This is a genomic window from Kribbella sp. NPDC104740, from assembly GCF_055583505.1.
This window is the reverse complement of the sequence record NZ_JBVJNV010000003.1, coordinates 112,076-165,246: the sequence shown is the minus strand read 5'-3', so window position 1 is coordinate 165,246 and position 53,171 is coordinate 112,076. Positions and strand designations below refer to the sequence as shown.

Sequence of the window (53,171 nt, the reverse complement as noted above, 5' to 3'; positions counted from 1 at the left end):
CGCACGGCTCGAACGCGAACTCTGACGCCTGCTCGCGGCGTAACCGGGCGGGACCGGTTAGTGTCAGCGGTCAGGGACTACGGACGGAGGAGGCGTGGCACTACCCGGCAAGGGGCTGATCGACGGGCTGAAGGTCACCGCGAAGACGCTGGCCCGCCGTTCCGTCACCGAGCAGTACCCGGACGTCCAGCCCGAGCTGCCGCCGCGCAGCCGGGGCGTGATCGCGTTGATGGAGGAGAATTGCACCTCCTGCATGCTCTGCGCGCGCGAGTGCCCGAGCTGGTGCATCTACATCGACTCCCACACCGAGACCGCGCCGTCGGTCGGTGAGCAGGCCCGTGAGCGCAGCCGGAACGTGCTGGACCGGTTCGCGATCGACTTCAGCCTCTGCATGTACTGCGGGATCTGCATCGAGGCCTGCCCGTTCGACGCGCTGTTCTGGTCGCCCGAGTTCGAGTACGCCGAGACCGAGCTGCGCAACCTGACCCACGAGAAGGACCGGCTCCGGGACTGGATGTGGACGGTCCCCGCGCCGCAGCCGATCGACCCGGGCCCGACGGTCACCGAACCGGCCGGGAGCGACGAGTGACCACAGCGCTCTTCGCCGTCGCGGGAGCGGTGGCGCTGGTCGCGAGCATCCTGGTCGTCACCTCGCGCCGGATCGTGCACGCGGCGCTCTGGCTGGTGGTCGCGCTCGGCGCCGTCGCCGGCTGCTTCGGCGCGCTGCACGCCGAGCTGGTCGCGCTGGTCCAGATCCTGGTGTACGTCGGCGCGATCGTCGTCCTGGTGCTGTTCGCGCTGATGCTGACCAAGGCGCCGACCAATCCGCTGCCGGCGCTGACCACCCGCCGCAGTCCGTTCGCGGCGGTCGTGGCCGGCGTACTGGCGCTGGTCCTGGGCGCCGGTGTTGTGATTGCCTTCGGCAACGAAAAGATCGGGACCGTGCCGGACGGCTCGGCCGAGGCGATCGGGACCGCGGTGTTCCGCACCTGGGTCCTCCCGTTCGAAGTGCTCTCCGTCCTCCTGCTGGCCGCGCTGATCGGCGCGATCGTCCTGTCGCAGCGGCCGGGCAAGAAGGAGGACTGATGCCGCTCGTTCTCCCGCTGCTGCTCGCGGTCGCCCTGTTCTGCCTCGGCGTGTACGGCGTGCTCGCGCGCCGCAACGCGATCACCGTGCTGATGTCGTTCGAGCTGATGCTGAACGCCGTCAACCTGAACCTGGTCGCCTTCGACGCCTGGCGGCTCGACGGCCTGGCCACCGGCCAGACGCTGGCGATCTTCGTGATCACCATCGCCGCCGCCGAGATCGGTCTCGGCCTGGCGATCGTGCTGCTGCTGTTCCGCGGCCACGGGCACGTGGACGCCGACGCGGCGCGTGACCTGGTCGAGCCCGAGCCCGGAGCCGAGGTCGGGGCCGGAGCGGCGAAGGAGCTCGACCGGTGATCGCGACCACCTGGCGCGTGGTCGGCGTCGGCTTCTCGCTGCTGGTGATCCTCGCCGCGCTGCTGCTGTACGGCGTCGACCCGGAGGTCACCAACTTCCCCGGCACCGGCGTCGGCGCCGCGTTCTGGACCTTCGACGTCCGCACTGACGACCTGACCGTGCTGCTGCTCGCGGTCGTCGGCGTGGTCTCCACCTGCGTCCAGGTCTACTCGATCAGCTACCTGCACGAGCGCGTCGCGTCGTACACGGCACTGGTCACGCTGTTCACGGCAGCGATGGTCACCGTGGTGGTCTCCGACAGCCTGTTCCTGCTGTTGATCGGCTGGGAGGTGATGGGCGCCTGCTCGTACCTGCTGATCAGCCACTACTGGGAGCGCCGCGACGCCCGCTCCGGCGCGATGAAGGCGTTCCTGGTCACCCGGCTCGGTGACGTCGGGTTCCTGTTCGGCATCTTCGTGCTCGGTCTCGGCTACGGCACCTTCCGGATCTCCGAGCTCGGCGACAGCCCGATCTCCCCGGCCGCGCTGACCACCGGCACCACGCTGCTGCTGGTCGGTGTCGTCGGCAAGTCGGCGCAGGTTCCGCTGCAGACCTGGCTCCCGGACGCGATGCCCGGTCCGAGCCCGGTCAGCGCCCTGATCCACGCGGCGACGATGGTCGCCGCCGGTGTCTTCCTGATCGCCCGCCTGTACGACGTGTTCGTGGCGGCCGAGACGACGCTGACGATCCTCGCGGTGGTCGCCTGCGTGACGATGCTGTTCGCCGCGCTCTGCGCGATGGCCGCGGTCGAGGTGAAGCGGGTGCTGGCCTGGTCGACGGTCAGCCAGCTCGCGATCATGTTCGCCGGGCTCTCCCTCGGTACGACGGACGGCCGGCACGCCGCGCTGTTCCACCTGGTCACGCACGCCGCGTTCAAGGGGTTGCTGTTCCTCTGCGCCGGGGTGCTGCTGCACCAGGTCGGCAGCGCGGCGTTCGTCGTCCTGCGGAGGTACACGCGCCGCGGCGCGCTGCGCAAGGCGATGCCGGTGACGTTCGTGACGATGACGATCGGGCTCGCGGCGCTGGCCGGCGTACCGGGGTTCGCCGGGTTCTTCTCGAAGGACTCCGTGGTCGAGGCGGCCTGGCACCACGCGAAGGACGGGTCGACGCTCGGCTGGGTCGTGCTGGTGTCGGTCTGCCTGACCGCGGCGATGACAGCGTTCTACTGCGTCCGGCTCTGGCTGTGGGTGTTCTTCCGGACGCCCGCGCTGGCCGGTGCGCTCGGCGCGTTCGAGGACGACGACGCGATGGCCGACGCCGAGGACCCGGACACCTCGAAGCTGCGCGACGGGTCGTGGCTGATGCTCGGGCCGCTGGTGCTGCTCGCGCTCGGCGCGATCGGGCTCGGGTACGCCGACGGCGTGCACGTGAGCTGGCCGGTGGCCGGGCTGACCACCGCGCTGGCCGTTTTCGGCGCGCTCCCGGCGTACTCGCTGTGGCAGCGCGGAGCGGATCCGCGGCCGGTGGTGCTGGAGAAGGAGTTCGGGGTCGACGCGGCGTACGGGAAGGCTGTGGTCGGGCCGGTGAAGTGGTTCGCGAAGCTCGCGGTGCTCGGTGACCGGGACGTGGTCGGTGGGTACGTGCGCGGGTTCGGCCGGGCGGGGACGCTCGCGTCGCAGGGGTTCCGGATGCTGCAGACCGGCAACGTGCAGACGTATCTGACGCTCGCGGTCGCGGGTGTGATCGCGCTGGCGATTCTGGCGGGGGTGATCAGCGCGTGAACGGTGTGCTGCTGAGCATCCTCGCGTTGCCGGCGCTGGCCGCGCTGGCGTTGTGGGCCCTGCCGGCGACGGCGGCCGATCGGATCGCGGCGCTGTACGGGTCGGTGATCTCCGGCCTGGTGCTGGTCGGCTCGGTCGTGCTGTGGATCGGGTATTTGAACTCGCCTCGTGGTCCGTTCACACTCGAAGCATCCCTCGGCGACGACCGAGGTGATCTGCCCGGACGGCTCTACGGCTGGGCCGAAACCGATCTGACCTGGATCCCCGCGCTCGAAGTCCGCTTCCATCTCGCGGTCGACAGCATCTCGCTGCCACTCATCATGCTGACCGCCCTCCTGGTCTTCCTCTGCTGCCTCTACTCCCTCCGCATCACCCCACGCATCGGCCGAACCCGCTCCCTGATCGCCCTGCTGCTCGTCATCGAGACCGGCGTGATCGGCACCTTCGCGGCCGCCGACCTGATCCTGTTCTTCCTGTTCTTCGAGGTCGTGCTGATCCCGATGTGGCTCGTGATCGACATCTGGGGCGACCACCACGACCCGGCCGGGCGCCGCCGCGCGGCGACCACGTTCGTGCTGATGACCGTGCTCGGCTCGGCCGTGATGCTGGTCGGCTTCCTGCTGCTCTACCGCACCTCCGGGACCTTCGACCTCGAGCTGCTCGGTCAGATCCCGGTCACCGAGTCCCACGGTACGGCGCTCGCCGCGGCGATCCTGATCGCGCTCGGCCTGGCGGTGAAGATGCCGCTCTGGCCGCTGCACATCTGGCTCCCCGACGCGCATGCGAAGGCTCCGACGGTCGGCTCGGTGCTGCTGGCCGGCGTACTGCTGAAGCTCGGCAGCTACGGCCTGGTCCGGATCCTGCTGCCCGTCCTGCCCGACGCGACCGCCACCATCGCGCCGTACCTGGCCGGCTTCTCCACGATGGCGATCGTCGCCGGCTCGCTGGCCTGTCTCGCGCAGACCGACGTGAAGCGCCTGATCGCCTACTCCAGCGTCGGCCACATGGGCTTCATCGGCCTCGGCATCGCGACCATGTCGCCCGAGGGCGTGGCCGGCGCGCTGTTCGCGAACATCGCGCACGGCGTGATCACCGGCCTGCTGTTCTTCCTGGCCGGCGCGATCAAGGACCGGCACGACACCAGCGACCTGCGTGCGATCGGCCGGGCCCTGTACGCCCGGCTGCCGCGGATCAGCGGGCTGCTCACCTTCGCCTGCCTGGCTTCGCTCGGGCTGCCCGGGCTGGCCGGGTTCTGGGGCGAGATGCTCGCGCTGATGGGCGCGTACCGTCCGGCCGACGGGTTGCCGCGGACGACGTACCTGGTGCTGATGGTGATCGCCGGGCTCGGGACCGTGCTGACCGCGGCGTACTTCCTGCGCCTGATCCGCAACCTCTGCCAGGGCGACCCGGCCGAGCACCCGGCGACCGCGTTCGCCGTGGACCTGAGCCGGATCGAGCTCGTCACCTGGGCGCCGCTGGTCGTGCTGACCGTCGTCCTGGGCCTGTGTCCCTGGCTCCTGCTCGACCACTGGACGTTCCTATGACGATGACCTGGACCGACTGGCAGGCGGTCATCGTCCCGCTGGTGCTCGCGATCGGCGCGGTCGGCGCGCTGATGGTCGACAGCTTCTGGGGCGCCGGCTCCGCGCGCTGGCGGCACCTGAGCCTCTCGCTGGTGAGCAGCGGGGCGATCCTGTTCGGGCTCGGCTTCGTGGTGACGCAGCAGAACGAGTTCCGGCCCGGGTTCTGCCGGGCGGCGGTCGAAGGACCGGCCGAGTGCAGCCTGGTGTTCGAGCCGTTGACCGCCGGGTTGTGGGCGGTGCTGCTGATCGGCGGGCTCGGGGTCGTGTGGCTGTCGGCGTACCGGTTGCTGGACAGCGAGATCCCGGTCGGGGAGTACCACTTCCTGCTGCTCAGCGCGCTGACCGGCGCGACCGTGCTGGCCGGGGCGCGGGATCTCGCGACGATGGTGATCGCGCTCGAGGTCGTGTCGCTGCCGAGCTTCGCTCTCGTTGCGTTGCGGCGCGATCGGCGTGGTTCAGAGGGCGCGCTGAAGGCGTTCTTCGTCTCGGTGCTGTCGACCGCGGTGATGCTGTTCGGCATCTCGTACCTGTACGGCGTGACCGGCACGCTCTACCTGCAGACGCTCGCGACGCGGATGTCCGCGCTCGACCCGACGCTGCAGCGGGTCGCTTTCGCGGCGGTGCTGTTCCTGGTGGTCGGTTTCGCGTTCAAGATCGCCGCGGTGCCGTTCCACGGCTGGCTGCCTGACACGTACGTCGGTGCGCCTGTCGAGGTCGCGGCGTTCCTCGCCGTCGTGTCGAAGTCGGCCGGTGTCGCCGGGCTGCTGGTGCTGGTGATCTACGGGATCGCGCCGAGCGGCGTCGACCTGCGGATCGCGCTGGCCATCCTCGCCGCGGTCACGATGACCGTCGGCAACGTCGCCGCGCTGCGCCAGCGGTACGCCGTCCGGCTGCTCGCCTGGTCGTCGATCGGCCAGGTCGGCTTCCTGCTCGCTCCGCTGGCTGTCGGCGATGCGCAGGCCGTTGTCGCGTACCTGGCGGCGTACGTCGTCGTGACACTCGGCGCGTTCGGTGCCGTCGCCGTCGTCCAGCGCCATCGCCCGGGCGGACTCCTGTCCGACTACCAAGGCATGCTGCGCTCGGAGCCCGGCCTCGCCGCCGCGCTCGTCTTCTTCCTGGTCGTCCTCGCCGGCCTGCCCCCGGGCCTCGCGGGCCTGTTCACCAAGCTCGCGGCCTTCCAGTCGGTCATCGACGCCAACCTGCTCTGGCTCGCGATCGTGATGGCCGTCAACGTGATGGCCGGCCTCGCGGTCTACCTGCGCTGGATCGCCGAGCTGTTCCGCACCCCGACCGAGACCCCGTTCTCGGTGAACATCGAGAACTCCGCGGTCACGGTCATCACCGCGTGCACCGCGGTCGCGGTGTTGTTCTCGGTCCTCCCGGCGACGCTGTTCGCCCTGCTCAACTGACCCGCGGCGCGTTCGGGTGGTAGCGCCGCTGCCGCTCGATCGGCGCGTCGTCGAAGTCCCCGGCGCCGTTCACGACCTCGCCGACGCCGAGCTGCAGCCCGCGCGCTTTGCCGAAGCCCTTCAACACCGCGCCGCGGTGGTCGGGATCGGGATGGGTGAAGTCCTCGCCACCGGCCAGTACGACGTCCTGCGCGGTGATCTGGCCGAGGACCTGACAGCCGTCGCCGATCTCGGCGGGTGCGACGACGAGCGCGCCGCTGCTGATCCGGACCCGGTCATTGATGGTCAACTCTCCATCACCTGCCAGCAACCGGGCACCGCCCTCCCCGATCCTCGTGTCGTTGCCCACGACAACGGATCCACCCGCCTGCACACTCACGAACGTCCCCGGCAGCAGCGTGTTCCGGTCACCCAGCTCACACGTCCCACCCTCGGCACACTCGATCACCACCCCGGGATACAGAACGTTCTCCGCCCCCAGCACCACTCGCGTCCCGATCAGCACCGAGTACGGATCGAGCACCACCGTCCCGCCCTCGGCCAGCGCGAGCACCTCGGCAACCGTCCGCAATCCCCGGTCCCGCCGCTGCTGATCGGTAATCATCTGCCGAACACTAATCGGGCACCAGGATCGTCGAGAGCACCCGCCGCCTCCGCTTGTCCGTGTCCGGCTTCCCGGCGTACCGGCTGAGCAGTTCGCCGTACGCCGTGACGAACTCCGCGAACTCCTCGTCCGACAGGTTCAGCGCGGTCTGCCGGAAGCTGATGCCGTCGGCCAGCGGGTCGATCTCCTCCTGCGCGAGGTACTGGTCGAGGTGCCCGCCGATCCCCGCGACGAAGACGGTGAACATCGTCCGCAGCCGGTCGTGGTCGACGCCGTCGTTGTCGGCGTCGCCCGCCGCGGCGTTCAGCGTGTAGGTGCGTTCGACCGCGCCGCGGACCTGCTGCTCGTCGGAGACGACCAGCACGCCGGCCTTCACCAGCACTCCGACCTGGCGGTACAGCGTGGTCGTCGCGACGTCCGGGAGCAGCTCGGCCAGCGCGCGGGTGGTCAGCGGGCGGCCGATCAGCAACTGCACGATCCGCCAGCGCAGCGGGTGGTGCAACAGGTCGACGAGCGAGGTCATCTGGTGTTTCGATTCCAATCTTGGTAATATTCCCAGTAATGGAAACAGTCTAGGAGCGGAGGACCCGACATGGCGACAGTACGTGCGAACGGCGCGACGGTGACGGTGGACCTGAGCTGGTGGGAGCGGTTCTTCGCCGCCGGCCGCCCGCGGCTGGCGATCCCGCTCGACGCGATCGCCACGGTCGGCGTCGTCGAGCAGCCGACCCGCTGGACCGCGACTCCCGGCGGCCGCTCCGGCATCGTCGTCACCGGCGTCCTCAAGGTCGGCCGCTGGGGCCTCGGCACCGGCGTCCGCCACTTCGTCAGCGCCCGCCGCAACCGCCCGGCGCTGCGCCTCACCCTCACCCCCGAGGGTGCCGACCTGACCGGCTACGACGTCGTCCTGGTCAGCACCCGAACGCCGAGGCGCTCGCAGCCGAGCTGCTGCCCAGCAACCTCGCGAGTTGAGCCTCGCCCGGCCTCGGCGTGGCTCCGCCCCGCGCGGCGGAGACCGCTAGCCTCGGGAGATGACCGAAACCCTCGGCCCCTCCGAAGCGCTCGCGGTCGCCGACGAGTTGCGGGACGTCTACTTCTCCGCCTTCGGCGCTCCCGGGTACGACGAGACGCCCGAGAAAGCTGACCAGTTCGCCACCGAGCAACTCCCGCTGCACGCCACCCGCCCCGGATTCAAGCTCGTGCTGGCTCGCTCGGCCGGGGCGGTCACCGGGTTCGCGTACGGGTTCACCGGCGATCGCGGCCAGTGGTGGTCGGACCGGATCGCCGAGGTCGCGCCGGAGATCGCCGACGCGTGGGTCGGCGGACACTTCGAGATCGTCGAGCTGGCCGTCGCCACGTCAGCGCAGCGCCAGGGCCTCGGCGCTGAGCTGCACGACGCGCTCCTCGCCGGCCTCCCGCACAACAAGGCTCTCCTCAGCACGTACGTCGACGACCGCCCGGCCCCACGCCTCTACCGCCGCAAGGGCTGGCAGCTCCTGCTCCCCGAGCTCACCCCGAACGCCGCGCTGTACGGCAAGCAGCTCTAAGCCTCGGCGGCCGCGGCGAGGCGCGCCTGGTACGACTCGTACTGCCCGACCACCCGGCGCCACAGCTGATCCCGGTCACCCCGATCGAGGTGCTCGAGCGGCAGCTGGAACACGTCGGCCAGCAGCTCGTAGTACTCGCCCGGTGTCTCCATCGTCGTCGCCTCGGCGCGATCGGCGGACGTCTCGACCAGCTCGATCGACCGCAGTGCGAGCACGCTCTCCGGCCGCCGCAGGAACGCCGACGCGACCCGCACGAACGGCGACTCCGCAGCGGTCGACAGGTAGGCGTGCCGCTCAGCGAAATCCGAGATCACCGCCGGCGCCGCCTCGAAGTCCATCCCCGCGATCGCACTCCGCGCGTCGTGCTCCAGCCGCCACCCGTCCGTCACCGACGACGCCCCGAGCGAGAACGTGTACGGCGTTTGCCGCGCAGAGCCCACGTCCAGCGCCATCGGCTCCAGGAACCCGTCGCCAAGCCCGGCATCCACCAGCCAGACGCGCGAAGGATCGTCCGGCAGCCCATCGACAGTCAGCACCAGATGCGTGCTGTCCACCCGCGCCTCCGCCGCCGTCCGCGTCTGCACCCCGCCGCGATGCATCGTCACGGCGTACCCCAACGACTCCAGCAGCCAAGCGAGCGCGCCGTTCATCTGGAAGCAGTACCCGCCCGCCTCCCGCGTCACCATCCGCTCGACGACCGCCCGCTGATCCAGCGGCCCGCCGCGCCCCAGCTGGTACTGGATCGACTCGTACGGCACCGACGTCACGAACGCGCGCTGCAGCGCGAACAACCCCTCGACGCTCGGCCCCGCCGGAGCCTCCGCCAACCCGATCCGCCGCAGGAACGCCGAGCCAGTCATACGACGAGCGTACGACCGAGGTAGCGCTCGTACTGTCCCTCGACCCGCCGCCACAGCTGGTCACGCTCCCGCGCTCCGAGCTGCGGCAACGGCAGCCGGAACACGTCAGCGAGCACCTCGAAGTACTCACCCGGCCCGTCGAGGACGACGCGCTCGACGCGATCCGCGAACACCTCGGTCAGTGCGCGCGACCGCAGCGAAACCAGGCTCTCCGGCCGCCGCCGGAACGCCAGGCACACCCTCACGAACGGCGACTCCGAAGACGTCGACAACCGCGCATGCTGAGCGGCGAAATCCTCCAGCCGAGCCGGCGCGTCCTCGAAGTCCATCCCGACCAGACTGCTCCGCGGATCATGGTCGAGCCGCCACCCGTCCACCACGTCCGACCGCCGCAACGTCAGCTCGTACGGCGCCTGCCACGTCGATCGCGCGGCCAGCGGCACCGGCTCGAAGAACCCGTCGTCGAGCCCGGGATCCACTAGCCAGACCTGCGCCGGATCCTCCGGCAACCCGTCCACGGTCAGCACCAGATGCGTCCCGTCCGCGTGAGCAGCCGCCGACCCGACCTGTACGCCGCCCCGATGCATCGTCACCCGGTACCCGAGCGACTCCAGCAGCAGCGCGAACACCCCGTTCAACTGAAAGCAGTACCCGCCGCTCTCACCCGCGATCATCCGCGCGGCGACCGCTGACGGATCGAGCGGCGCACCCCCGCCGAACTGGTACTGGACCGTCTCGTACGGCACCGCGTCGGCGTACGCGCGCTGGAGCGCGAACAGTCCCTCGACGCTCGGGCCGGACGGCGTACGGTCGAGCCCGATCCGCTGCAGGAACGCGGCGACATCCACACATCGAGAATATTTGCCCTCACAAGTCCCTGACCTGGCAGGGTAGGGGCATGACTTCGGAGCGGATCTATGTGGGCAGCTACACCAGCCAGGACGGCGGCGGGACCGGGATCGGCTTCGGCACCGCCGCGGAGCTGGTGGTCGCGGTCGAGACGGCGGACCCGTCGTTCCTGACCCGGTCGGCCGACGGCCGGTTCCTGTACGCGACCAACGAGCTGGACGCCGGCCGGGTGAGCGCGTTCGCCGTCGGTGAGGACGGCGCGCTGGAGTTCCTGAACGACCAGCCGACCGAGGGCGCGCACCCGTGCCACCTCGTGGTCGACCCCTCCGGCAACTACCTGCTCAGCGCGAACTACAGCTCCGGCAACGTCGCGATCCACCCGATCGCCGCCGACGGCTCCCTTGGTACGGCGACGCAGATCCTGCAGCGCGAGGGCACCGGCCCGAACGCCGACCGCCAGGAGGGCCCGCACGCCCACCAGGTCGCCTTCGACCCGGCGGGCGCGTACGCGTTCGACGTCGACCTCGGCTCGGACACCGTCTACGTCTCGACACTGACCACCGACGGCCGGCTCGACGAGGTCAGCCGGCTCCAGGTCCACCCGGGCGCGGGGCCGCGGCACCTGGTCTTCCACCCGGCCGGCGGGGCGGCGTACGTGATCAACGAGCTGGACTCGACGCTGACCGTCTGCAGCTACGCCGACGGCAAGCTGGCCGTCACGCAGACCGTCTCGACCCGGCCGGACGGCGCCTCGGGCGAGAACTACCCGGCCGAGCTGCTGATCACCCCGGACGGCCGGTACCTGTACGGCTCGAACCGCGGCGACAACACGATCGCCGTCTTCGCGACCGACGCCGACGGTCTCGGTGTCGAGCTGATCCAGACCATCGGCTCCGGCGGCGACTGGCCGCGACACCTTGCCTTCAGCAACGACCACACCCGGCTGTACGCCGCGAACGAGCGCTCGAGCGTCGTCGCGACGTTCGAGATCGACCAGTCCAGCGGCGCCCTCACCGCAACGGGGACGCCGCTGTCCTGGCCGAAGCCGGTCTGCGTGCTGCCGGTCTGATGACCGCCGCCGAGCCGAACCGTGGGCTGATCCACTTCAGCCCGCGGTCCGGCTGGATGAACGACCCGAACGGGCTGGTCCACTACCGCGGCACGTACCACTTCTACTTCCAGCACGCGCCCGGCAGCCTGGTCTGGGACACCATGCACTGGGGGCACGCGACCAGCCCCGACCTGGTCCGCTGGACCGAGCAGTCGATCGCGCTCGACCCGGCGATCCACCCCGGCGACCTGTGGTCGGGCGGGGGAGTGGTCGACCTGCACAACACCTCGGGCCTGAAGTCCGGTGACCACGATCCGATCGTGGTCTTCTCCGGCACCCAGGGCGTCCGGATGTTCTACAGCCTCGACGGCGGGTTCACCTTCACGCCGTACGACGGCGGTCGCGTGATCGCGCAGCCGAGCGGACGCGAGAGCCGCGACCCGAAGGTGGTCCGGCACGAGCCCACGGGCCAGTGGGCGATGGTCGTCTGGTCCGATGCCGACGGCAACGGCGTCGACTTCTTCGTCTCCCCGGACCTGCGGCAGTGGGAGCGGACGAGCCGGTACGCCGCCGGCTGGTTCTTCGAGTGCCCCGACTTCACCCCGATGGACCTCGACGGCGAGACCGCCTGGGTGCTGCGCGACGCGCGCGGCTCGTACGTCGTCGGCGCCTTCGACGGCCGGACCTTCACGACCACCTGGACATCGCCGCAGACCATCACCACCAATCCCGGTGCCGCGGGCAGCGACTACTACGCGGCGCAGTCCTTCGACAACGTCGACCGGACCGTCACCATGGCCTGGCAGGGCGGCAACCACGGCGCGACCTGGACCGGTAACGCCAGCTTCCCGGTCGAGCAGGAGCTCGTCAGCACCCCGGACGGCCCGCGGGTCCTGAGCCGGCCGGTCGACGAGATCAGGACCCTGCGCCACGACACCCGATCGTGGCCGGAGGCAACCTTCGCGGCCGGCAGTCACGTCCTCGGCGAAGGCCGCACGGCCGAGCTGGAGATCGCGGGCGCGTCCCGCGCGTGCGTGCTGCGGGTCCGCGGCTGTTTCGACGTACCGGTCGCCCCCGATGAAACCCTGCGGCTCCTCGTCGACCGGGGTCAGCTCGCCGTCTTCTCCGGCCTCGACTACCGGTGCCTGAACGTCGACCTCGACAGCCAGGCCGCCGGCGACGAGATCGCGCTCGTCACCGACGGCCCGCTGCGGGTCAGCTCACTGGTGCTGCACCAGCTCAGACCGTGACGAGCTTCTCGAAGAAGAACTCGTGCTTGAGGAACGACACGTCGTACTCGTGACCGTGCTGCGGCGGCAGCAGCTGCGCGGCCTGGAACAGCCGCCAGCCGTCCTTCAGCGCGTCCAGCCCGGTCGCGTACGGCGGGACGTCGCTGTCACCGGTCGTCGGCGAGGTCGCGCCGGTCCCGTCGTACGTCGACCAGCCGACCGTGCGCGCGTCGAGCGCCGACGAGGCCAGGTAGAGCACCAGGACCTGCTGGCGGACCGTCGTACCGGCCTGGGTGTTTTCGAGGGTCTCAGTCATCAGGCGTCCTTCTTGGCGGCGTGCGGGTTGAGGCTGCGCTGGGAGATCACGCGCTGCGGGCGGTTCGAGACCCGGGTGACCCAGTAGTCGGGGTCGAAGGTGTCGTCACCGGTCAGCTGCTGCCACAGCTTCACCCGGTTGTAGATCTCCAGCCGGCCGGTCGCGTTCTCGTACCAGGGGAAGGTCTGCTTGAGCTCGGTCGCGACCTGCTCGTCGTACAGGTCCTCGAGGTCCCAGAGCCGGACCTGGCGCACGGTCGGGTTGAACCGGATCTTGAACATGTAGCGGTCGATGTCGCTGTCGTTGCGGCGGCCGCCGTGCCAGATGCCGTGGTGCAGGAAGACGACGGTGCCGGCCGGGCAGGTCAGCCGGGTCTGGCCGAGCAGGTTCTGGTAGCGGCCGGTGTCGGACTCGTTGGTCCGGCGCAGGTGGCTGCCGGGCACGCTGAGGGTGCCGCCCATCTCGAGCGTCACCTCCTGCGGGTAGTACATCAGCTGGACGTCGAAGGCGTCCTCGCGGACGTCGATGATCGCGTCACCGTGCAGGTTCTGCGCCTCGCCGTCGTTGGCGTTGCGGATGTGCACCGCGTGGTGGTCGACGGTCGGCTCCGGGCCGACCAGGCTGTGGATCGCGCCGGCGATCTCGGGCAGCTGCACCAGCCGCTGCACGAACTCGCTGTCCGTGAACGCCTCCGACAGCGGCGTGCCGTACGGGACGCCGGGGACGCCGGCCTTGAGGACGTCGAGGGCCTGCTGGTTCATCTCGTCCGGGACGACGGCGTCCATCCGGAACGCGCCGGTGGCGACGAAATGAGCCATCTGGACCGAGGTGAGCAGGTTCTTGGGGTGCGGTCGAGGCATGTCTCTCCCTTTCGGGGCGACTGGTCCGTGGTGGTTCCTACTCGTCCAGCGTAGGAAGCTTTCTCCTGTTCCCGCGTCGGTCCGATTCACCACTGGTGGTAATTTCTCACCATGCTGCAGTTGCCCCTGGAGACGCCGCCGGAGATCGTGAACCTCGGCTCCGGCGTGCACGGCATCCACCGGCACCGCGACGTCTACCAGCTGCCCGACCTGTGGCAGCTGCACCTGTACAGCTACTCCGCCGACGTGACCTGGGACGGTACGACGTACGCCGTCGCGCCCGGCTTCGTCAGCCTGACCCCGGCCGGCATGCCGGTGCAGTTCGACTACCGCGGCCGCTCCGAGCACCTGTACGTACACTTCCGGCCGCGCCCCGGCGGCGAACCGGTGCACGTCCCGCTGGTCCAGGACGCCGGCGCCGCGGCGCCGGTACTGGCGGACCTGCTGCGCTCGGCGATCGAGGCGTCGCCGGGCGGTTCCGCGCGGGTGGTCGCGGAGGTGTGGACGGCGCTGTGGCGGATCGTTCAGCTGGACGCGAGCAGGGACGCCGGCCACGGCACGCACCCGGCGGTGGCGCTGGCGGTCGCCTTCATCGAGGCGAACCTGGCGCGCCCGCTGACCGTCCCGGAGCTCGCACGCGAGGCCGGGGTGTCGCACAACCACCTGACCCGGCTCTTCCACGCCGAGACCGGTCTCACCGTGATCGCCTACCTCCGCCGACGCCGGCTGACGCGCGCACGGCACCTGCTCGTCGCGTCCACCCTGTCGATCCCGGCCGTCGCCGCATCGGTCGGAATCCCGGACCTCCAGGCGTTCAACAAGGCCTGCCACCGAGAGCTGGGCGGGTCGCCACGGGCAGTCCGAAATGGTGTGGTGAGCGGCAGCTCGGCGCCCTAGCCTCGAGGGCATGCTGATCCTGGAGGCGGACGCACCGGAGTACGAGCAGGAGGCCTCGACGGCCTTCGCCGAGGGCTGGCCGGAGTTCATCTTCCACGACGCGGTGGCGAAGCAGTACAGCGAGCGACGTAGGCAGTACTTCCCGGAGTGGGAGTTCTACTACGTGTCGGCTGAACGACGACTACTTGCTGGGTGCTGGGGTGTTGCTCTCGCCTGGGACGGCTCGGTCGGAGACCTTCCGGGCGGCTACACCGACGCGCTCGCACAAGCGGTCACGTCGTACGAGGCCGGCGTCGCACCGAACACCTTCGTCCTGATGGCCGCCGCCGTCCGCGCCGACCTGCAAGGCCAGGGCACCGCCGGCGCGCTGATCACCGCCGTCCGCGACCACGCCGTCGCCGCGGGCCTGACCCAGGTGATCGCCCCGCTCCGGCCGACGCTGAAGACGCGCTACCCCCTGACCGACATCGCGACGTACCAGACCTGGAAGCGCGCGGACGGGCTGCCTCTCGACCCTTGGCTGCGCACCCACATCCGGCTCGGCGCATCGGTGCTGGCCCCCGCTCCTGCATCGCAGACCATCACCGGCACGATCGCCGAGTGGGAGGAGTGGACCGGCATGGTCTTCCCATCACCCGGCACCTACACGATCCCCGCCGGCCTCACGACCCTCACCATCGCCGACGGCCACGGCACCTACGTCGAACCCAACATCTGGGTCCGGCACGCCTAAGCACTTTCAGCCAACGGAAATGCTGCAGCGACCGCAGCGGTGCGGCTGGTGACGTTCAGCCGCTCGTAGATGTTCTCCAGGTGCTTGCGAACGGTGCCCTCGGCAACCACCAGCCGGCGCGCGATCTGGCTGTTGCTGTGCCCGGCCGCGACCAGCCGCAGCAGCTGCCACTGCCGCCCGGTCAGGTCCGGCACACCCGCGCGCCGCCGCTCCAGCTTCCGGCGTACGTCGACCAGATGCGGCCGGAGCATCCGCAGCAGCAGCCGCTCCCGCTCGGTGAAGTCGCGCCCGCTGGTCCGGAACAGCATCAGCCGCTGGTCCTCCGCGCCGCGCGCCGGGAACGGCACCAGGATCTCGTTGCGGATCCCCATCACCCGGAACCACTCACCGACCGGCGACCGCTTCATCTCGCGCGCCGAGCGATAGTCCGACGCCTTCCAGACGCTCTCGTAGTCGCCGGTCCGCTGCGGCCGGCTGCAGATCTCGTCGTCCCAGTACGAACGCCAGAACAGGTCCTCCCACCCGTCCGGCAGGTCCTCCGGGACGTCGGTGACCTCCTCCAGTCCGAGCACCCGGCGATCCATCGGCCGACTCACCTGGAACGTGACGTCGTCGGCCGGCACCAACTCCCGCAGCGCGCTCAGCACCTGCCGCGGAAACTCCGTCCCCGGCCCCTCCCGCCGCCCCAGGTCGATCACGTCGAAGATCCGGCGAAGGTCCCGCTCGGTGACGGTGAGCTGTTCCACCATCGCGATCCCCTCCTCCTGCTCCTCAGGCTAGGCCTCATTCCGGTGCCCGCCCATACGTCGAACGTCGTATGGCCTCCTGGTCGCTGCGGGGGCCACGGTGAAGACACGGCCGGCAACCACGCCGCCGCTCTCCGAAAGGAATCCTGATGAACCCACTGTCCCGCCTGGCCGTCGCCGGCACCACCCTGCTGCTTCCCCTCGCCGCCGTCACCGGTACGGCGTACGCCAAGCTCCCGCCGGAGCCGGGCCCACGCTCCGGGGCTCCCGTCACGGAGACCCCGGCCCCCATCATCCAGACGACGGGTCTCGCCACCTGGCAGGTCATCGCCCTCGTCGCGCTGGCCGTCGCCGTCACCGCGGTCCTGACGGTCATCGCCACCCACCGCCTGCCGAAGCTGCACCCGCCGTACGCGAAGAGTGCTGTCTAGGTCACGACTGCAGCGCGACCGTGGCCATCCCATCCGCTGCGAGGGCTCCCCGGAAGATCCGGAGCGAGTCCTCGCGGTCCGGTCCGGTGATCACCTGCTCGGCCCACAGCGCGACCTCCTCGAGCGCCCGCGCCCGCCGGTAGTACCGCAGGTTCACCTCGTCGACCTCGACAGCGCCGTACCCACCGAAGAACGCGGCAAGCTGCGCATCGTCCGTCGGCCCGAGCGACCCCATCCCGCCGAGCACGAACAACAGATCCTGCTCCCGAGGCGCCAGCACCGCGTCGTCCCAGTCGATCAGCCGCAGTCCGTCCCCGGCGATCACGTTCCCCAGATGCGGATCCGCGTGACAGATCACCGCCTCACCCCGCGGCCCGTCCACCGGCTCCAGCAACCCGAGAATCCGCTCCCGGTCCGCCCGCCAGACCTCCCCGAGCTCCGCCTCGACCGCATCCACCGGCGCCCGCCCGGTCAGCCGAGCGTCCAACTCTCGAATCAACCCCGGCATCTTCGCGTTCACCGGATTCAACCCCGGCAACACCCGCCGCAACTCCGCCGACGGCTTCACCGCATGCACACCAGCGAGCAGTACGCCGTACGCCGCCCACTGCTCCAGCGTCAGCCCGACCTCCCCAGCCGAGGCGCCGTCAGCCCACGGCACCACGGTCAACCGCCGCCCACCGCGCACACTCCACAACCCACCACCCCGAGCCCGAACCGGCGCGGCCACTCCGGCAACCCCAGCGGCGGCCAATTCACCAGCGACGAGCGCCCCCGCATCGGTCCCACCACAGGACCACTTCACGGCGTACGAGCGAACCCCGGCGTCGACCCGCCACACCTCCGCCGCGAGATCCGCACCCCCGTGCACCCGCGTGATGTCGACCACACCCAGCCCGAAGTCCTCGAGCAACCACTCACCCAGCGCCGGCGTCTCCACGGCGCCCAGGATGCCCGGCCAAGGGCGGTTCGACGAGCGAATTTGGCCGGGCCGGTCCGGTCAGCGGTAGTTGACGAACTGCACCGCGAAGTCCAGATCTTGTCCCTTGATCAGCGACTGCACCGCCTGCAGATCATCCCGGCTCTTGCTGGACACCCGCAGCTCATCGCCCTGGATCTGAGCCTTCACACCCTTGGGCCCCTCATCACGGATCAGCTTCGACAGCTTCTTCGCGTTCTCCTGCGTGATCCCCGCGCTGATCGTGGCACCGATCTTGTAGATCTTGCCGGACAGCTTCGGCTCCTCGGCCTCGAGTCCCTTGAGCGAGATCTGCCGCTTCACCAGCTTGTCCTTGAGCACGTCGAGGACGGCGTTGACCCGCTCCTCGGTGTTGGCCTGCATGTCGATGGCCTCACCGCTCAGCTTGATCCCCGCGTCGACGTTCTTGAAGTCGAACCGCTGGCTGATCTCCTTCGCCGCCTGGTTCACGGCGTTGTCCACCTCCTGCTGGTCGACCTTGTTCACGATGTCGAAGGAGGACTCCGAAGCCATGGGCACTTCCCTTCCGAGTTGCTGTCCAACCGATTTGCTGTCAGGGGCACTGTCTGTTGTATCGTCTCTCACGCCGGTTCACGAACCGGCATCACCCTGGCAGGTTGCCCGAGCGGCCAAAGGGAGCAGACTGTAAATCTGTCGGCTTATGCCTACGCAGGTTCGAACCCTGCACCTGCCACAGGGCCGCAACAGCCCCCCCGATCCGTATGGATCGGGGGGCTGTTCGCATTCTCGCGTCGTGGCCTAGCCTCGGGCGGGACGAGGAGGCGGGCATGACGGTCGAGGACGAGGTTCGGGTCGGAGACACACCGTCGTACTGACCGCCCGGAAGCCCAGCTCGGGTACGTGGGCCGGTACGCCGTACACAGCGGACGAGTGGATCACCGAGATCTACGTCCGCGTGGACGGCGACTGGCGCTGCGCCTTCAGTCAGAAGACCGACGCCTCGGGCTGACGCCTCACCAGAGAAGAGTCAGTTCGGCCAGTACGACGTGCGGTCGCGCGGCCAGCCAGGCGTCGAGGGCCGGGCGGAGGTCCGATTCGGCGCCGGCCAGGCCGAGGACTGTGGCGTCGGTGGCGGCGGGGGTGTGGGCGTGCGCCGTACCGGGGGAGCCGTGGGAGCAGTCGGCGCACATCAGGCGGATGCTGGACCAGTCGTCGAAGCCGAGGCCGGCGGGGGTGAAGGTGTCGGCGAGGTCGTCGACGTCGCCGGGGCGGGCGCCGAGGAGCTGGGCCTGCCAGGTGGGGAGGCCGGACTCCTCCAGGCGGGCGAGCTGGTCGAAGACGGGGACCTCGTGCTCGCCGAGGCGGCGGGAGCCCTTGGGTTCGCCGTCGTGGAGGAGGACGTCGCGGAAGCGGTGGCCGGAGGCGGGGAGCGGGACGCTGGAGATCACCGCGTGCGCGGGGCTGCGGCGCCAGCACCAGATGACCTCGGAGTCGCCGAAGGCCGGCGTCACTTGGTGGGCAAGGCTCGGGCGGTCCGGGTTGACCCGGATCGGCACGTAGCCGAAATCCAGATCGATGGGTTCACCGCCGTCCTCCATCCCCTGGATCCCGTACGCCGTCCAAGCGCGCCGCGCGGTCGCCCAGTCACCCAGCGCCGTCGCCGCGATCCCCAAGTTCCACGCCGCCGGGTTCACCCCGTCGTACCGCGCCGCGTCCTCAGCCGTGAACAACTCGACCGCCCGCAGGTTCCGCGCCGCGGACTCGGCCCAGTCGCCGCGGGCCTTCGAGTACATGCCCGCCTCGAACCACATGTCCGAGAACTCCGGCAGCAACTCCGTCATCTCCGCCGCCAGCCGGCCCGCCGTCTCGGCGTCGCCCGCGGCGTCGGCGGCCTTCCAGTCCTCCCAGACGTGCTTCGGTGTGCGGCCGCTCGTCGTACGATCCCTCTGCGCATCCATGCGCGCATCTTCCCGCACGCTGCCGGGGAATAGCGGGCGGGCGGCCCGGAGTTGCTGGTTGTGGAAGACCGTTGAGTGATCGAGGAGAAGAGCGGGCGATGAAACCCACCGAGTTCGTCAAGGTGAACACTCAGTTCTGGGGCGAGCACCTGAAGAGTGTCAGCGAGCACCTGCCCGTCAGCCACTCCCGCGAACTGGCCGGCCCGCTGCTGTACCCGCGGATGATGGTGCTGACCGAGACCCCGGACTGGAACATCCTCGAGCTGGCCGGCGTCAGCCGGGAGTACCGCTCGCTGGAGGTCCGCCGGCAGAAGGCCGCCGGGATCGACGAGTACTTCGGTACGACGGCCGGCGCGAGCGCCGTCGTCGCGCTGCCGGACGAGAGCGTCGTGAAGGACGCGACGATCGCCAGCGAGCGCGGCAAGAACGCCCTGTCGGACTCATTCCCCGCGACCCAGAGCCTGCTCGGCAACGAGATGGTCGGCCCGAGCGACCGGCTGCTCGACTTCCAGCCCGGCAACTACGCAGTCCTCGACCGGGTCCTGCTGGCCCAGTCGTCCGGCCTCGCGGTCCGGCTGCGCTGGAACTTCTTCACGATCGCGATCCACCGCTCCGAGCCCGCCGACCGGTACCGCGACTTCCTGCAGCGCCTGGTCAGCAACTCCCAGCACCTCGACCCGATCGGCACCTTCGCGGTCCCGCGCGGCGAGGGCGTCGAACAGGCCCTGAAGGCGGACCAGTTCGCCAGCACCTACCTGCACGGCCTCGGCAAGCTGACCACGAGCGAGTTCCTCGCCAAGCACGAGGACGTCCTGCTGGCGGCGTACGACGCCACCCGGCTGATCGTCCAGCCGTCGCTGGAGTCCGCCGACGGCACTGTCACCCCCGACTTCATCCTGGAGCGCGAGGACGGCACCCACGTCATCGGCGACCTGGCCCTCCCGCTCCGCGAAACCGGCCAGAAGCACCGCCGCTCCCTCGACCTCACCGCTGGCGCGACGCGGCTGGCGACGTACGAGAAGTACTTCGCGACGGCCGAGAACCAGGCCTTCGCGAAAACCAAGTACGGCGTCGACATCACCGACCCCCGCACCACGTTGATCGTCGGCACCCAGGACCCCGCCGCCGACTTCCCCAAGGCCGCCACCACCACGGCCCTGGAGGTCGTCGACTACGACACTCTTCTCCGCCTCCACCTCGCCGCGAAGTCCGCACCGCGCGCGACGGCGGTCGACTCGGGCCCGACGAGCATCGCGACGATGCCGTAGTACGTCGAACGCAGGCGGCCCCTCACCCCTCGTGGGCGTGAGGGGCCGTTTTGCGTGTCAGGCAGTGCGGACCTTCTCCAGCGCGAGGGCGAGAAGCTCGCAGGCGAGGTCGATGCCCTCGGGGGTGTCGATGCGGACGCTGGTGCTGTACGTCGTGTGGTTGCGCGGGCCTACCAGAGCATTCGCCGATTGTGTCGGGTCCGATCCGCCCAGCGCCAGGGCTAGTGGTGCGTGGCTGACAGGTCCAGCGAGCGTGGGGTCAGGTACAGGACCAACCCGGCGACGGCCAGCAGCAGCACCCCGCCGGCGAGGCCGAACCAGGTCAGGGAGTCGGTGAAGGCGGTTTGGGCGATGGCTGCCAGAGCTGGGTTGTCGAGGGTGAGGGCTCCGGCGAGGGACTCGCGGGCTTGGGCCGGGGCGTCGGTGGGAAGCCCGGCGCGGTAGACCGCCGCGGCGAGGCTGCCGAGGATGGCGATGCCCAGGGCGGCGCCGATTTCGTAGCTGGATTCTTCGATGGCGGCGGCGCTGCCGGCCTTGGCGACGGGGGCGCCGGCCATGATGACGGCGGAGGCGATCGCCAGGGGAGCGGTGCCGATGCCGATCAGGGTGAGGGAAGCGGCGATTCCGGCGTACGAGAGAGGCTGGGGGAGGAGGAAGAGGAGGAGGAAGCCAGCGGCGCCGATGGCCAGGCCGGCGACCAGGACGGTGCGGGGGCCGATGCGTTGGGCAACCATCGGGGCGAGGGGGGAGCCGATGAGACCGCCCGCGGCCATGGGGAGGATGGCGACACCCGACGCCAGCGGGGACCAGCCCTGGACCAGCTGGAGCCACTGGGAGATCAGCAGCAGGGCGGCGACCATGGCGAAGCTGGTGATGAGGGCGGTGAGGACGCCGGCGGTGAAGCCTCGGCTGCGGAAGAGGCGGATTTCGAGCATCGGCTCAGAAGCGCGCAGGCAGCGCAGAACGAAGGCGGCCAACAGTGCAGCGCTCAGCAGAAACACAGCGGTCATCGAGACAGTGACGCCCGACTTGCCGAGCTCCTTGATCGCGTAGACGAGGCCGACCATGCCGACGATCGACAGCAGCGTCGCGACCGGGTCGAGCCGGCCGGGGCGGTCGGAGCGGCTCTCGGGGAGCAGGATCAGCGCGGCGACGACCGCGACGATCATCACCGGCACGTTGAACAGGAACGCCGAGTGCCAGCTGAAGTTCTGCAGCAGTGCACCGCCGACGATCGGGCCGAGCGCGCCACCGGCGGCGGCGGTCGCGCCCCAGATGCCGAGGGCGGTCGCCCGTTCGCGGGCGTCGGGGAACAGCGAGCGGATCAGCGACAGTGTCGACGGCATGATCATCGCGCCGCCGATGCCGAGCAGGACGCGGATCGCGATCACCGCCTCGGAGCTGTCGGCGAGCAGCACGCCGAGCGAGGCCGCGCCGAAGATCACGAAGCCGGTGACGAGCATCCGCCGCCGGCCGATCCGGTCGCCGAGCGCGCTGGCGGTGACCAGCAGGCCGGCCAGGACGAGCGAGTAGACGTCGATGATCCACAGCTGCTCGACCGACGTCGAGCGCAGGTCCTCGGTCATCGCGGGCAGCGCGAGGTTGAGGATCGTCATGTCCATCACGACGACCAGCAGGCTCGCGGACAGCACCGCCAGCCCGCCCCAACGCCGCCGGGCGCTGGGGACCACAGGCGCGTACGTCGTACCGGGGGCGGTCATCGGGAATCTCCTGTCGTGCCGTCGAGCAGAGTGGATAGGACGAGCGCGTCGAGGTCGCGCCGGGCGACGTCGCCGCGGCGCAGCGCCTCGCGGGCCGCGATCATCAGGCCGTACACGGTGTGCTCGATCCAGCGCGCCGGCAGATCGGAGCGCAGTACGCCGGCCTGCTGGGCCGCCGCGTAGAACGCGACCTCCTGGTCGATCAGCCGGTCGGTCCGCTCGACCAGCTCCGGCATCGCTTCCATCCGGTTGTTGGCCAGCGCGTACGCGAACTGGTCGGCGTTGTCGACGAACCAGGTGATCAGGTCGCTCAGGCAGGCGCGGATCCGGGCCGGGTCGCCGGACTCGCCGGCGGCGACCATCCCGGTCTCCTGCTGGCTGCGGTCCCAGTGGTCGAGGGCGCGTTCGCCGATTTCGCGCAGCAGCGCGTCGCGGGACGCGAAGTGCCGGTTCAGCGTCGCGCGGCCGATCCCGATCGCGGCCGCGAGGTCGGCCATCGAGGTGGTCGGGTCGGAGTTCAGCCGCCGGAGGGCGGCGTCGAGGACCTGGGCACGGGTGAGCATGCCTCCAGTAGACATCACTGTCTCGAATGAGACAAGTTTGTCTCACTATGATGGCCGACACCCACCACTGATCAACCTCGGGTCCTCGCGGCGGTTCACGCTCAGGAGCTGCTCGGCGGGGGCCGATTCAGGTGGTTGATCAGTGGTGGGTGTCGACTCGGTCAGCTCAAGTCGGCGAGCTCCTCCGCCGACAGCTCGATGGCCCCGGCGGCGATGTTCTCCTCCAGGTGGACAGGGTTCCCAGTCCCCGGGATCGCGAGCACGTGATCGCCCTGGTGCAGCGTCCAGGCCAGCCGGATCTGCTGCTCGGAGACGCCGTGGGCCGCGGCGATCCGGCGTACGGCGTCGGAGTGGTCGGTCGTCGCCGAGCCCTCGCGGGACGCGCCGGCGATCGCGAAGAACGGCACGTAGGCGACGCCGCGCTCGCCGCAGACCGGGAGGAACGTGTCGTCCTCGCGGTGGGTGTCCAGGGCGTAGGAGTTCTGCACGCAGACAACCGGCGCGATCGGCAGCGCCTCGTCCAGGTGGTCGAGGCGGATGTTGGACAGGCCGAGGTGCCGGATCAGGCCGGCGTCGACCAGGTCGGCGAGCGCCCCGAAACGGTCGGCGATCGAGTCGGCGCCGGGCTTCTTGATGATCCGCAGGTTGACCACGTCGAGTACGTCGGTGCCGAGCTGGCGCAGGTTCAGCTCGACCTGTTCGCGCAGCTCGGCGGCCGTGGTGGCCTGGTAGAAACCGCGCTCCGGCGTCGATCCCGGGCCGACCTTGGTGGTGATCACCAGGTCCTCCGGGTACGGCGACAGCGCCTCGCGGATCAGCTCGTTGGCGTAGCGGACCGGGCCGTCGCCGACGCCGAGCGTGCCGCCCGGCGAGGCGTAGAACGCGGCGGTGTCGATGTGGTTGACGCCGAGCTCGACCGCCCGGCGCAGCACCCGGACCGCGACCGCGCGGTCCGGGTTCGGGGTCGTGCGCATCGCGCCGAACCCGAGTCGGTTGATGGTGGAGTCGCCCAGCTTCCAGGTACCCGCGGTGGCCGCGGAGAGGTTTTCAGGCATCCGCCCACCTTATTCCTCGATCGCACCACGCTTCGCCCGCAAGTGCGCGCGGAAGGTCAGCGACGGGTCCGCGGCCCGGGCCGCCAGATACTCGTCGAAGCCGACCTGCTCGCGCAGCGTCGTCCCGGCCGCGATCAGGGTGGCCTGCCGGTGCTCGGTGTCGCGGATCGACTCGGCCAACGTGAACAGCTCGTCGATGCGGTCGGCCGGGACGAAGATGATTCCGTCCTCGTCGGCCAGGACGACGTCTTCGTTGCTCACGGCCCATTCCCCGATGGTTGCTGTGGACAAGTAGCCGTCCGGGAGCGGGTCGATCCGGAGCGGGCCGGTCGGCAGCGAGCCGAGGCTGTAGACGGGCAGCCCGATCGCGCGGACGTCGGCGGTGTCGCGGTGCAGTCCCCACACCACGAGCCCGGCGAGTCCGGCGGCCTTGGCCTCGGCGACGACGAGGTCGCCGACGCAGGCCTCGTTGCGCCGGCCGCCGTTGTCGACGCACAGCACGTCGCCCGGCTCGGCCTGCCCGAACGCCTCCAGGAACACGTCGACGCTGCCGACGTGCTGCGCGGGCACCACGCGCCCGGCGAGCTTCATCGGCTCCACGGCGGTCAGCTCGACGCAGCGCACCGGGACCTGCGTGCGTACGCAGGCGTCGGCGACATGTGCGGTGGTCAGCTCGGCGAACCGCGCGGTCAACTCGTCCGGCTTCATCTGCCCTCCCCTGGGTCGAGCCACGAGATTAATCAGCCGATCGATACGCCGCCAGGGGCTTGCCGTACGGCGAGACTCGCGCGGGGAAGGGGAAGGGGAAGGGGAAGGGGAAGGGGAAGGGGAAGGGGAAGGGGAAGGGGAAGGGGAAGGGGAAGGGGAAGGGGAAGGGGAAGGGGAAGGGGGAGGGGAGCGGGGAAGCGGAGGGGGGAGGGGGGAGGGGGAGGGGAGCGGGGAAGCGGAGGAGGAGGGGAGGGGAGCGGGGAAGCGGAGGAGGAGGGGAGGGGAGCGGGGAAGGGGAGGGCGCGCGGGAGGGGCGCGGGGCCGAGGTGCTCAGCGGGCCAGGAAGCTCAGGATCTCCGGGAGCGTGGGGGAGTAGCCGTCGCTGGTGTCGACCGTCAACGTCGGGACCGGCAGCGTGATCGGGTCGAACGACTCGTGCACCGTACGCCGCCGCTGCTCGTCGTACTGGCTGTCCTCGTGGGCCGCGCGCGACGGCGTACTGCCGGAGCGGTCGGTGATCCGGGTGAACGCGACGGCGGCGGGCGTCGTGCAGTGCACGATGCGGAACTCGGCCTGGCCGATCAACGGGGTCAGGCCGGGGCGCCAGAGGCGGTCCTGGAAGGCGGCTTCGGCGACGACCGAGGAGCCGCGGCCGACCAGCAGGCCGATGACGTCGAAGAACGTCGCGAGGGTGCGCATCGTCAGCGGGTCGGCGGGGCCGGGGACGAAGTCGGGGGTGGCGTGCGCCATCCCCTCCTTGATCTCGTCGCGGCAGACCGCCGGGCAGCCGACACCGGCCGCGACGTGGTGCGCGAGAGTCGTCTTGCCGGTTCCCGGCGGGCCACTGATCACGATCACCATCGGAAGCACCGCCGCACCTTAGCGGGTCGGCCGCCGATCCGCTCATTGCCCCAGGCAACTACTTGTCTCGATATCCAAGACATAGGGTCTCAAAAAGCAAGACGCGGAGTTAGTCTGAGCGGGAGACGAAGGAGTCCCGATGAACAACGTCTACACCCACGGCCACCATGAATCCGTTCTCCGCTCGCACCGCTGGCGCACCGCCGCGAACTCGGCCGGCTACCTGCTCCCGCACCTGCGGCCGGGGATGAGTCTGCTCGACGTCGGCGCCGGGCCCGGCACGATCACCGCCGAGCTCGCGGCGCTGGTCGCGCCGGGGCGGACGACCGCGCTGGAGGCGAGCGAGTCCGCGCTGGCGATCACCCGCGCGACGTTCGCCGAGCGCGACGCGCGGGATGCGGGAGAGCGGCGTGCCGAGCGCGGCTTCGAGGTCGACTTCGTCGTTGGCGACGTCCATCGCCTCGAGATCCCCGACAACACGTACGACGTCGTCCATGCCCATCAGGTCCTCCAGCACGTCGCCGACCCCGTCCAGGCGCTCCGCGAGATGCGCCGCGTCTGCAAGCCGGGTGGAATCGTTGCCGTTCGCGACTCCGACTACCACGCGTTCACCTGGTACCCCGAGCTCCCGGAGCTCGACGAGTGGATGACGCTCTACCAGCGCATGGCCCGCGCCAACCAGGGCGAGCCCGACGCCGGGCGCCGCCTGCTGTCCTGGGCCCACGAGGCCGGCTTCGAGCAGATCGAGGCGACGGCGAGCAACTGGACGTTCGCCAACGCCGAGGATCGCGACTGGTGGGGTGGGATGTGGGCCGACCGGGTGCTGCAGTCGGCGATGGCCGACCAGGCGCGGGCGTCCGGCGTACCGGAGGAAGCGCTCGAGCGGATCTCGGCGGGCTGGCGGGCTTGGGCGGCTGCGCCGGACGGGTTTCTGAGTCTGTTGCACGGCGAGATCCTGGCGACCGCCTGACCATAACGAAGCGTGATGCCGGTGTCCGCTGAGCAGAAATCCGCTCACGCGTTGTAACGATCAAGTGCGGACCGCGATAGAGGGGCGTAGACGGTACGCCGGCCGGGGGCCCTCGGGGGAGGGAAGGGCGGGCGTCCACAGGTCCGTGTCCGAGGGGGACAACTTCATGCGTTACAGATCCGCAGCTCTGGGGCTGGCGGTGGCGGCGCTGGCTGCCGTCGGTCTCACTGCACCGGCGCAGGCAGCGCCGCTGCAGAGCACTGCCGGTACGGCGGTCGCCGCGACCAAGGTGGTCACGACGGCGATCCAGTGGGGGCAGAACGGCGACGTCGCCGTCCCGCGCTCGTACGTCGGCGACAGCAAGCCCGAGCTCGCCGTCTTCCGGCCGAGCAACGGGACCTGGTACATCCGCGGCTGGACGAACATCAAGTTCGGCCAGGCCGGGGACATCCCGGTCCCGGCCGACTACAACGGCGACGGCCGCGCCGAGCTCGCCGTGTTCCGGCCGTCGAACGGTTACTGGTACATCCGCGGTGTCGGTCAGTTCGTCTGGGGCCAGGCGGGCGACGTACCGGTCGCCGCGAACTACGTCGGCGACAGCCGCGCCGAGGCCGCCGTGTGGCGGCCGTCGCTGGGTCGCTGGTTCATCCGGGGCGCGGCGCAGATCAGCTGGGGCGTGAACGGGGACGTGCCTGCGCCGGCCGACTACGTCGGCGACAGCCACGCCGACCTCGCGGTCTTCCGCCCGTCGCTGGGCCGGTGGTTCATCCGCGGCGCCTCGCAGATCACCTGGGGCGTGAACGGCGACATCCCGGTCCCGGCGAACTTCGTCGGCAACGCGAAGGCGGAGCTGACGGTGTTCCGGCGGGGCGCCTGGTACATCCGTGGCGCCGGGAGCTTCACGTGGGGGCAGAACGGCGATCGGCCGTTCGCGGGGAACTACGCGGGGACGTCGGCGACGGACCAGGCGGTCTGGCGGCCGTCGAACGGGACTTGGTACTTGCGGTACCAGGTCACGGTGAACCCGCCGAAGCCGCCGCCGCCGACCCGGCCCTGCGATCCGTCCTACCCGACGCTCTGCATCGCGCCGCCGCCGCCCGACCTCGACTGCGGTGACATCCCGTACCGCGACTTCCTGGTCGTGGGCGCCGACCCGCACCGGTTCGACGCGGACAACGACGGGATCGGCTGCGAAAGCTGATCCTTGCCCCAAGCAACCGGCCCCCGAGTAGCAGATCGGGGGCCGGTTTCATTTGCCCGCGACAACCACCAGATACCCGTCCGGATCCCGCACCCACAACTCCCGGTGCCCCGCATTGGGATTGAACTGCACGTCCCCACCCTCGACCCGAGCCACCACCGCATCCAGCTCGTCAACGGCGAACCACACCGCGACCCCGTTCCCCAGCATCACCGACGGATCCCCGAACACCCCGTGGTGATGCCCGACGTCGAGCTTGTGCAGCTGCAGCACCAGCGTCCCGTCGACCTCGATCTGCTCGTACTCGGTCCCGCCGTGCGCACTCACCCCGCCGAGCACCCCGCAGTACCAAGCACTGCTCTTCTCAACATCCCGAACCGCCAGCAAAGGCTGTGCCGATAGCGTCATGCCACCGACGCTAAACCGCCGATCCACCGCCGGTCTTGAACGAATGGGCACGCTGCCGAGACACCTCGTACAACACAGCAGTAGCCGCATTGGCAGCGTTCAGCGAAGAAGCAGCCCCACCCATCGGGATCCGCACCAGCACATCGGCCAGCTCCTTCCAAGCCGCCGACAGCCCGGAAGTCTCGTTCCCGACCAGCAGCAACGTCGGCTGCGTGAAGTCGAAGTCGTACACGTCGACAGTCCCGTGCTCATCGGTGCCCACGACAACAACTGGTACGCCGCCCGCCCGCTGCGCGGCGACCCACTCCATCACCTCACGCTGCGACGGCACCCGCACAGCCGGTACCGCGAACAGCGACCCCGTGCTGGCCCGCACCGCCTTCGGGTCGTACACATCGGCCGCATGCCCGGTCACCACGAACCCGTCGGCCCCGAACGCATCCGCCGACCGAATGATCGACCCGATGTTCCCCGGCCCGGTCGGCCGGTCGAACACCACGCCCAAGAACGAAGAAGAAACAGCGATCCGCGACAAGTCGTCCGGCGGCATCGACACCACGGCGACCAGCTCGGCCTCCGACTTCTCGGTCAGCTCCGCCAGCAGCTCCGGTTCCATCAACACCCGCTCAGCCTCGCGCTGGCTCTGCAGCAACTCCCGAGCCCACTGCGAAGGCACCCGCGACGCGTCTTGGATCAGCGTGTTCACCGTCCACCCGTGCTCGACGGCCAGACTGATCGGCCGCACCCCCTGCACGATGAACTCGCCGGCCCGCTGCCGCTTGTTCCGGTTGCCGAGCAGCGCCTGCCACACCTGGAACCGAGCGTTCCGACTACTGACCCGCGTCGCCATAGCCCCCAACCCTACGAGGGGTTCAGTCGAGCGACGCGATCAGCCCGAGGTTGTTGCCGTCCGGATCCTGCACGACGGCCAGCCGCTGCCGTCCCCCTGCCACCACCTGCGGGTCCGTCGACTCGATGTTCTGCTCCGACAGCCGCCGCAGCGTCACGTCGAGGTCGTCGACGGTCAGGTTGACCGCCGTCCGCCCGGCCCGGTCGGTGTCCTCGAAGACCTGGACGACGCCGAGCTCGCTGAGGTGCCACTCGGCCAGCGAGTCCATCGGACGAGTGTCCGCGTCCCGCCCGAAGAACCCCGAGTACCACTCGATCGCCTTCTCGATGTCCCTCACCGGCACCACGGCCAGTACCGCGCGCATCGTCACGCTGCCTCCCTCGGTCGGATCTCCGACCTGTGCCCCACCGCGAAACCTCAGGTCCCGAGCGTCGACTCCCGCGGCACCAGCTCGGTCGGCAGCTCCAGCAGCCCGGATGGAGAAGCCCCGCCGATCAACTCCAGCAGCAGCTGCGCCGTACGCCGTCCCAGCTCCTCGAGCCGCAGGTCGACCGTGGTGAGCGGCGGCCGGCTCGCGAGCGCCATCACGCTCCAGTTGTCGTACCCGGTCACGGCCACGTCGTCCGGCACCGATCGACCCAGCTCGCGCAGCCGATCGCACACACCCCGCGCGATCTGATCACTCCCGCACGAGATCGCATCGATCTCACCGCCGCGCAGCAGCACGTCGACCGCGTGCCGCCCCCACCGCTCGCTCCACTCCCCGTGCAACGGCTCGCCGACGAACGCGTCCCCGGCCGTCTCAACAGCCGCCACCGCGCGCACCGCCGCACTCCGATGCGATGCGGGCCCGGTCACATGCGCGATCCGCCGCCGCCCGAGCGACAGCAGATGCCGTACGGCGGACGCCGCACCGCCGCGATCGTCCGTCACCACGGACGTGTCGCCCGGATCGGTCGACGGGCTGAACGCGTACACGACCGGCACCGGTACGTCGATCGGCGCCCGCGGCTCGGTCCGCCGCCCGGTCACGATGATCCCGTCGACCCGCCGCGCGACCAGCGAGCGCAGGTAGTGCGACTCGCGCAGCGCGTCGTCGCGGGTGTCGCAGAGCACCAGCGCCATCTCGCCCGCGCTCAACGCGTCCTCGGCGCCCTGCATGATCGGAATGCTGAACCGCCCCGAGCTGTCGGTCGTGATCAGCCCGACCGTGTAGCTGCGGCCCGACGACAGCGCGCGGCCGCGGCTGTCCGGGGTGAAGCCGAGCTGCTCGGCGGCCCGGCGGACGCGCCGGCGGGTCTCCTCGCGGAGCTGGCCGGTGTCGTTGAGCGCCTTGGACGCCGTACTGGCCGAGACGCCGGCCAGCGCGGCGACATCGGTGATCCGGGGCACCGCGCGCATCATAGCCCTCCTCGACGTTTCCGGCAGGCTATCCCACCGACCCTTGACCAGGCGTGAATGCGTCTTTACGGTCGTCAGGAAAACGTGTTCCGTCTGTTTCCGCGAGGAGTCGTTTCGATGCCATCCCGCTCACCGGCCGCCAGCACGCGCGCCACCCTTCGCCCGCTCGGTCTCGACCGGACGAAGATCACCGGCGGCTTCTGGGCGCCACGCCAGGAACGCAACGCCTCGACCGCGATCCCGTCGGGGCAGGACCAGCTCGAGGAGGCCGGCAACTTGCTCAACCTCCGCCTCGCGGCCGGGATCGGCGAGGGCGAGGCGATCGGGCCGGTCTTCGCCGACTCCGACGTCTACAAGTGGCTCGAAGCCGTCGCCTGGGAGTACGGGCGGAACCCGTCCGAGGATCTCCTGCGCAGGCAGCGCGAGCTGACCGCGGTGGTTGCCGCGGCCCAGCGCGAGGACGGGTATCTCGACTCCGTCGTCCAGCTCCGCGACGGGGACGAGGGCCGCTACCAGCAGCTCGTCTGGAGCCACGAGCACTACTGCGCCGGCCACCTGATCCAGGCCGCGGTCGCGCAGGTCCGTTGCACCGGTGACACCGCGCTGCTCGACGTCGCGGTCAAGCTCGCCGACCACCTAGTCCGCACCTTCGGCGACGGCGACGGTCAGATCCGCGATGTCGACGGGCATCCCGTGATCGAGATGGCGCTGGTCGAGCTCTACCGCGAGACCGGTACGGCGGCGTACCTGGAGCTGGCGCGCTGGTTCGTGGAGACGCGCGGTCACGGGATCATCGCCGAGCACGGGCACGAGCCGACGTACTTCTCCGACCGGCTGCCGGTGCGGGAGGCGACGACGGTCGAGGGGCACGCCGTACGGGCTGTTTATCTGGGCGCTGGCGCGACGGACGTCGCGGTCGAGACCGGTGACACCGAGCTGCTGGCTGCTCTCGAAGGCCAGTTCGCGCACATGTGGGCGACCAAGACCTACGTCACCGGCGGTCTCGGGTCCCGCTGGGACGGCGAGGCGTTCGGCGACGAGTACGAGCTGCCGCCGGACCGCGCGTACGCCGAGACCTGCGCGGCGATCGGCGGCATCCAGTGGGCGCACCGGTTGCTCCTGGCAACGGGTAACCCGTCGTACGCCGACGCGATCGAACGCATGCTGTACAACGGTTTCCTGGCCGGGGTGTCGCTGTCGGGCGACGAGTACTTCTACGTCAACACGCTGCACCTGCGCGAGAACGCCCACGCCGACAACAACCGCAGCCCCGCCCACGGCCGCCGCGGCTGGTTCTCCTGCGCCTGCTGCCCGCCCAACATCATGCGCACCCTCGCGAGCCTCGACGCCTACCTCGCGACGACCTCCGCCGAGGGCATCCAGCTCCACCAGTACGCCGACAGCACGATCACCACCGACGAGGTCGAGCTGCGCGTCGAGACGAACTACCCCTGGGACGGCACGATCCGCGTCACCGTTCTCGAGACCCCCTCGACCCCGTGGTCCCTCTCGCTCCGCATCCCCACCTGGGCCGAGAACGCCACCCTCGACGGCAAGCCCGTCGACGCAGGCGCCTACGCGTCCCGCACCCAGACCTGGAACCCCGGCGACACCGTCGACCTCGACATCCCGCTGAGCCCCCGCATGGTCACTCCGTCACCCCGCGACGACGCCGCCCGCGCCTGCGCCGCCCTCGAACGCGGCCCGCTCGTCTACGCCTTCGAACAGGTCGACCAGCCCACTCCGCTCGACGACGCCCACCTTCCCAACGCGCCGATCAACGCCGCTCACGACCCAGAGCTCCTCGACGGCATCACGACCCTCACCACCGACACCCTCAAGGCGATCCCGTACTACGCCTGGGCCAACCGCGAGATCGGCCCGATGCGCGTCTGGCTGCCCCGCGAGTGAACCTCAGTGCAGCGGCGTCGGATCCGGCCCCAGGACCTCGTCGCCCGGGTGCCGGCCGCTCGCGATCGCCGCGTCGTGGCTCAACGCCGCCCGCCCGCACAGCTCGAGCAGTTCCGGCTCGTTCTTCACGATCTGCTTCGCCTTCGGCCCGAGCTTGATGATGTGGTCCCGCGCCTCGATCAGCCGCCGGTAGATGCGCTCCCGCTCGACGGGATCGGTCGTGTACTCCGAGTCCAGGTACGCCGTCGCGTCCCGCCGCGCGTTGGCCATCGCCGTCTGCGTGCGCCCCCGGGTGCTGAGCAGCGACGCGAGGATCGTCACCACGAGCACGACCAGGATCACCAGCAACGACAGCCCGGTACTGATCTCCGCGACCTCGATGTGCTCGCCGCCGTTGATGAACGGCACGTTGTTCTCGTGCAGCGCGTGCAGCACCAGCTTCACCCCGATGAAGCCGAGGATCGCGGCCAGCCCGAACGACAGGTAGATCAGCCGGTCGAGCAGCCCGTCGAGCAGGAAGTACAGCTGGCGCAGCCCGAGCAGGCTGAACGCGGTCGCGGTGAACACGATGTACACGTTCTGGGTCAGGCCGAAGATCGCCGGGATCGAGTCCAGCGCGAACATCAGGTCGGTGCCGCCGATCGCGACCATCACCAGCAGCATCGGGGTCATCGCGCGCTTGCCGTCGACGAGCGTGAACAGCTTGTCGCCGTCGTAGTACTCAGTCGTCCGGAAGAGCCGGCGGCTGAGCCGGACCACGATGTTCTGCGCGGAGTGCGATTCCTCGGTCGACGGCCGCAGCATGTTGCCGGCGGTGATCAGCAGCGCCAGGCCGAACAGGTAGAACACCCAGGCGAACGTGTTGATCAGCGCCGACCCGAGCAGGATGAACCCGGTCCGGGCGACCAGCGAGAACATGATGCCGAACAGCAGCACCTTCTGCTGGTCCTCGCGCGGCACCCGGAAGCTGGTCATGATGATCAGGAACACGAACAGGTTGTCGACCGACAGCGCCTTCTCGGTCACGTACCCGGCGAAGTACTCCGAGCCCATCGCGCTGCCGCCGAGGACGAAGGTGCCGACGCCGAACAGCAGCGCGATCCCGACGTACACGCTGGACCAGACCGCGGCCTCGCGCAGCTGCGGGACGTGCGCGCGGCGGACGTGGAAGAAGTAGTCGAAGGCAAGCAGCCCCAGGATCCCGGCGACGGTCACGATCCAGACCAGCGGTGAAACCTCCATGCACGTACTCAACCACGCCACGGCCGGGCTCAGGAACGTGTCTTGACCAGTGCGACCAGATAGCGGCAGACCGTGGCCGCCGGGTTGTGGAACGTGGTCGGCGCGGGCGCGCCGAGCTCCAGGCAGTCGCCGGTGTCGAGGTCGTGCACGAGGTCGCCCTCCTGGAAGCGCAGCCGGCCGGCCAGGATCCAGAGCTGCTGGGACTTGAACATGTACGCGTCGGCCGGGTACGACACCGAGGCGCCGGGCGGCAGCTCGACCTCGACCAGCTCGAGCGGGCTGTCGGTGCCGGGGGAGACCGCGCGTCGGCGGTAGCCGGTGGCCGGGTCGGTCCAGAGCGGTTGTTCGGCGGTACGGCGTACGCGGCTGTCGCCGGGCTTCTCCGCGCGGGCGACCAGCTCGGACAGCGTCATCCCGAGCGCACCGGACAGCCGCCCGAGCAGTACGGCGGTCGGCTGCGCCTCGCCGCGCTCGATCTTGCCGATCATCGCCCGGGAGACGCCGGAGCGCTCGGCGAGCGCGTTCACCGAGAGGTCGCGGTCGGTCCGGGCGGCCTGCAGGGTCGCGGCCAGGGAGGCGGAGAGTTCGTCCATGCTTGCCACTATAGCGGCAGCTGTGGCTACTATGATGGCATGAGGATCAGAGACGCGGTGCTGGAGGACGCGGCCGCCTGCGCGGCGATCTACGCGCCGTACGTGCGGGACACCGCGATCAGCTTCGAGACCGAGCCGCCGAGCACGGAGCAGATGGCCGAGCGGATCGTCGCCGCGCAGAAGGCGCACGCGTGGCTGGTGCTGGAGGACGACGCCGGGCGGGTCGTGGGGTACGCGTACGGCGGGCCGATGAAGGAGCGGGCGGCGTACCGGTGGTCGTGCGAGGTGAGCATCTACCTGGAGCTCGGGCGGCGCCGGACCGGTGGGGGACGGGCGCTGTACGAGGCGCTGTTCGAGCGGCTGACCGAGCGCGGGTTCCGGACGGCGATCGCAGGGATGACGCTGCCGAACGACGCGAGTGTCGGGCTGCACGCGGCGCTCGGGTTCGAGCCGATCGGGACGTACCGGAAGATCGGGTGGAAGCACGGGGCCTGGCGGGACGTCGCCTGGGCCCAGCGCACACTCGCCGTTGCCGGTGATCCTCCGGAGGAGACTCACTGACTGCTGGCGGTCGCCTTGGGGTGCGGGCAGTCCTCGCCGGGCTTCACGACCAGCTCGAAGTGCCACATCTCGTTCGACAGCGTCTGGCACAGCCCGAACCGCGAGCCCTTCCGGATCAGCCAGTCGTCCGCGTCGGTCGGCCCGACGTCGACCGCGTGCCCGGTCACGTGGTGCGACTCCTCCGGCGTCGACACGAACTCGCGCGCCTTCTCCAGGCTCCCGTACTTCTTGATCCCGTCCTCCAGCAACTGCCGCTGGTAGGCCTTGCTGCGCCACCCGGTCGTCACGTGCAGCTTGATGTCGTTCGCCTCCATCGCCTTGGCCGCCTGCTGTACGGCGGCGCGCAACGCCGGGTCGAGCTTGGCGATCCCCGGCAGGGACAGGTCGAATGGTGACGCGTTGTCCGGCAGTACGCCGTCGGCCGCGCGCGCAGGCCCGTCGTGATCGCCGGGGTCACCCGAGCCCGGGTCGCCCGAGCCCTCGCCCGGGTCGAAGTCGCCGGGGGCGCTGCCGTTCGTCGTACCGGCCGCGGAGCTCGGCGCCGAGTCCTGCGCTGAGCTGAGCGTGCCGCAGGCCGCGGCGGTGAACGCGCCGACCGCGGTCAGCAGCGCGACCGCGGTGCACACCGTCAGCCGGCGCTCTTTCTTGCGGGTGGCAACGAGTTCGTCAGCAGTCATGACACCCACCTCATCGCCTCGCGTGTTGCCGGAGCGTCGCGGTTTCCGGATACGTTTTCGATATCCGGCGTCTGCTTCAATGGCGGTATGCGGGTGCTGGTCGTGGAGGACGAGGTGTATCTCGCCGAGGCGATCCGGGCCGGCCTGCGGCTCGAGGCGATCGCCGCCGACCTGGCCTTCGACGGCGACACCGCGCTGGAGTCGGTGAGCGTCAACTCCTACGACGTGGTGGTGCTCGACCGCGACATCCCCGGCCCGAACGGCGACGAGGTCTGTCGCCGGATCGTCGCCCAGGGGCTGCCGGTCCGGGTGCTGATGCTGACCGCGGCCGGCGACATCGACGACAAGGTGACCGGGTTCGAGCTCGGCGCGGACGACTACCTGACCAAGCCGTTCGAGCTGCGCGAGCTGGTGCTCCGGCTGCGCGCGCTGGCCCGGCGCCCGGCCGAGTCGATGCCGACCGTGATCGAGTACGCCGGGCTCCGGCTGGACCCGTTCCGGCGCGAGGTGTACCGGTTCGGCCGGTACGTGAAGCTGACCCGTAAGCAGTTCTCGGTGCTGGAGGTGTTGATGACCGCGCAGGGTGGGGTGATCAGCGCGGAAACGCTGCTGGAGAAGGCCTGGGACGAGAACGCCGACCCGTTCAGCAACTCGGTCCGGATCACGATCTCGGCGCTGCGCAAGCGGCTGGGGGATCCATGGGTGATTCACACCGTGCCGGGCGTCGGCTACCGGATCGGTGAACCGTGAGTACTACTGATCCTCTCGTCACTTGGCGTCCGCGGTTGACCGTGCGCTTGAGGATGACCCTCAGCTATGCCGGTCTGCTCGTCATCGCCGGCGCTGTCGTCGCAGCGGTCGTGTACGGCGTGATGCGCTACCTCCCGAACTACCCGCTCACCGCCGCCAACCCGCGCGACCAGACGCCCGTCCCCACCCGCGCCGACCTGCTCGACACGATCGTCACGCTGTCGGCGTACGCGCTGATCTTCCTGGCGGTCGTCGGGATGGCCGGCGGCTGGTACCTGGCCGGCCGGATGCTGCGCCCGCTGCAGGAGATCACCCTTGCTGCCCGGCGCGCGGCCGAAGGATCGCTGGACCACCGGATCGGGCTGACCGGGATCAAGGACGAGTTCACCGACCTGTCCGACACCTTCGACGAGATGCTCGACCGGCTGCAGCGGTCGTTCGAGCAGTACCGGCGCTTCGCGGCCAACGCGTCGCACGAGCTGCGGACGCCGCACGCGGTGATGAAGACGATGCTCGAGGTCGCGATCGCCGACCCCGAGCACACCGACGTACGGGAGTTCTCGCGCCGCCTGCAGGAGACGAACCAGCGCGGCATCGACCTGGTCGAGGCGCTGCTCACGCTCGCCTCCGTCGACAACCGCGCGATCGAGCTCGACCCGCTCGACCTGGCCACGACCGCCCGGCAGGCCGTCGACGAGCTCCGCCCGGAGGCGGCCGCGGCCGGTGTCACGCTGACCACCGACCTCGAGGAAACCCTTGTCGTGGGCAACGAAATCCTGGTCCACCAGCTGGTCACGAACCTGGGCCAGAACGGCATCCGCCACAACACCGGCCCCGGTGGCACGCTGACGATCACCACCCGCGACCACCAGCTGGTCGTCGTCAACACCGGCCCACTGCTCACCGCGGAACAGACCAGCACCCTCACCGAGCCGTTCACGAAAACCACCGGCCGCCATACCGGCAGCCACGGCCTCGGCTTGGCCTTGGTCGACCGCATCGTCGAAACCCACCACGGCCGGCTGACGCTCACTCCCAACCCCACGGGAGGTCTCACCGCCACTGCCCAGCTACCAGCAGCAACTCTTTGACTGGTTGACCTCTCTTCGTCTGAAGATGGTCAGGTGAGTGCGAACCGTGTGACCGTCCGCCGGGCCGTGGAAGCCGACGAAGCCGCCCTGCTGCAGATCGAGCTGACCGCCTGGGACGCGAGCTCGGGCTTCCCCTCGCTGACCGGGGGAGACCGGACGACGTTCTTCGCCGAGGGCTGGCCGCCGGACGCGTTCCTGGTCGCCGAGCTCGACGGGCTCGTTGTCGGCTACGTCCGCCTGCAGAACAAGTACCGCTTCCCCGAAGGCGCCGGCGTACTGGCGGTGAACGGGCTGGCGGTCGCGGTCGAGGCGCGCGGCCAGGGGATCGGCTCGGTGCTGATGGAGGCGGTCACCAGCGAGGCGAAACGCCGCAGCGCCCGCAAAGTCACCTTGAACGTGCACAGTGTGAACACGGTCGCAAGGCGGCTCTACGAGCGCCACGGTTATCTGATCGAGGGGACCCACCCACGCGAGTTCCTGATCGACGGCCAGTACGTCGACGCGCTCGACCTGGCCTTGTTTCTTTGACGTTTCCCTGACTTACGGGTTGACCCCGTGGTCGCGCAGCCACGGCTCCGGGTCGACCTGGTCGGTGCCGCCGAGCAGCACCTCGAAGTGCACGTGCGGGCCGGTCGTGTTGCCGGACATGCCGATCGAGCCGACCTGCGTCCCGGCGCCGACGGTGTCGCCGACGTTCACGGTGAACTCCGACATGTGCCCGTACGACGTGACGGTGCCGTCCGCGTGCCGGACCTTCACCTGCCGCCCGTAGGCACCGGCGAACTCGGCCTGGATGACCTCGCCCGGCAGCACCGAGCGAACCGGCGTGCCCATCGGGGCGGCGAAGTCGAGGCCGGTGTGGTTGCTGGCCCAGCGGCTGCCGCCCTGCCCGAAGTGCGCGGTCAGGTGGTACCCGGTGGTCGGCAGCACGATCCGCGGCGCGGCGGCGCGAGCCGCCTCGGCCTTGGCCAGCGCGGCGGCCTTCGCGGCCGCGGCTGCCGCCGCGGCCTTCTTCAGGGCGGCGGCCTTCTTCGCGGCCTGCGCCTTGGCGGCGGCCAGCGCGAGCGCCCGGCGCTCGGTGAGGGTCGCGTTCGCGGCGAGCTGCGCGGCCCGGGCCTTGGCGACCTGGGCGGCCTTCGCCTCCTGCGCCGCCTTCTGGGTGGACGACAGCGAGAGCTCGAAGCGCGACAGGTCGCGCGAGCCCAGGTCACGCCGCTCGACCCGAGCGGCAGTCAGGGCCTCGGCCTGCGCCGGGTTCAGGGAGGTTCCGGCCGAGACCGGGGTGGTCGGGGCCGCGACACCGGCGGCGGTGCCGGCCGCGGCGGCCAGGGCGGCGGTGAGGCCGACCAGTTGCGCACCACGTCCGGGGCGCTGCAGGCCGGAGACGGGACTTCGCCGGAGTGAACGGTGCTTCGCCACCCGACGGGGAGCACCCGGGCGACGGGTTGCCGGCCGTTCTGCTTCCGGCACGTCAGAGTGAGGGGACACGGGGAGGGGCCTTCCAATCGAGTCGCCGCCACGGAAACCCGCAGCAGCGCGCCGCCACGGCGTACCGCGGCGGCCCATCGACCATAACGACGAGATCACGGGCGCCTCAAACGCGGATTGCGACGAGATCACCGAAATCGGCCACGCTGTGTGACCGCGGCTCGCCGGTCCGTCGCCTCTGAGCGTGGATCGGCCGGTCCTGTAGTTGAAAATCGTAGTGATCGGTATCACGCGCGTCATGGTCCGGAGCATCACCTCCGAGCAGCTATAGGGGCCCTCGAACGGCTTCGGATCGACCCCGAAAATTGGTCAGAAGCACTCCCGGGAACCGGTATGCTTCTCTGGTCGGACAGAGGGGGTAAGACACCTCCGGCCCTCGATTTCACATCGGGGCCAGGGAGCGTGTAATCTCTCTCCTCGGCCCGCCCCTTTAGCTCAGTCGGCAGAGCGTCTCCATGGTAAGGAGAAGGTCTACGGTTCGATTCCGTAAAGGGGCTCTGAGAAACGCTGCGCCACCCGGTTCGCCGGGTGGGGTGACGGACTCTCTGGCGGGGTAGCTCAGGTGGTTAGAGCACACGGCTCATAATCGTGGTGTCGCGGGTTCGACTCCCGCCCCCGCTACCCACCAAACGGCAATGAGTGAGCGCGCGTAAGCCAGGCGCGCTCCTGAGAAGAAGAGGCAGCAGTGGCCAAGTCAACGGACATCCGCCCGAAGATCACGCTGGCGTGCACCGTCTGCAAAGAGCGCAACTACATCACCAAGAAGAACCGGCGTAACAACCCGGACCGCCTGGAGATGAAGAAGTACTGCGCTCGCTGCAACGACCACACCGACCACCGCGAGACCCGCTGACCTTCAGCAGACTTCGCGTCGGGGCCGCTCTGGACACCAGAGCGGCCCCTTCGCTGTGCTTTGAAAGCACAGTGCTGTGCCTCGCTACACCGTGAGGATCGGCCGGCCACCCTCGTACGCCGCCAGCCGCTCGTCCCGCGGCGTCAGGCAGCACGACCCGCACAGCGTGCCCGTGCCCTTGTCGCTCGTGTAGTACAGGCAGCACGTGTTCCGCAGGTAGACGAGTTTCCCGCCGGCCTCGGTGACCTCCCCGAGCCGCGCCAGCTCACCCGGCGCCTTCGCCACGAACGTCTGCCAGCGTTCCAGCAGGTACGCCGGCGCGACCGTCTCCTGCTCCCGCGTCGCCGCGCAGAACCCCATCGCGCAGCCCGCGGCGACACCGCCGTACAGCTGTCGCAGCCCGGCCCTCGTCCGCCGGTGCAGCTCGGCCGACAGCGGCAGCAGGTGCTGCGTCAGCACCACGTCGTACAGGGTCTGCAAGCCGCCGGGCAGGAACCGCGCCTCGCGGATCGCGACCTCGGCCAGCCCGTGCCCGTCGTGCGGCCGGACCCACAGGTTCTCCGGGCGGATGTCGAGCACCCGGCCCTCCAGCGCCCACAGCAGCAGCGCGGTCGCGGGCGCGCGGCCGGCGTAGAACGACATCAGGCTGAGCGCGTTCGCGTGCGCGGACGTGTGCCCGCTGGCGTCGTGGTCGCGCTTCAGGAGCTCGGTCAGCTCCGGGCCGTCCGGCTCCAGGACGTGGTCGACCCGCAACCACTCCGAACCGCTCGGCACCCCGATCCGGAGCGCGTAACGGGGTGCGTACCGGCTCAGTGCCGCCACTGCTGTCACGGTCGTGCCCTTCCTGCGTCAGATCCCCCAGTGATCTCGGCGGAGTGGGTGGCGGCACTCGCCCACCCATCCTGCCAGTAGGGTTACTGGACATGACGATCGACGCCACGATGGTCGGCCGGAGCTACGCGGCCGCCGAGACCTACCAGGTCGGCCGCGAGAAGATCCAGGAGTTCGCCGCCGCGATCGGGGACACCAACCCGGCGTACGCCGGTGACGACGCGGTGGCCCCGCCGACCTTCGCCTTCATGCTCGGCAGCAAGGCGCTCGAGCAGCTGCTCGGCGACGCCGAGCTCGGCCTGCGGCTGGACCGGATCGTGCACGGCGCGCAGAAGTTCAGCTACACCCGGCCGATCAAGGCCGGTGACGAGATCGCGGCCACCGCGACCATCACCACCGTGCGCAAGGCCGGTGACGTCGAGGTGATCATGTACGAGACCGCCCTGACCACGGCCGACGGCGAACCGATCGCCACCTCGACCTCCACCATCTCCCACAACCGGGCGGAATCATGAGTGCTGTCGAGGTCGGTCTCGAGCTGCCGCCGCTGACCGTCACCCTGCGCCGCGACGACCTGGTCCGGTACGCCGGCGCCAGCGGCGACTTCAACCCGATCCACTGGAGCGACCGGATGGCGGCCGCGCTCGGCCTGCCTGGCGTGATCGCGCACGGGATGCTGACGATGGCCTCCGCGGCGCGGGTGGTGACCGACTGGCTGGACGACCCGGCCGACCTGATCGAGTACGGCGTGCGCTTCACCAAGCCGGTCGTCGTACCGGATGACGACAAGGGCGCCACGGTGACGTTCTCGGCCAAGGTCGACAAGGTCGCGGACGGCCGCGCGGAGATCGACATCACTGCGCTGGCCGGCGAGGAGAAGGTCCTCGGCCGGGCTCGAGCGGTCGTGCGGGTCCGATGAACACGACGAGCAGACAGCCGGCGCTCGGCGACGTCGCGACCACCGCGGCCGACGGCTCGGCCCGCGACCTGCGCCTCGCCGAGCTGACCACGCTGCGGATCGGCGGGCCGGCCGACAAGCTGGTCGAGGTGACGACCGAGGCCGAGCTGGTTGACGTCGTCCGAACGGCGGACGCGGCGAAGGAGCCGGTGCTGCTGCTCAGCGGCGGCAGCAACGTCGTGATCGGCGACGAGGGCTTCCGCGGCACGGTCGTGAAGATCGCCACCACCGGCATCAAGGTCGACGCCGACGCCTGCTCGGGCGCGATGATCCACCTCCAGGCCGGCGAGGACTGGGACGCCGTCGTCCAGCGCGCGATCGCCGAGGAGTGGGTCGGCCTCGAGTCGATGTCCGGCATCCCCGGCCTGACCGGCTCGACCCCGGTCCAGAACGTCGGCGCCTACGGCCACGAGGTCGCCGAGTCGATCGCCTCGGTCCGCGTCTGGGACCGCATCGACAACCAGCTCCGTACCATCTTCGCCGCCAACTGCGGCTTCGCCTACCGCACCTCCCGCTTCAAGGAGGACCCGAGCCGGTACGTCGTCCTCGAGGTCGCCTTCCAGCTCCGCCTCGGCCACCTGTCCGCCCCCATCGAGTACGCCGAGCTCGCCCGCGTCCTCGACGTGGAGCCCGGCTCCCGCGCCCCGATGACCGAGGTCCGCGAAGCCGTCCTGGAGCTCCGCCGAGGCAAGGGCATGGTCCTCGACCCCGCCGACCACGACACGTGGAGCGCGGGCTCGTTCTTCACCAACCCCCTCCTCGCCACCGCCGCCGACGTCCCCGCCGGCGCCCCCCAGTGGCCCCAGCCCGACGGCCGCGTCAAGACCAGCGCCGCCTGGCTCATCGAACACGCCGGCATCTCCAAGGGCTTCGCCATCGGCAACGCGGCCGTCTCCTCCAAGCACACCCTCGCCCTCACCAACCAGGGCAACGCCACGGCGAAGGAACTGCTGGCCCTCGCCGCCCACGTCCGCGCCCAGGTCCAGCACGCCTTCGGCATCACCCTGGTCAACGAGCCCGTCCTGGTGAACTGCTCGCTCTGAGCTACCCGAGCGGGGGGGGGGGGGGGGGGGGGGGGGGGGGGGGGGGGGGGGGGGGGGGGGAGGGGGGGGGGGGGGGGGGGGGGGGGGGGGGGGGGGGGGGGGGGGGGGGGGGGGGGGGGGGGGGGGGGGGGGGGGGGGGGCGTGGGGGTGGGGAACCCCCCCCCCCCCGGCGCGCTCAGCCGGCGGACTGGGGGGTCACGGCTGAGCGGGTCCGTCAGGGCTCGTCGATGACGATCGCGGCCTCCATCTCCAGCACGCGGCGGTAGTCGTCGTCGAGTGTCTGGGCGTCGCTGTGGATCAGGATCACCCAGGCCAGGCAGGTGAACAGGTCGACCGTCTCCGGGACGACCGCGTCCTCGTCGTGCAGGATCTTCATCCAGTGGAACGACTTCAGGTTCTCGATCCCGTCGAAGACCTCACGGTTCCTGAAGTACCCGTCCCGGTACGCCGAGACGAAGATCCCGCGCAGGTGCTGGACCAGGTCGAACCCGTCCCGCACCTCGCCGCGGACCCGGTGCGCGACGGTCCGCTTGATGTGGTTGTCACCGGTGGCCAGCTCGCTGACCATCTGGTGCCCGCCACCGGCCGGCCGGGCCGCGACCTCGATCAGCCGCGGGCCGTCGGCGGTCATCATCACCTCGGCGTGCCCGCAGCCGATCCGGATGCCGACCGCGTCCAGGACCTGCTGGGTGTAGGGCCACAGCGCCTGCACCTCCGGGTCGTCCTCGGCCAGGAAGTCGATCCGGTGGTAGATGCCGATCTTGTCGCCGCGGCTGACCTTGGTGTAGCGGCAGACGTCGACCAGCGAGTGCTTGCCGTCGACGGTGTAGCTGTCGACCAGGTACTCGGTGCCCTCGGCGTACTCCTGGATCAGGACGGCGTCGTTGACCAGGCCCATCTTGTTGGTCCGTCCGAGCACCCGGTCGAACCGCTCGCGCCAGTCGCCGTCCTCGAAGACGACGTACACCTCGTCACCGGCGGCGCTCTTCGGCGGCTTGATCACCAGCCGCCGGCCGAGCAGGTCGTTCTCCTTCAGCCAGCGCTCGGCCTCGGCCGGGTCGGCGGTCCGGATCTGCCGCAGCCGGGGGACGCCTGCGAGCCGCAGCGCCTCGGCCATCTCCCACTTGTCGCGGCGCGCGGCCGCGAGCTCCGGCACGTTGCCGGTGCCCGGGACCAGGATCTCGATCAGCTGGTCGCAGAGCTCGGTGCCGCTCTCCGCACCGGGGAACAGGTACTCCGGCTCGTACTGCCGAAGCTCTTCGGCCAGCGCGGCCACGTCCCCGGTGAAATAGTGGATGTGCTCGAACTCCTCCGGGTGCCAGCTCCCGGTGAACGCCGGCGGCGGGACGGTCCCGCTGAGGACGGCGACCGGGATCTTGCCGGCCTCCTTGAACGCGGCGGGGTATTCCTGCCCGGTGGACAGGGGGTCCACGATGATCGTGTAGTCAGACATTGAAGTGCTCCTTCTACGAGCTCTCGCTCGGCAACGGCTCGGTGGCCGGGGTCATGTCCACTGCGGGCTCGTCCACCGTGGCCGGCTTGCCCGGCATCCCGATGGCGGCCAGCACGATGCCGATCAGGCCGGCCAGTCCGCACCACAGCCAGACGTCGGTGCCGGAGTTGTTCCAGATCCAGACACCGAGGAACGGGCCGAGCGCGGAGCCCAGGCCGAACATCGCGTGCGCGGAGCCGACGTACCGGCCGAGCAGCTGCGGCGGCGCGGCCATGCCGGGGTAGGCGAACATGGTCGGGCCGGCGATGATCTCGGCCAGCGTCCACAGCAGCGTGCCGATCACGAAGATCGCCACCCCGCCGGGCAGCGCGTAGAACGCCAAGCCGCCGCCGAGCAGGACGAAGCCCGCGATCACCACCAGCTTGGGCGCCCAGTGCTGTACCACCTTGGTGACCAGCAGCTCGCAGGTGATCACGATGAACCCGTTCAGCGCGACCACCGCGCTGAACCACCACGTGGACAGCCCGTCGGCCTTCATGTGCAGCGGCAGCACCGCGAGGTACTGCATGTAGATCGCCGCGTTGATGAACATGCAGACCAGGAACAGCACGTACTTGTAGTCCCGGAGCACGGTCAGGTAGTTGCCCGCGGCAGCAGGTTCCGCCTCGGTCGTGTCCTGGACGGCGTCCGCGTCCGCGGCGGGCTTGCGCTTCGGCAGCGCGATGATCGCCACCGCCGCGTAGGCCAGTGCGGCCAGCGCCTCGCCGATGAACAGCAGGTCCCACGAGATGGCCACCAGGGCCGCACCGACCAGCGGTGCGGCCGTGGCGCCGACGTTCATCGTCAGCCGGTAGACCGCGAAGATCATCACCTGCCGGTGCTTCGGGGTCAGCTCGGTCAGCAGCGCCGCCGAGGCGGGCCGGTAGAACTGCCCGACCGCACCGGCGAGCGCCACCACGATCAGTACGGCGGTGTAGCTCGGCACGTAGGCGATCGCCAGCACGAAGCCGGCCATGCCGAACATGCTGATCAGCACGGCCGCCCGCGGCCCGATCTTGTCCGACAGCGAGCCGCCGATGATCAGGCCGACGACCGTACCGCCGCCGTACACGCCCAGCGCCGTACCGGCCTGGACGTCGGTGAAGCCCTTCGAGGTGGTCAGGAACAGCACCAGGAAGACCTGCAGGAACCAGCCGAGCTTGTTGACGAAGTTGCCGATGAGCAGGGCCTTGACCGCGACCGGGGCCTCCCGGATGGTCACCCAGACACCGGTCTCCTGCGTGGCTTCGGTCATGACGCCGGCTCCTCTGGCTCCTTGACCTTGCCGGACCAGCGCAGCGCCTTCTCGGCCGCGTCGAGCCCGGCCCGGCAGTCGTCCATCGACGTCGCCACCACCGTTGCGTACGCGATCCGGCCCCACAGCGTGCCTTCCGGCGGGGGACTGGTGGTCTGGCCGGCCTCCATCAGCGGGACCAGCTGGTCGATCGTCGCCGGCAAACCGGCCTCGTCGAAGGAGACGTCGTCCAGCACCGTGTCGTTCTCGTCGACGTAGAAGAACCGGACGCCGCCGACCATCGTGCGGTCCGGCACCAGCTCCGGCGAGCGGCCGGTGGCCACCGCGGCCGCGGCCAGCCCCGGGTCGGCGCCGGTCGCCTGCAGACCGAGGTACGGGATCATGTCGCCGCCGATCCGGGCGTTGATCTCGATCACCTTCGGGCCGTCGGCGGTCATCATGATCTCGGTGTGCGTGACCCCGTCGGTGAACTCGATCGCCGCGTGCGCGTCGGCCAGTACCTGGAACAGCTGCTCGTCGGCCAGCAGCGGGTCGGCCGCGTCGACGAAATGCCCGATCTCCTCGGCGTACGGCGGGTAGCCGATCTCCTTGCGGGCCAGGCAGAACGGCGTCACCGTGCCCTGGAAGACCGCGGCGTCGATGCTGATCTCGTAGCCGTCGGCGAACTCCTCGACCAGAACCTTGACGTCGTAGTGCGGCGCCTCCGGAACCGTCGTGTCGTGCGCGAAGGCCCAGTTCTCCTTCAGCTCCTCGGCCGAGTTGACCTTGACCACGCCGAGGCTGGCGGCCAGCGCGCGCGGCTTGAGGATCACCGGGTAGCCGAGCTTGCCGGCGGTCTCGAGCGCGTCGTCGACGGTGTCGACCAGCACCGACTCCGGCTGCGGGACGCCCTGGGCGGCGAGTGCGGTCCGGGTCAGATGCTTGTCCCGGCAGCGGTTGATCATCGCGACGTCACCGCCCGGCAGGCCGAGCGCCTCGGCGACGTGGGCGGTCTGCAGGATCCGCGCCTCGTCCCAGCAGAGCACGCCGTCGATCGGCTGCTCGGCGTGCAGCTTCTGCGCCGCCGTGACCAGCGCCTCGGCGTCGAGGGTGGTCTCCAGCACGGTCCACGCCTCGATGTACTCCTTCTCCCAGCTGGGCTCGGAGTGCAGGAACATGTGGATCCGGTACTGCGGCGCGATCGAGCGCAGGATGTACTCGCGGAACAGGCGCATTCCGGTCGCCACCACGAGCAGGTGCGGACGTTCTTCGGTGGGGTTCATCTCAGGCCTCCCGGACCGGAGCGGGGATCTGCTCGATGTAGGTGACGCCGCTGCTGCCGTCACTGCGACGGAAGTGGTCGGCGATACGGATGTTGCCTCGGGCATCGAACTCGGGAACGCTGACGCACTCGCCACTGACCACCTCACCGGCCGCGGTGAGCAGGCAGTAGGCGGCCTTGATCGAGCCGTCGTCCTGCAGGTGACCGACCAGCCGGCCGCTGCGCAGCGTGCCACCGGCGTAGAACTCGGCCCAGACCAGGTCGCGGTCGCGGTGGTACTGCCCGTACGGCGCACCGCCGGCCGGGTCGTCGACGACCAGCCGGAACCAGACGCCGTCGACGTCGGGCACCACCGGCTGCTCGGAGGCGGCGGCGGTCACCACTGCACCGCGCAGAGCTCGTCGGAGATCGGGTAGATCTCCCGGTCGAACATCGAGTTCAGCACGATCGCGGCCCGGACCGGCAGCTGGGTGAGCCCGGCGTTGGTCAGGCCGTGGCTGTACCGGCTGGCGTTGAACGAGTAGATCCGGTGCCCGTTCATGCCCTTCCAGCGCACCGAGTAGTCCGGCTCGACCAGCATCTCGCCGTCGTCGTCGTAGTCGATCCGGTCCCGCAGGTCGTCGCTGAACGGTGCCTGGACGTGCTCGCGGCCGGCCGCGACGACGACGTGCCGGACGTCGTGGTGCTCGGGCGTCACCGTGGTCGAGCAGTTCAGCCGGAGCAGGCCGTCGGGCAGCAGCTCGGACGACGTGACGTCGCGGCCCGGCAGCAGCGTGACCGGGAACCGGCCCAGCGTCAGCAGGCCGTCGTAGTTGCCCTGGTAGAGCGCCCGCAGGCCGCCCGGGGTGATCGCGTCGCCGCTGTAGCGGGAGTCGACGATCATCTCGCGGCGCTTGCTGCGGTTCAGGCCCTGCAGGAACTCGATGTGCGACGGGCGGTACAGCTCGTTGGCCATCGGGGAGTCGTCGATGCTGCGGAACCACTGGTTGCGGCCCAGCCACCGGATGTCGGTGAAACCGGAGCCGAGCAGCCGCAGCACGCACTCCAGACCGGTCTGGCCGCCGCCGACGACCGCGACCGGGTCGGCCTTGTGCGGCTCCAGGTCGGGCATCCGGACGCCGAGCTCGTCGGCGATGAAGGCCCGGCCGGACGGCAGGTTGCGGACGTACTCCGGCCACACCGGCCGGGTGCCCAGGCCGAGCACCAGGTGCTCGGAGACCGCCACCGGCGTACCGTCGACGGACACCTCGAAGCCGTCGTCGGTGATCGCGATGGAGTCCACCCGGGAGCTGAAGTTGACCACGCCGAGGCGCTCGGTCGCCCAGGCCAGGTAGCGCTCGTACTCGATCCGGGGGAGCGAGTCGAACTGGGAGTTGATCAGCGCGTAGAGCCGCCCGGAGGTGACCAGGTAGTTCAGGAACGTCAGCTCGTGCCGGGGGTCGACCAGCGACACCAGGTCCTTCATCCAGCCGGTCTGCATCCGGACGCCGGGGTAGAGCAGCGGCGTGTGCCAGCCGGCCACCGGGCGGCTGTCGAACAGCGCCAGCTTCTCGGTGGTGACGTTCTTGTAGAGGGCGGCCAGCGAGAGGTTCGACGGCCCGGCTCCGATCCCGATCGTGTGGTACCGGGTCAGGGCGGTGGCGTCGGTGCTTCGTCTGGTGCCTGGTTCCATGATGGTCATGCGCTTGTTCTCCGTCCGCGAAGTGGTGGTGCGCGTGTTCTTTCCGGTGCCGAGCAGCGTGTTCGCTGCCGTCCGGCTGGCGGCCAGCGCGGTTTTCACGCTGCCCCCGGACCCACCGGTGAAGGTGAAGAGCCGATGCGTGCTGCCGAGTACCGACCAGAGCGTCAGGACCGGCGGATCGGCGTAGCAGTCGGCGTTGGTGACGGTGTGCGCCGTCTCCAGCAGCCGTAGGTGCGGCAGCCGCTCGCCGGCGATCTGGACGGCCTTGGCCGTCAGGTCGTGGATCGGCGCGCTGCTGCCCGGTTGGACGGACCAGCGGTGCGTGTCGACGCCCAGCAGCAGACCGCCGTCTGCCGTCGGGCGCCCGTACAGGTCGCTGGTCTCGTCGACGAACATGGTCGGGAGGGCTCCCGCCACGCGGTGCACGGCGACCTGGATCGCCTTCGTCCGGTACTGGTCGGCCGGTAGTGCGTTGCCGGTGAGCAGTCCGGGCGTCCACGGACCAGCGGCCACCACGACGACGTCGTACCGGTCTGTGCCGTCGGGTGTGCGGCAGCTGACCGAGCCGTCGGAGTGGGGAACCAGTCCGAGCACAGGGCCGGTGACGACCCTGCTGTTCGTGGCGCGGGCCAGCTGGTCGATCACCAGGGCCCGCAGGTGGTCGGGCCGGATGAACCCGGCCCGCTTCTCCAGTACGCCGACCGTCCCGTCCGGCAGCCCGTGCCAGCCGAGGCGGCGCAGCGTGCCGTCGTCGACGATCTGGGTCGAGCCGGGGTGCACGTACTCCACCTCGGCGACGGCGTCCTCCAGCCCGTCGTACCCGGCCATCAGGTACGTCGAACCGGTCTCGACGTAGCCGGCCGAGTCGAGCAGGCCGGGCGTCCCGAACAGCTCGGCCAGGCTCTCGACCGCGAGCCGGCGCTGCTCCGGGTGGGTCTCGAACCCCCGGACGCCGCCGCCGGACGCGGCGGTCGCGTCCGGTCCCGGGACGCCGGTGACCAGGTCGACCTCGACCGTCGGGTTCGCCCGCAGGCGCCAGGCGAGGAACGTGCCGGCGATGCCGGCACCGATCACGCAGATCCGCATCGGGCTACTCGCCTGCCCTGGCCGGTTCGGTCCCGGTCAGCGCCGTCAGCAGGTGACCGGTGTCCCGGACCCCTCCCTCGAGCAGGCCGATCAGGCAGCGAGCCGCCAGCGCCGGGTCGAAACCGGCCGGGCGCAGGGCGGCCTCACCACGGGCCAGCTCGCGCGCGGCGAGGGTGGGAGCGAGTGTCTGCGGAGCCTCCGCCGCGGCCGCCAGCAATGGTTTCACCCGGTCGGTGAAGGCCTGAAAAGAATGCCAGGTGAAATCGCTGCGGTAACGGTCCGGACGGTCCCAGGCCAGGTACAAACGAACGATTGAAGGGTCTTCCTTGTGCAGCAGTTCGTTCGCCCAGATCGCGTGATTCCGGCTGGTCGAGAACTTCGCGCCCTCGAGCGTGTAGAACTCGTTGACGACCAGCCCGGAAAGCGGCAGCTCGCCGATTCCGCAGGCCGCCCAGAGCGCCTGCCAGTACACGGCGTACCAGTAGGCGTTGTCGAGGCCGAGAAAGTGCCACAGCGACTCCACCCGGCCGAGCGCGGCCAGGTAGCCGGACAGGTCGGTCGCGGCCGGGTCGACACCGCGGGCGATGTTGGCCAGGTCGGTCAGCGCGATCTCGGTGTACGGCCCGATCCGCAGACCGGTCAGCGCGCGGTCGCCCTCGATGCCCCAGTTGGTGGGGTAGGCGAGCGCGATCTCGGGCAGCCCGGCGGCCAGCTGCCGGCCGATCAGAGCCCGGACGGCGGGCGGCAGCTGGGCCTTGAGCCAGACCGCGGTCAGGGCCTCGCGGTAGTCCTCCATCCGGAGAACGGGCACGTTCGCCTGGAACGGGCGCGGTGCGCCACCGCACCGGCCGCAGACCGGATCGACCATGGTGTCGACCTGCGTGAAGGCGCCGCAGACCTCGCAGGCACCGCCCGCGGCGAGCGACTTGCAGCCACCGCAGAGCCCGCTCAGGTACGACTCGTGCAGGGTCCGGTCGCAGTCCGCGCAGGCGTACAGGGTGACCTCGCGCAGCGGCGCGGCGCCGCTGCTGACCAGGTGGTTCACCAGGTCGTTGATCACCGGCGCGTGCTCGGCCGCCATCGGGTCGCTGAACCGGTCGTAGCCGATCCGTGCCTGCTGGTAGGTCTCCTCCATCCCGGTCCGGAAGTCGGCCATCATCACGCCGACCTCGACGCCCTCGAGCTCGGCCCGGGTCAGGACGTAGTTCTGGTGCACGTCCAGCCCGGTGGTGACCACGACCCGCTCGCCGCGGGCCCGCGCGGCCCGGGCGGCGACGTCGGCGGCCAGGTAGGGACCGGACAGGTGCCCGACGTGCAGCGGGCCGTTGACGGTCGGTTGCGGAAAGGTGAAGACGGTGACCGGATCAGTCATGGTCGGCCGTCACTGCCACCGGCGTCCGGGCGGCCAGCGCGTCCGCCGCGCCGACCGCGGCCTCGGGGTACCAGTAGGCGCTGAACACCATCAGCGGCTGGTCGGCCGACCGGTTCTGGACGACGTGCGCTTCCTTGCTGTCCAGCAGGAACGCGTTGCCGTGCGGGACCTCGGTCTCGGTCCCACCGACCAGGACGTGCGCCGTCCCGGCGACCACGATCGACAGCTCGAGCTCGGGGTGCTGGTCGATCGGGCTCTCGTCGCCCGGGGGCACCGAGTACCACATCGCCTGGAAAGGCATCGTGGCCCCGAGGCCGTACTGCTCCCAGCGGACCACGCGAAGATCGTTCACGAAGAGGCTCTCGCCGGTGACCACATCGAATGTACGCATGCTTCACTACCCTCCGTAGCCGCGTGTGCGCGCAGCTCGAGAAGTGTGCAGGAATGAACGTACGGACAAGACGCGTATTCAGCCTTGGATGAGCGGCGACCCCCCAGTCTCCGTGACCGGAAATATAGGGAAGGTCACGCTCGGAGTAAAGGGGAATACGCAGTGAATCTTCGAACTACCTGAAGAACAAAATTGAATCTATTTCGTTGTGTGGTTGGCCGACCACACAACGTGAATTTTCAGGCCTGGCCGGGGAAGGCGGACGGCTTGCCGCCCCAGGCCAGCTGCTCACGCGAGGTGGCGATCAGCGCCTGGATCGCGAACACCCTGGTCCGGTCCTGCTCGGCGGCCTCGACCAGGTCGCCGTACACGGCCGCCAGCCGCCGCTCGATGCCGAGCAGGAGGGCGGTCGCGGTGGCCGCGTTGGTGACCGGGCCCGGCAGGTCGTACGCCGGCTCGGCCGCGGCCGGGGTCTGGTCGCTCTCGATCAGCATCTCGGCCAGTTGGTCGCGCCGGGACCGGTGCCGCTCGTGCAGCGTGGTCGCCGCGCTGAAGCGGGCGCCGGACAGCTTGCCGCCGGCCACACCGACGCCGTACAGCGCCGCGTGCTCCCCGGCGATCGCTGCCTGCAGGGCTTCGAGCTCGGTCACGCGGACGCCTTCTTCTTGGGAGTCAGTACGGCGGCCAGCTGGCTCTCGGAGGCGGCGATCATCGCCATCGCCCGAGCGGCCTCGCCGGTCAGCTTGCCGGCCGCGGTGGCGTGGGCGACGGACAGCCGCTGCTCCCGCGCCGCCAGGTCGGCCAGCACGGCGGCCGTGGTCTTCGGCAGCGCGGGGAGCTTGCCGGGCTGCGGCGGGTCGAAGTCGCCCAGCTCCTTGAGCTTGGCGACGTGCGCGGCGTGGCTCTGGACCGCGGGGGCCAGCTGAGTGCGCAGCGCGGGCAGGGCCTGACCGGCGGCGCTGACTCGCAGCGCCAGCTGCTCGACCTGGGTCGCCGCGACCGTCAGAGCGGCCACGACCGCCGGGTCGGTGCTGGGGGCAGGGGGCTGGACCTCGCCGTCCGGGCCCTTCGAGGCGTCCGGCGTACCGGTGGCGGGCTTGTCGTCGTCGCAGCCGGACAGCAGCACGGCAGTGCCGGCGACGGCGGCGACGGTCCGCAGCGCAGCGCGGCGGGACAGGTGGATGGGGGCCTCCGGCATGCCGGAAACCCTAACTGCTCGTGAGCTCGGTCGAGCCGTTGGTCAGGACAACCGCCCGGGCCGGATAAGGTTGGCTACTGCCCTGCGGATCGGGGCACAACGGGTGCACAACTGGAGAGAGGCAGGTTTACCTGTGAGCCGAAAGACCGACCACACGGACACCACGAGCCTCGAGAACTTCCTCCGGCCGATCGTCGCGCAGTTCGGCTGCGACCTGGAGGACGCCGAGATCACCCCGGCCGGCAAGCGCCGGCTGCTGCGGGTGCTGGTCGACCGCGACGGCGGGATCAGCCTGGACGACGTCGCCGACGTCACCCGCGCGATCTCCAAGGCGCTGGACGCCGACGACATCATCGGCGGCGGCGCGTACACCCTGGAGGTCTCCAGCCCCGGCGTCGACCGGCCGCTCACGCAGCCGCGGCACTGGCGGCGCAACCTCACCCGGCTGGTCGCGGTCACGCTGGTCAGCGGCGACAAGTTCACCGGCCGGGTCAGCACGGTCTCCGAGGAGACCGCCGAGCTGGACGTGAAGGGCCGGACCCGGACGGTGACGTTCGCCGACGTGGCCAAGGCCAAGGTCCAGATCGAGTTCAACCGGCCGGCCGGCAAAGACGAAGAAGTAGCCCTGGAAGACCACGAAGACGAAGACGCCGGCGCTGCTGACGGCACGGTGGAGGAGAACTGATGGACATCGACATGGCCGTCCTGCGCTCGCTGGAGCGGGAGAAGGACATCGCCTTCGACGTCGTGGTGGAGGCGATCGAGCAGGCCCTGCTGGTCGCGTACCACCGGACCGAGGGCGCCCAGCAGCACGCGCGCGCCGAGCTGGACCGCAAGACCGGGCACGTCAGCGTGCTGGCCCGGGAGGTCGACGACGAGGGCAACCTGGTCCGCGAGTACGACGACACCCCGGCCGACTTCGGCCGGATCGCGGCCACCACCGCCAAGCAGGTGATCCTGCAGCGGCTGCGCGACGCCGAGGACGAGGTGCGCTACGGCGAGTTCTCCGGCAAGGAGGGCGACATCGTGTCCGGTATCGTCCAGCAGGGCCGCGACCCGCGGTCGGTGATGGTCGACCTGGGCAAGATCGAGGCCGTGCTGCCGGCGCCGGAGCAGGTGCCGGGGGAGAAGTACGAGCACGGCTCGCGGCTGCGGGTCTACGTGGTCGGTGTCCGCAAGGGCTTCAAGGGCCCGCAGATCACCGTCTCGCGCACGC

Annotated in this window: 59 protein-coding genes, 3 tRNA genes and 1 pseudogene (2 of these 63 running past the window's edge); 30 read left to right on the top strand and 33 right to left on the bottom strand. The window is 70.2% G+C overall.

The genetic code is table 11. From position 1 onward, the window contains the following. From ACZ6Z4_RS16930 to ACZ6Z4_RS16900, 7 genes and pseudogenes are all read left to right on the top strand, one after another. On the top strand, positions 1–25 hold the 3' portion of the coding sequence (locus ACZ6Z4_RS16930) for a methylenetetrahydrofolate reductase (RefSeq protein WP_465564265.1). Its footprint begins 470 nt before the window's first position; only the last 25 of its 495 coding nucleotides appear in the window; the start codon falls outside the window, past its left edge; it ends in the stop codon at positions 23–25. 204 nt (positions 26–229) lie between these two features. Continuing rightward, positions 230–445 (top strand): annotated as a pseudogene (locus ACZ6Z4_RS16925) (4Fe-4S binding protein); the annotation flags it as partial. Between the two features lie 140 nt (positions 446–585). Beyond that, positions 586–1,086 carry an NADH-quinone oxidoreductase subunit J family protein gene (locus ACZ6Z4_RS16920; RefSeq protein WP_465564262.1) on the top strand — a complete coding sequence of 167 codons (501 nt, stop codon included), beginning with the start codon at positions 586–588 and terminating at the stop codon, positions 1,084–1,086. Further along, positions 1,086–1,442, top strand: a complete 357-nt coding sequence (nuoK, locus tag ACZ6Z4_RS16915; protein ID WP_465564259.1) for an NADH-quinone oxidoreductase subunit NuoK — start codon at positions 1,086–1,088, stop codon at positions 1,440–1,442. Before ACZ6Z4_RS16920 ends, nuoK begins: the two co-directional genes overlap by 1 nt. Next, positions 1,439–3,202, top strand: coding sequence for an NADH-quinone oxidoreductase subunit 5 family protein (locus ACZ6Z4_RS16910; RefSeq protein WP_465564256.1), 1,764 nt, complete (start codon positions 1,439–1,441; stop codon positions 3,200–3,202). Before nuoK ends, ACZ6Z4_RS16910 begins: the two co-directional genes overlap by 4 nt. After that, positions 3,199–4,746 (top strand): complex I subunit 4 family protein, encoded by a 1,548-nt coding sequence (locus ACZ6Z4_RS16905; RefSeq protein ID WP_465564253.1) that lies wholly within the window; start codon positions 3,199–3,201, stop codon positions 4,744–4,746. Before ACZ6Z4_RS16910 ends, ACZ6Z4_RS16905 begins: the two co-directional genes overlap by 4 nt. Then, on the top strand, positions 4,743–6,194 hold the full coding sequence (locus ACZ6Z4_RS16900; RefSeq protein WP_465564250.1) for an NADH-quinone oxidoreductase subunit N: 1,452 nt from the start codon (positions 4,743–4,745) through the stop codon (positions 6,192–6,194). The genes ACZ6Z4_RS16905 and ACZ6Z4_RS16900 overlap by 4 nt, the downstream gene beginning before the upstream one ends. Here the strand turns inward: ACZ6Z4_RS16900 and ACZ6Z4_RS16895 are convergent. After that, on the bottom strand, positions 6,187–6,798 hold the full coding sequence (locus ACZ6Z4_RS16895) for a hypothetical protein (RefSeq protein ID WP_465564247.1): 612 nt from the start codon (positions 6,796–6,798) through the stop codon (positions 6,187–6,189). The genes ACZ6Z4_RS16900 and ACZ6Z4_RS16895 overlap by 8 nt on opposite strands. Before the next feature lie 10 nt (positions 6,799–6,808). Continuing rightward, a complete protein-coding gene (locus ACZ6Z4_RS16890; RefSeq protein ID WP_465564243.1) occupies positions 6,809–7,321 on the bottom strand; it encodes a helix-turn-helix domain-containing protein in 513 nt (170 codons plus the stop codon). A gap of 508 nt (positions 7,322–7,829) precedes the next feature. On the opposite strand from ACZ6Z4_RS16890, the gene ACZ6Z4_RS16885 reads away from it, so the two are divergent. Beyond that, on the top strand, positions 7,830–8,345 hold the full coding sequence (locus tag ACZ6Z4_RS16885; RefSeq protein ID WP_465564240.1) for a GNAT family N-acetyltransferase: 516 nt from the start codon (positions 7,830–7,832) through the stop codon (positions 8,343–8,345). Here ACZ6Z4_RS16885 and ACZ6Z4_RS16880 read toward each other — a convergent pair. Together ACZ6Z4_RS16880 and ACZ6Z4_RS16875 are read right to left on the bottom strand one after the other, a co-directional pair. Then, positions 8,342–9,205 (bottom strand): arylamine N-acetyltransferase family protein, encoded by an 864-nt coding sequence (locus ACZ6Z4_RS16880; RefSeq protein ID WP_465564237.1) that lies wholly within the window; start codon positions 9,203–9,205, stop codon positions 8,342–8,344. The two genes, ACZ6Z4_RS16885 and ACZ6Z4_RS16880, sit on opposite strands and share 4 nt — an antisense overlap. Then, complete coding sequence (locus ACZ6Z4_RS16875) at positions 9,202–10,053, bottom strand: arylamine N-acetyltransferase family protein (protein ID WP_465564234.1); 852 nt, start codon at positions 10,051–10,053, stop codon at positions 9,202–9,204. The genes ACZ6Z4_RS16880 and ACZ6Z4_RS16875 overlap by 4 nt, the downstream gene beginning before the upstream one ends. A 50-nt stretch (positions 10,054–10,103) precedes the next feature. On the opposite strand from ACZ6Z4_RS16875, the gene ACZ6Z4_RS16870 reads away from it, so the two are divergent. Next, a complete protein-coding gene (locus ACZ6Z4_RS16870) occupies positions 10,104–11,123 on the top strand; it encodes a lactonase family protein (RefSeq protein WP_465564229.1) in 1,020 nt (339 codons plus the stop codon). After that, positions 11,123–12,355: a glycoside hydrolase family 32 protein gene (locus ACZ6Z4_RS16865; RefSeq protein ID WP_465564227.1), complete on the top strand. Its 1,233-nt coding sequence runs from the start codon at positions 11,123–11,125 to the stop codon at positions 12,353–12,355. The genes ACZ6Z4_RS16870 and ACZ6Z4_RS16865 overlap by 1 nt, the downstream gene beginning before the upstream one ends. On the opposite strand, the gene ACZ6Z4_RS16860 is transcribed toward ACZ6Z4_RS16865, so the two are convergent. Both ACZ6Z4_RS16860 and ACZ6Z4_RS16855 read right to left on the bottom strand, forming a co-directional pair. Next, positions 12,345–12,650, bottom strand: coding sequence for a hypothetical protein (locus ACZ6Z4_RS16860; protein WP_465564224.1), 306 nt, complete (start codon positions 12,648–12,650; stop codon positions 12,345–12,347). The two genes, ACZ6Z4_RS16865 and ACZ6Z4_RS16860, sit on opposite strands and share 11 nt — an antisense overlap. Further along, positions 12,650–13,510, bottom strand: a complete 861-nt coding sequence (locus tag ACZ6Z4_RS16855; protein ID WP_465564221.1) for a phytanoyl-CoA dioxygenase family protein — start codon at positions 13,508–13,510, stop codon at positions 12,650–12,652. The genes ACZ6Z4_RS16860 and ACZ6Z4_RS16855 overlap by 1 nt, the downstream gene beginning before the upstream one ends. A 111-nt stretch (positions 13,511–13,621) precedes the next feature. On the opposite strand from ACZ6Z4_RS16855, the gene ACZ6Z4_RS16850 reads away from it, so the two are divergent. Then, the gene (locus ACZ6Z4_RS16850) at positions 13,622–14,407 is read left to right on the top strand and encodes a helix-turn-helix domain-containing protein (protein ID WP_465564218.1); all 786 of its coding nucleotides are present in this window, start codon (positions 13,622–13,624) and stop codon (positions 14,405–14,407) included. Between the two features lie 10 nt (positions 14,408–14,417). Beyond that, positions 14,418–15,140, top strand: coding sequence for a hypothetical protein (locus ACZ6Z4_RS16845; RefSeq protein ID WP_465564215.1), 723 nt, complete (start codon positions 14,418–14,420; stop codon positions 15,138–15,140). Here ACZ6Z4_RS16845 and ACZ6Z4_RS16840 read toward each other — a convergent pair. Beyond that, positions 15,137–15,889: a helix-turn-helix transcriptional regulator gene (locus tag ACZ6Z4_RS16840; protein WP_465564210.1), complete on the bottom strand. Its 753-nt coding sequence runs from the start codon at positions 15,887–15,889 to the stop codon at positions 15,137–15,139. The two genes, ACZ6Z4_RS16845 and ACZ6Z4_RS16840, sit on opposite strands and share 4 nt — an antisense overlap. A gap of 146 nt (positions 15,890–16,035) precedes the next feature. Between ACZ6Z4_RS16840 and ACZ6Z4_RS16835 the strand changes: the two genes are divergently transcribed. Further along, positions 16,036–16,317, top strand: coding sequence for a hypothetical protein (locus tag ACZ6Z4_RS16835; protein WP_363672400.1), 282 nt, complete (start codon positions 16,036–16,038; stop codon positions 16,315–16,317). 1 nt (position 16,318) lies between these two features. Here the strand turns inward: ACZ6Z4_RS16835 and ACZ6Z4_RS16830 are convergent, their stop codons facing one another. Continuing rightward, the gene (locus tag ACZ6Z4_RS16830; protein ID WP_465564207.1) at positions 16,319–17,257 is read right to left on the bottom strand and encodes a phosphotransferase enzyme family protein; all 939 of its coding nucleotides are present in this window, start codon (positions 17,255–17,257) and stop codon (positions 16,319–16,321) included. Positions 17,258–17,317: 60 nt separating this feature from the next. Beyond that, entirely contained in the window at positions 17,318–17,809 is a 492-nt protein-coding gene (locus ACZ6Z4_RS16825; RefSeq protein ID WP_363672404.1) for a YajQ family cyclic di-GMP-binding protein, read from the bottom strand. A gap of 98 nt (positions 17,810–17,907) precedes the next feature. Here ACZ6Z4_RS16825 and ACZ6Z4_RS16820 point away from each other — a divergent pair. Further along, positions 17,908–17,990 (top strand) — tRNA-Tyr (locus tag ACZ6Z4_RS16820). A 280-nt stretch (positions 17,991–18,270) separates the two neighbouring features. Here the strand turns inward: ACZ6Z4_RS16820 and ACZ6Z4_RS16815 are convergent. After that, complete coding sequence (locus ACZ6Z4_RS16815; protein WP_465564202.1) at positions 18,271–19,215, bottom strand: tetratricopeptide repeat protein; 945 nt, start codon at positions 19,213–19,215, stop codon at positions 18,271–18,273. A gap of 98 nt (positions 19,216–19,313) precedes the next feature. On the opposite strand from ACZ6Z4_RS16815, the gene ACZ6Z4_RS16810 reads away from it, so the two are divergent. Next, positions 19,314–20,483 carry a hypothetical protein gene (locus tag ACZ6Z4_RS16810; protein ID WP_465564199.1) on the top strand — a complete coding sequence of 390 codons (1,170 nt, stop codon included), beginning with the start codon at positions 19,314–19,316 and terminating at the stop codon, positions 20,481–20,483. A 221-nt stretch (positions 20,484–20,704) separates the two neighbouring features. Here ACZ6Z4_RS16810 and ACZ6Z4_RS16805 read toward each other — a convergent pair whose 3' ends face one another. The 5 genes from ACZ6Z4_RS16805 to ACZ6Z4_RS16785 all read right to left on the bottom strand — a co-directional run bounded on the left by ACZ6Z4_RS16805 (position 20,705) and on the right by ACZ6Z4_RS16785 (position 25,391). Beyond that, complete coding sequence (locus tag ACZ6Z4_RS16805; RefSeq protein ID WP_465564196.1) at positions 20,705–22,204, bottom strand: MFS transporter; 1,500 nt, start codon at positions 22,202–22,204, stop codon at positions 20,705–20,707. Then, the gene (locus ACZ6Z4_RS16800) at positions 22,201–22,767 is read right to left on the bottom strand and encodes a TetR/AcrR family transcriptional regulator (RefSeq protein WP_465564193.1); all 567 of its coding nucleotides are present in this window, start codon (positions 22,765–22,767) and stop codon (positions 22,201–22,203) included. The genes ACZ6Z4_RS16805 and ACZ6Z4_RS16800 overlap by 4 nt, the downstream gene beginning before the upstream one ends. A 161-nt stretch (positions 22,768–22,928) precedes the next feature. Continuing rightward, entirely contained in the window at positions 22,929–23,822 is an 894-nt protein-coding gene (locus ACZ6Z4_RS16795; protein ID WP_363672448.1) for an aldo/keto reductase, read from the bottom strand. Between the two features lie 9 nt (positions 23,823–23,831). Further along, on the bottom strand, positions 23,832–24,530 hold the full coding sequence (locus ACZ6Z4_RS16790) for an RraA family protein (RefSeq protein ID WP_465564190.1): 699 nt from the start codon (positions 24,528–24,530) through the stop codon (positions 23,832–23,834). A gap of 330 nt (positions 24,531–24,860) precedes the next feature. After that, positions 24,861–25,391, bottom strand: a complete 531-nt coding sequence (locus ACZ6Z4_RS16785; RefSeq protein WP_465566749.1) for a P-loop nucleotide/nucleoside kinase family protein — start codon at positions 25,389–25,391, stop codon at positions 24,861–24,863. A gap of 139 nt (positions 25,392–25,530) precedes the next feature. Between ACZ6Z4_RS16785 and ACZ6Z4_RS16780 the strand changes: the two genes are divergently transcribed. Both ACZ6Z4_RS16780 and ACZ6Z4_RS16775 read left to right on the top strand, forming a co-directional pair. Then, positions 25,531–26,361: a class I SAM-dependent methyltransferase gene (locus ACZ6Z4_RS16780; RefSeq protein WP_465564188.1), complete on the top strand. Its 831-nt coding sequence runs from the start codon at positions 25,531–25,533 to the stop codon at positions 26,359–26,361. A 166-nt stretch (positions 26,362–26,527) separates the two neighbouring features. Continuing rightward, on the top strand, positions 26,528–27,562 hold the full coding sequence (locus ACZ6Z4_RS16775) for an FG-GAP repeat domain-containing protein (RefSeq protein ID WP_465564186.1): 1,035 nt from the start codon (positions 26,528–26,530) through the stop codon (positions 27,560–27,562). A 48-nt stretch (positions 27,563–27,610) separates the two neighbouring features. On the opposite strand, the gene ACZ6Z4_RS16770 is transcribed toward ACZ6Z4_RS16775, so the two are convergent. The 4 genes from ACZ6Z4_RS16770 to ACZ6Z4_RS16755 are packed head-to-tail and all read right to left on the bottom strand — an operon-like array spanning position 27,611 to position 30,221. Next, positions 27,611–27,970 carry a VOC family protein gene (locus ACZ6Z4_RS16770; RefSeq protein ID WP_465564183.1) on the bottom strand — a complete coding sequence of 120 codons (360 nt, stop codon included), beginning with the start codon at positions 27,968–27,970 and terminating at the stop codon, positions 27,611–27,613. A gap of 10 nt (positions 27,971–27,980) precedes the next feature. After that, on the bottom strand, positions 27,981–28,820 hold the full coding sequence (locus tag ACZ6Z4_RS16765; RefSeq protein WP_465564180.1) for a TrmH family RNA methyltransferase: 840 nt from the start codon (positions 28,818–28,820) through the stop codon (positions 27,981–27,983). 22 nt (positions 28,821–28,842) lie between these two features. Continuing rightward, positions 28,843–29,184, bottom strand: a complete 342-nt coding sequence (locus tag ACZ6Z4_RS16760) for a VOC family protein (RefSeq protein ID WP_465566744.1) — start codon at positions 29,182–29,184, stop codon at positions 28,843–28,845. 53 nt (positions 29,185–29,237) lie between these two features. Beyond that, positions 29,238–30,221: a LacI family DNA-binding transcriptional regulator gene (locus ACZ6Z4_RS16755; protein WP_465564177.1), complete on the bottom strand. Its 984-nt coding sequence runs from the start codon at positions 30,219–30,221 to the stop codon at positions 29,238–29,240. A gap of 117 nt (positions 30,222–30,338) precedes the next feature. Between ACZ6Z4_RS16755 and ACZ6Z4_RS16750 the strand changes: the two genes are divergently transcribed. Beyond that, positions 30,339–32,132, top strand: a complete 1,794-nt coding sequence (locus ACZ6Z4_RS16750; RefSeq protein ID WP_465564174.1) for a glycoside hydrolase family 127 protein — start codon at positions 30,339–30,341, stop codon at positions 32,130–32,132. Positions 32,133–32,135: 3 nt separating this feature from the next. On the opposite strand, the gene ACZ6Z4_RS16745 is transcribed toward ACZ6Z4_RS16750, so the two are convergent. After that, the gene (locus ACZ6Z4_RS16745; RefSeq protein ID WP_465564169.1) at positions 32,136–33,374 is read right to left on the bottom strand and encodes a TerC family protein; all 1,239 of its coding nucleotides are present in this window, start codon (positions 33,372–33,374) and stop codon (positions 32,136–32,138) included. A gap of 29 nt (positions 33,375–33,403) precedes the next feature. After that, complete coding sequence (locus ACZ6Z4_RS16740; RefSeq protein ID WP_465564166.1) at positions 33,404–33,967, bottom strand: helix-turn-helix domain-containing protein; 564 nt, start codon at positions 33,965–33,967, stop codon at positions 33,404–33,406. 39 nt (positions 33,968–34,006) lie between these two features. Here ACZ6Z4_RS16740 and ACZ6Z4_RS16735 point away from each other — a divergent pair, with 39 nt between their 5' ends. After that, positions 34,007–34,528 (top strand): GNAT family N-acetyltransferase, encoded by a 522-nt coding sequence (locus ACZ6Z4_RS16735; RefSeq protein WP_465564163.1) that lies wholly within the window; start codon positions 34,007–34,009, stop codon positions 34,526–34,528. Here ACZ6Z4_RS16735 and ACZ6Z4_RS16730 read toward each other — a convergent pair. Further along, the gene (locus ACZ6Z4_RS16730; protein ID WP_465564160.1) at positions 34,522–35,205 is read right to left on the bottom strand and encodes a M15 family metallopeptidase; all 684 of its coding nucleotides are present in this window, start codon (positions 35,203–35,205) and stop codon (positions 34,522–34,524) included. The genes ACZ6Z4_RS16735 and ACZ6Z4_RS16730 overlap by 7 nt on opposite strands. Positions 35,206–35,292: 87 nt before the next feature. On the opposite strand from ACZ6Z4_RS16730, the gene ACZ6Z4_RS16725 reads away from it, so the two are divergent. The 3 genes from ACZ6Z4_RS16725 to ACZ6Z4_RS16715 are packed head-to-tail and all read left to right on the top strand — an operon-like array spanning position 35,293 to position 37,574. After that, complete coding sequence (locus tag ACZ6Z4_RS16725; protein WP_465564157.1) at positions 35,293–35,955, top strand: response regulator transcription factor; 663 nt, start codon at positions 35,293–35,295, stop codon at positions 35,953–35,955. Between the two features lie 53 nt (positions 35,956–36,008). Continuing rightward, positions 36,009–37,046, top strand: a complete 1,038-nt coding sequence (locus tag ACZ6Z4_RS16720) for a sensor histidine kinase (protein ID WP_465564154.1) — start codon at positions 36,009–36,011, stop codon at positions 37,044–37,046. A 33-nt stretch (positions 37,047–37,079) separates the two neighbouring features. Then, positions 37,080–37,574, top strand: a complete 495-nt coding sequence (locus tag ACZ6Z4_RS16715; protein ID WP_465564151.1) for a GNAT family N-acetyltransferase — start codon at positions 37,080–37,082, stop codon at positions 37,572–37,574. Positions 37,575–37,586: 12 nt separating this feature from the next. On the opposite strand, the gene ACZ6Z4_RS16710 is transcribed toward ACZ6Z4_RS16715, so the two are convergent. Beyond that, positions 37,587–38,465, bottom strand: coding sequence for a M23 family metallopeptidase (locus ACZ6Z4_RS16710; RefSeq protein WP_465564148.1), 879 nt, complete (start codon positions 38,463–38,465; stop codon positions 37,587–37,589). Between the two features lie 493 nt (positions 38,466–38,958). Here ACZ6Z4_RS16710 and ACZ6Z4_RS16705 point away from each other — a divergent pair. From ACZ6Z4_RS16705 to rpmG, 3 genes are all read left to right on the top strand, one after another. Continuing rightward, positions 38,959–39,031 (top strand) — tRNA-Thr (locus ACZ6Z4_RS16705). Positions 39,032–39,081: 50 nt separating this feature from the next. Beyond that, positions 39,082–39,155, top strand: a tRNA-Met gene (locus tag ACZ6Z4_RS16700). Between the two features lie 64 nt (positions 39,156–39,219). Next, positions 39,220–39,387 (top strand): 50S ribosomal protein L33, encoded by a 168-nt coding sequence (gene rpmG, locus ACZ6Z4_RS16695; protein WP_131361122.1) that lies wholly within the window; start codon positions 39,220–39,222, stop codon positions 39,385–39,387. A gap of 84 nt (positions 39,388–39,471) precedes the next feature. On the opposite strand, the gene ACZ6Z4_RS16690 is transcribed toward rpmG, so the two are convergent. Continuing rightward, positions 39,472–40,218, bottom strand: coding sequence for a hypothetical protein (locus ACZ6Z4_RS16690; RefSeq protein WP_465564144.1), 747 nt, complete (start codon positions 40,216–40,218; stop codon positions 39,472–39,474). Positions 40,219–40,310: 92 nt separating this feature from the next. Between ACZ6Z4_RS16690 and ACZ6Z4_RS16685 the strand changes: the two genes are divergently transcribed. Genes ACZ6Z4_RS16685 through ACZ6Z4_RS16675 form a run of 3 tightly spaced genes read left to right on the top strand, consistent with a single transcriptional unit; the run spans position 40,311 to position 42,219 of the window. After that, a complete protein-coding gene (locus ACZ6Z4_RS16685) occupies positions 40,311–40,733 on the top strand; it encodes an FAS1-like dehydratase domain-containing protein (protein WP_363672482.1) in 423 nt (140 codons plus the stop codon). Continuing rightward, positions 40,730–41,137: a MaoC/PaaZ C-terminal domain-containing protein gene (locus tag ACZ6Z4_RS16680; protein ID WP_465564141.1), complete on the top strand. Its 408-nt coding sequence runs from the start codon at positions 40,730–40,732 to the stop codon at positions 41,135–41,137. Before ACZ6Z4_RS16685 ends, ACZ6Z4_RS16680 begins: the two co-directional genes overlap by 4 nt. Next, positions 41,134–42,219, top strand: a complete 1,086-nt coding sequence (locus tag ACZ6Z4_RS16675; RefSeq protein ID WP_465564137.1) for a UDP-N-acetylmuramate dehydrogenase — start codon at positions 41,134–41,136, stop codon at positions 42,217–42,219. The genes ACZ6Z4_RS16680 and ACZ6Z4_RS16675 overlap by 4 nt, the downstream gene beginning before the upstream one ends. 214 nt (positions 42,220–42,433) lie before the next feature. On the opposite strand, the gene ACZ6Z4_RS16670 is transcribed toward ACZ6Z4_RS16675, so the two are convergent. The 9 genes from ACZ6Z4_RS16670 to ACZ6Z4_RS16630 all read right to left on the bottom strand — a co-directional run bounded on the left by ACZ6Z4_RS16670 (position 42,434) and on the right by ACZ6Z4_RS16630 (position 51,955). Beyond that, on the bottom strand, positions 42,434–43,672 hold the full coding sequence (locus ACZ6Z4_RS16670) for an ATP-grasp domain-containing protein (RefSeq protein ID WP_465564133.1): 1,239 nt from the start codon (positions 43,670–43,672) through the stop codon (positions 42,434–42,436). A gap of 13 nt (positions 43,673–43,685) precedes the next feature. Next, a complete protein-coding gene (locus tag ACZ6Z4_RS16665) occupies positions 43,686–44,966 on the bottom strand; it encodes an MFS transporter (protein ID WP_465564131.1) in 1,281 nt (426 codons plus the stop codon). After that, the gene (locus ACZ6Z4_RS16660; protein ID WP_465564128.1) at positions 44,963–46,228 is read right to left on the bottom strand and encodes an ATP-grasp domain-containing protein; all 1,266 of its coding nucleotides are present in this window, start codon (positions 46,226–46,228) and stop codon (positions 44,963–44,965) included. Before ACZ6Z4_RS16660 ends, ACZ6Z4_RS16665 begins: the two co-directional genes overlap by 4 nt. A 1-nt stretch (position 46,229) precedes the next feature. Beyond that, a complete protein-coding gene (locus tag ACZ6Z4_RS16655) occupies positions 46,230–46,607 on the bottom strand; it encodes an avidin-fold protein (RefSeq protein WP_465564125.1) in 378 nt (125 codons plus the stop codon). Beyond that, positions 46,604–48,994, bottom strand: coding sequence for an FAD-dependent oxidoreductase (locus ACZ6Z4_RS16650; protein ID WP_465564122.1), 2,391 nt, complete (start codon positions 48,992–48,994; stop codon positions 46,604–46,606). The genes ACZ6Z4_RS16655 and ACZ6Z4_RS16650 overlap by 4 nt, the downstream gene beginning before the upstream one ends. A 4-nt stretch (positions 48,995–48,998) precedes the next feature. Continuing rightward, positions 48,999–50,366 carry a class I tRNA ligase family protein gene (locus tag ACZ6Z4_RS16645; RefSeq protein ID WP_465564119.1) on the bottom strand — a complete coding sequence of 456 codons (1,368 nt, stop codon included), beginning with the start codon at positions 50,364–50,366 and terminating at the stop codon, positions 48,999–49,001. Beyond that, positions 50,359–50,757, bottom strand: coding sequence for a cupin domain-containing protein (locus tag ACZ6Z4_RS16640; RefSeq protein ID WP_465564116.1), 399 nt, complete (start codon positions 50,755–50,757; stop codon positions 50,359–50,361). The genes ACZ6Z4_RS16645 and ACZ6Z4_RS16640 overlap by 8 nt, the downstream gene beginning before the upstream one ends. Before the next feature lie 239 nt (positions 50,758–50,996). Further along, entirely contained in the window at positions 50,997–51,407 is a 411-nt protein-coding gene (locus ACZ6Z4_RS16635; protein WP_465564113.1) for a ferritin-like domain-containing protein, read from the bottom strand. Further along, positions 51,404–51,955, bottom strand: a complete 552-nt coding sequence (locus tag ACZ6Z4_RS16630) for a cell division protein FtsK (protein ID WP_465564110.1) — start codon at positions 51,953–51,955, stop codon at positions 51,404–51,406. Before ACZ6Z4_RS16630 ends, ACZ6Z4_RS16635 begins: the two co-directional genes overlap by 4 nt. A gap of 133 nt (positions 51,956–52,088) precedes the next feature. Here ACZ6Z4_RS16630 and rimP point away from each other — a divergent pair, with 133 nt between their 5' ends. Next, positions 52,089–52,640 (top strand): ribosome maturation factor RimP, encoded by a 552-nt coding sequence (gene rimP, locus ACZ6Z4_RS16625; RefSeq protein ID WP_465564107.1) that lies wholly within the window; start codon positions 52,089–52,091, stop codon positions 52,638–52,640. After that, positions 52,640–53,171, top strand: the 5' portion of a protein-coding gene (gene nusA / locus ACZ6Z4_RS16620; RefSeq protein ID WP_465564104.1) for a transcription termination factor NusA. Its footprint extends 461 nt past the window's final position; 532 of the gene's 993 nt are visible here — the first part of the coding sequence; it begins with the start codon at positions 52,640–52,642; its stop codon lies beyond the right edge, outside the window. Before rimP ends, nusA begins: the two co-directional genes overlap by 1 nt.

Coding starts and splice junctions, on each gene's coding strand:
- ACZ6Z4_RS16750 (WP_465564174.1), top strand. CDS start 30,339: ATGCCATCCCGCTCACCGGCCGCCAGCACGCGCGCCACCCTTCGCCCG.
- ACZ6Z4_RS16660 (WP_465564128.1), bottom strand. CDS start 46,228: ATGAACCCCACCGAAGAACGTCCGCACCTGCTCGTGGTGGCGACCGGA.
- ACZ6Z4_RS16775 (WP_465564186.1), top strand. CDS start 26,528: ATGCGTTACAGATCCGCAGCTCTGGGGCTGGCGGTGGCGGCGCTGGCT.
- nuoK (WP_465564259.1), top strand. CDS start 1,086: ATGCCGCTCGTTCTCCCGCTGCTGCTCGCGGTCGCCCTGTTCTGCCTC.
- ACZ6Z4_RS16885 (WP_465564240.1), top strand. CDS start 7,830: ATGACCGAAACCCTCGGCCCCTCCGAAGCGCTCGCGGTCGCCGACGAG.
- ACZ6Z4_RS16855 (WP_465564221.1), bottom strand. CDS start 13,510: ATGCCTCGACCGCACCCCAAGAACCTGCTCACCTCGGTCCAGATGGCT.
- ACZ6Z4_RS16765 (WP_465564180.1), bottom strand. CDS start 28,820: ATGGCGACGCGGGTCAGTAGTCGGAACGCTCGGTTCCAGGTGTGGCAG.
- ACZ6Z4_RS16630 (WP_465564110.1), bottom strand. CDS start 51,955: ATGCCGGAGGCCCCCATCCACCTGTCCCGCCGCGCTGCGCTGCGGACC.
- ACZ6Z4_RS16650 (WP_465564122.1), bottom strand. CDS start 48,994: ATGCGGATCTGCGTGATCGGTGCCGGCATCGCCGGCACGTTCCTCGCC.
- ACZ6Z4_RS16840 (WP_465564210.1), bottom strand. CDS start 15,889: ATGGTGGAACAGCTCACCGTCACCGAGCGGGACCTTCGCCGGATCTTC.
- ACZ6Z4_RS16685 (WP_363672482.1), top strand. CDS start 40,311: ATGACGATCGACGCCACGATGGTCGGCCGGAGCTACGCGGCCGCCGAG.
- ACZ6Z4_RS16645 (WP_465564119.1), bottom strand. CDS start 50,366: ATGACTGATCCGGTCACCGTCTTCACCTTTCCGCAACCGACCGTCAAC.
- ACZ6Z4_RS16675 (WP_465564137.1), top strand. CDS start 41,134: ATGAACACGACGAGCAGACAGCCGGCGCTCGGCGACGTCGCGACCACC.
- ACZ6Z4_RS16810 (WP_465564199.1), top strand. CDS start 19,314: ATGAAACCCACCGAGTTCGTCAAGGTGAACACTCAGTTCTGGGGCGAG.
- ACZ6Z4_RS16805 (WP_465564196.1), bottom strand. CDS start 22,204: ATGACCGCCCCCGGTACGACGTACGCGCCTGTGGTCCCCAGCGCCCGG.
- ACZ6Z4_RS16725 (WP_465564157.1), top strand. CDS start 35,293: ATGCGGGTGCTGGTCGTGGAGGACGAGGTGTATCTCGCCGAGGCGATC.
- ACZ6Z4_RS16730 (WP_465564160.1), bottom strand. CDS start 35,205: ATGACTGCTGACGAACTCGTTGCCACCCGCAAGAAAGAGCGCCGGCTG.
- ACZ6Z4_RS16835 (WP_363672400.1), top strand. CDS start 16,036: ATGAACCCACTGTCCCGCCTGGCCGTCGCCGGCACCACCCTGCTGCTT.
- ACZ6Z4_RS16780 (WP_465564188.1), top strand. CDS start 25,531: ATGAACAACGTCTACACCCACGGCCACCATGAATCCGTTCTCCGCTCG.
- ACZ6Z4_RS16785 (WP_465566749.1), bottom strand. CDS start 25,391: ATGGTGATCGTGATCAGTGGCCCGCCGGGAACCGGCAAGACGACTCTC.
- ACZ6Z4_RS16890 (WP_465564243.1), bottom strand. CDS start 7,321: ATGACCTCGCTCGTCGACCTGTTGCACCACCCGCTGCGCTGGCGGATC.
- ACZ6Z4_RS16720 (WP_465564154.1), top strand. CDS start 36,009: ATGACCCTCAGCTATGCCGGTCTGCTCGTCATCGCCGGCGCTGTCGTC.
- ACZ6Z4_RS16880 (WP_465564237.1), bottom strand. CDS start 9,205: ATGACTGGCTCGGCGTTCCTGCGGCGGATCGGGTTGGCGGAGGCTCCG.
- ACZ6Z4_RS16795 (WP_363672448.1), bottom strand. CDS start 23,822: ATGCCTGAAAACCTCTCCGCGGCCACCGCGGGTACCTGGAAGCTGGGC.
- ACZ6Z4_RS16895 (WP_465564247.1), bottom strand. CDS start 6,798: ATGATTACCGATCAGCAGCGGCGGGACCGGGGATTGCGGACGGTTGCC.
- ACZ6Z4_RS16670 (WP_465564133.1), bottom strand. CDS start 43,672: ATGTCTGACTACACGATCATCGTGGACCCCCTGTCCACCGGGCAGGAA.
- ACZ6Z4_RS16735 (WP_465564163.1), top strand. CDS start 34,007: ATGAGGATCAGAGACGCGGTGCTGGAGGACGCGGCCGCCTGCGCGGCG.
- ACZ6Z4_RS16745 (WP_465564169.1), bottom strand. CDS start 33,374: ATGGAGGTTTCACCGCTGGTCTGGATCGTGACCGTCGCCGGGATCCTG.
- ACZ6Z4_RS16760 (WP_465566744.1), bottom strand. CDS start 29,184: ATGCGCGCGGTACTGGCCGTGGTGCCGGTGAGGGACATCGAGAAGGCG.
- ACZ6Z4_RS16845 (WP_465564215.1), top strand. CDS start 14,418: ATGCTGATCCTGGAGGCGGACGCACCGGAGTACGAGCAGGAGGCCTCG.
- ACZ6Z4_RS16640 (WP_465564116.1), bottom strand. CDS start 50,757: ATGCGTACATTCGATGTGGTCACCGGCGAGAGCCTCTTCGTGAACGAT.
- ACZ6Z4_RS16740 (WP_465564166.1), bottom strand. CDS start 33,967: ATGGACGAACTCTCCGCCTCCCTGGCCGCGACCCTGCAGGCCGCCCGG.
- ACZ6Z4_RS16815 (WP_465564202.1), bottom strand. CDS start 19,215: ATGGATGCGCAGAGGGATCGTACGACGAGCGGCCGCACACCGAAGCAC.
- ACZ6Z4_RS16865 (WP_465564227.1), top strand. CDS start 11,123: ATGACCGCCGCCGAGCCGAACCGTGGGCTGATCCACTTCAGCCCGCGG.
- ACZ6Z4_RS16755 (WP_465564177.1), bottom strand. CDS start 30,221: ATGCGCGCGGTGCCCCGGATCACCGATGTCGCCGCGCTGGCCGGCGTC.
- ACZ6Z4_RS16790 (WP_465564190.1), bottom strand. CDS start 24,530: ATGAAGCCGGACGAGTTGACCGCGCGGTTCGCCGAGCTGACCACCGCA.
- ACZ6Z4_RS16800 (WP_465564193.1), bottom strand. CDS start 22,767: ATGCTCACCCGTGCCCAGGTCCTCGACGCCGCCCTCCGGCGGCTGAAC.
- ACZ6Z4_RS16870 (WP_465564229.1), top strand. CDS start 10,104: ATGACTTCGGAGCGGATCTATGTGGGCAGCTACACCAGCCAGGACGGC.
- ACZ6Z4_RS16860 (WP_465564224.1), bottom strand. CDS start 12,650: ATGACTGAGACCCTCGAAAACACCCAGGCCGGTACGACGGTCCGCCAG.
- ACZ6Z4_RS16900 (WP_465564250.1), top strand. CDS start 4,743: ATGACGATGACCTGGACCGACTGGCAGGCGGTCATCGTCCCGCTGGTG.
- ACZ6Z4_RS16850 (WP_465564218.1), top strand. CDS start 13,622: ATGCTGCAGTTGCCCCTGGAGACGCCGCCGGAGATCGTGAACCTCGGC.
- ACZ6Z4_RS16680 (WP_465564141.1), top strand. CDS start 40,730: ATGAGTGCTGTCGAGGTCGGTCTCGAGCTGCCGCCGCTGACCGTCACC.
- ACZ6Z4_RS16825 (WP_363672404.1), bottom strand. CDS start 17,809: ATGGCTTCGGAGTCCTCCTTCGACATCGTGAACAAGGTCGACCAGCAG.
- ACZ6Z4_RS16770 (WP_465564183.1), bottom strand. CDS start 27,970: ATGACGCTATCGGCACAGCCTTTGCTGGCGGTTCGGGATGTTGAGAAG.
- ACZ6Z4_RS16665 (WP_465564131.1), bottom strand. CDS start 44,966: ATGACCGAAGCCACGCAGGAGACCGGTGTCTGGGTGACCATCCGGGAG.